This window comes from Pseudomonas pudica, from assembly GCF_015680405.1.
In the GTDB taxonomy this organism is placed as follows: Bacteria; Pseudomonadota; Gammaproteobacteria; order Pseudomonadales; family Pseudomonadaceae; genus Aquipseudomonas; species Aquipseudomonas pudica.
On sequence record NZ_JADLJS010000012.1, the window covers coordinates 57,672 to 115,342 of the forward strand.

At 63.7% G+C, this 57,671-nt stretch carries 48 protein-coding genes and 1 tRNA gene (2 of these 49 cut by a window edge); 27 read left to right on the top strand and 22 right to left on the bottom strand.

The window, feature by feature from the left end; all coding sequences use genetic code 11:
- The 3 genes from IRZ77_RS11465 to IRZ77_RS11475 form a co-directional block, all read left to right on the top strand.
- Positions 1–383, top strand: partial view of a bifunctional diguanylate cyclase/phosphodiesterase gene (locus tag IRZ77_RS11465; protein WP_196173518.1) — the 3' portion only. The gene continues 3,361 nt to the left of window position 1, outside the view; 383 of the gene's 3,744 nt are visible here — the last part of the coding sequence; its start codon lies off the left edge, out of view; it ends in the stop codon at positions 381–383.
- 16 nt (positions 384–399) lie between these two features.
- Positions 400–476: transfer RNA gene (locus IRZ77_RS11470), tRNA-Ile, on the top strand.
- Positions 477–684: 208 nt separating this feature from the next.
- On the top strand, positions 685–1,146 hold the full coding sequence (locus IRZ77_RS11475; protein ID WP_015268712.1) for an Lrp/AsnC family transcriptional regulator: 462 nt from the start codon (positions 685–687) through the stop codon (positions 1,144–1,146).
- A 13-nt stretch (positions 1,147–1,159) separates the two neighbouring features.
- On the opposite strand, the gene IRZ77_RS11480 is transcribed toward IRZ77_RS11475, so the two are convergent.
- The gene (locus IRZ77_RS11480; RefSeq protein WP_108480295.1) at positions 1,160–1,450 is read right to left on the bottom strand and encodes a hypothetical protein; all 291 of its coding nucleotides are present in this window, start codon (positions 1,448–1,450) and stop codon (positions 1,160–1,162) included.
- Positions 1,451–2,062: 612 nt separating this feature from the next.
- Between IRZ77_RS11480 and IRZ77_RS11485 the strand changes: the two genes are divergently transcribed.
- The 9 genes from IRZ77_RS11485 to IRZ77_RS11525 all read left to right on the top strand — a co-directional run bounded on the left by IRZ77_RS11485 (position 2,063) and on the right by IRZ77_RS11525 (position 12,320).
- Positions 2,063–3,745 (top strand): flavin monoamine oxidase family protein, encoded by a 1,683-nt coding sequence (locus IRZ77_RS11485; RefSeq protein ID WP_085600088.1) that lies wholly within the window; start codon positions 2,063–2,065, stop codon positions 3,743–3,745.
- 14 nt (positions 3,746–3,759) lie between these two features.
- Positions 3,760–4,554, top strand: coding sequence for a carbon-nitrogen hydrolase family protein (locus tag IRZ77_RS11490; protein WP_085600086.1), 795 nt, complete (start codon positions 3,760–3,762; stop codon positions 4,552–4,554).
- A 144-nt stretch (positions 4,555–4,698) separates the two neighbouring features.
- Positions 4,699–6,999, top strand: coding sequence for a pyrroloquinoline quinone biosynthesis protein PqqF (pqqF, locus tag IRZ77_RS11495; protein WP_196173520.1), 2,301 nt, complete (start codon positions 4,699–4,701; stop codon positions 6,997–6,999).
- Between the two features lie 157 nt (positions 7,000–7,156).
- A complete protein-coding gene (gene pqqA / locus IRZ77_RS11500; protein WP_003243383.1) occupies positions 7,157–7,228 on the top strand; it encodes a pyrroloquinoline quinone precursor peptide PqqA in 72 nt (23 codons plus the stop codon).
- Positions 7,229–7,306: 78 nt separating this feature from the next.
- On the top strand, positions 7,307–8,218 hold the full coding sequence (gene pqqB / locus IRZ77_RS11505; protein WP_085600082.1) for a pyrroloquinoline quinone biosynthesis protein PqqB: 912 nt from the start codon (positions 7,307–7,309) through the stop codon (positions 8,216–8,218).
- Positions 8,219–8,374: 156 nt separating this feature from the next.
- Positions 8,375–9,130 (top strand): pyrroloquinoline-quinone synthase PqqC, encoded by a 756-nt coding sequence (gene pqqC, locus IRZ77_RS11510; RefSeq protein WP_003255592.1) that lies wholly within the window; start codon positions 8,375–8,377, stop codon positions 9,128–9,130.
- Positions 9,127–9,402, top strand: coding sequence for a pyrroloquinoline quinone biosynthesis peptide chaperone PqqD (gene pqqD / locus IRZ77_RS11515; protein WP_085600078.1), 276 nt, complete (start codon positions 9,127–9,129; stop codon positions 9,400–9,402). The genes pqqC and pqqD overlap by 4 nt, the downstream gene beginning before the upstream one ends.
- Positions 9,374–10,534 carry a pyrroloquinoline quinone biosynthesis protein PqqE gene (pqqE, locus tag IRZ77_RS11520; protein ID WP_108480299.1) on the top strand — a complete coding sequence of 387 codons (1,161 nt, stop codon included), beginning with the start codon at positions 9,374–9,376 and terminating at the stop codon, positions 10,532–10,534. The genes pqqD and pqqE overlap by 29 nt, the downstream gene beginning before the upstream one ends.
- Positions 10,500–12,320, top strand: coding sequence for a S9 family peptidase (locus IRZ77_RS11525; protein WP_196173522.1), 1,821 nt, complete (start codon positions 10,500–10,502; stop codon positions 12,318–12,320). Before pqqE ends, IRZ77_RS11525 begins: the two co-directional genes overlap by 35 nt.
- Positions 12,321–12,352: 32 nt before the next feature.
- Here IRZ77_RS11525 and IRZ77_RS11530 read toward each other — a convergent pair whose 3' ends face one another.
- Complete coding sequence (locus IRZ77_RS11530; RefSeq protein WP_009681539.1) at positions 12,353–12,511, bottom strand: YqaE/Pmp3 family membrane protein; 159 nt, start codon at positions 12,509–12,511, stop codon at positions 12,353–12,355.
- 152 nt (positions 12,512–12,663) lie between these two features.
- Complete coding sequence (locus IRZ77_RS11535) at positions 12,664–13,944, bottom strand: aspartate aminotransferase family protein (RefSeq protein ID WP_046614436.1); 1,281 nt, start codon at positions 13,942–13,944, stop codon at positions 12,664–12,666.
- 209 nt (positions 13,945–14,153) lie between these two features.
- On the opposite strand from IRZ77_RS11535, the gene IRZ77_RS11540 reads away from it, so the two are divergent.
- Positions 14,154–15,077, top strand: a complete 924-nt coding sequence (locus IRZ77_RS11540; protein ID WP_046614437.1) for a LysR family transcriptional regulator — start codon at positions 14,154–14,156, stop codon at positions 15,075–15,077.
- Positions 15,078–15,329: 252 nt separating this feature from the next.
- Here the strand turns inward: IRZ77_RS11540 and IRZ77_RS11545 are convergent, their stop codons facing one another.
- The 9 genes from IRZ77_RS11545 to bioB all read right to left on the bottom strand — a co-directional run bounded on the left by IRZ77_RS11545 (position 15,330) and on the right by bioB (position 25,912).
- Positions 15,330–17,108: an acyl-CoA dehydrogenase C-terminal domain-containing protein gene (locus IRZ77_RS11545; RefSeq protein ID WP_085600072.1), complete on the bottom strand. Its 1,779-nt coding sequence runs from the start codon at positions 17,106–17,108 to the stop codon at positions 15,330–15,332.
- A 123-nt stretch (positions 17,109–17,231) separates the two neighbouring features.
- Entirely contained in the window at positions 17,232–18,515 is a 1,284-nt protein-coding gene (locus tag IRZ77_RS11550) for a GGDEF domain-containing protein (protein ID WP_046614439.1), read from the bottom strand.
- A 315-nt stretch (positions 18,516–18,830) separates the two neighbouring features.
- The gene (locus IRZ77_RS11555) at positions 18,831–20,636 is read right to left on the bottom strand and encodes a phenylacyl-CoA dehydrogenase (protein WP_025337435.1); all 1,806 of its coding nucleotides are present in this window, start codon (positions 20,634–20,636) and stop codon (positions 18,831–18,833) included.
- A gap of 291 nt (positions 20,637–20,927) precedes the next feature.
- Positions 20,928–21,224: a hypothetical protein gene (locus IRZ77_RS11560; protein ID WP_003258614.1), complete on the bottom strand. Its 297-nt coding sequence runs from the start codon at positions 21,222–21,224 to the stop codon at positions 20,928–20,930.
- A gap of 229 nt (positions 21,225–21,453) precedes the next feature.
- On the bottom strand, positions 21,454–22,134 hold the full coding sequence (gene bioD, locus IRZ77_RS11565; protein ID WP_046614440.1) for a dethiobiotin synthase: 681 nt from the start codon (positions 22,132–22,134) through the stop codon (positions 21,454–21,456).
- Positions 22,135–22,144: 10 nt separating this feature from the next.
- Positions 22,145–22,963 (bottom strand): malonyl-ACP O-methyltransferase BioC, encoded by an 819-nt coding sequence (gene bioC, locus IRZ77_RS11570; protein ID WP_108480301.1) that lies wholly within the window; start codon positions 22,961–22,963, stop codon positions 22,145–22,147.
- Positions 22,956–23,687 (bottom strand): alpha/beta fold hydrolase, encoded by a 732-nt coding sequence (locus IRZ77_RS11575; RefSeq protein WP_085600068.1) that lies wholly within the window; start codon positions 23,685–23,687, stop codon positions 22,956–22,958. Before IRZ77_RS11575 ends, bioC begins: the two co-directional genes overlap by 8 nt.
- Positions 23,680–24,852 carry an 8-amino-7-oxononanoate synthase gene (bioF, locus tag IRZ77_RS11580; RefSeq protein ID WP_196173523.1) on the bottom strand — a complete coding sequence of 391 codons (1,173 nt, stop codon included), beginning with the start codon at positions 24,850–24,852 and terminating at the stop codon, positions 23,680–23,682. The genes IRZ77_RS11575 and bioF overlap by 8 nt, the downstream gene beginning before the upstream one ends.
- Position 24,853: 1 nt before the next feature.
- Entirely contained in the window at positions 24,854–25,912 is a 1,059-nt protein-coding gene (gene bioB, locus IRZ77_RS11585; RefSeq protein WP_013970556.1) for a biotin synthase BioB, read from the bottom strand.
- Positions 25,913–26,001: 89 nt separating this feature from the next.
- On the opposite strand from bioB, the gene IRZ77_RS11590 reads away from it, so the two are divergent.
- The 4 genes from IRZ77_RS11590 to rarD all read left to right on the top strand — a co-directional run bounded on the left by IRZ77_RS11590 (position 26,002) and on the right by rarD (position 29,742).
- Positions 26,002–26,733, top strand: a complete 732-nt coding sequence (locus IRZ77_RS11590; RefSeq protein WP_108480304.1) for a ComF family protein — start codon at positions 26,002–26,004, stop codon at positions 26,731–26,733.
- Between the two features lie 172 nt (positions 26,734–26,905).
- Positions 26,906–27,670 (top strand): TOBE domain-containing protein, encoded by a 765-nt coding sequence (locus IRZ77_RS11595; protein ID WP_196173524.1) that lies wholly within the window; start codon positions 26,906–26,908, stop codon positions 27,668–27,670.
- 145 nt (positions 27,671–27,815) lie between these two features.
- A complete protein-coding gene (locus IRZ77_RS11600; protein WP_085600060.1) occupies positions 27,816–28,790 on the top strand; it encodes a serine/threonine protein kinase in 975 nt (324 codons plus the stop codon).
- A 64-nt stretch (positions 28,791–28,854) separates the two neighbouring features.
- On the top strand, positions 28,855–29,742 hold the full coding sequence (gene rarD, locus IRZ77_RS11605) for an EamA family transporter RarD (protein WP_085600058.1): 888 nt from the start codon (positions 28,855–28,857) through the stop codon (positions 29,740–29,742).
- A 248-nt stretch (positions 29,743–29,990) separates the two neighbouring features.
- Here rarD and IRZ77_RS11610 read toward each other — a convergent pair whose 3' ends face one another.
- The gene (locus IRZ77_RS11610; protein WP_046614448.1) at positions 29,991–30,509 is read right to left on the bottom strand and encodes a glycine cleavage system protein R; all 519 of its coding nucleotides are present in this window, start codon (positions 30,507–30,509) and stop codon (positions 29,991–29,993) included.
- A 451-nt stretch (positions 30,510–30,960) separates the two neighbouring features.
- On the opposite strand from IRZ77_RS11610, the gene IRZ77_RS11615 reads away from it, so the two are divergent.
- Positions 30,961–33,138, top strand: a complete 2,178-nt coding sequence (locus IRZ77_RS11615) for a malate synthase G (protein ID WP_046614449.1) — start codon at positions 30,961–30,963, stop codon at positions 33,136–33,138.
- A gap of 44 nt (positions 33,139–33,182) precedes the next feature.
- Here the strand turns inward: IRZ77_RS11615 and IRZ77_RS11620 are convergent, their stop codons facing one another.
- On the bottom strand, positions 33,183–33,728 hold the full coding sequence (locus IRZ77_RS11620) for a response regulator (RefSeq protein WP_196173525.1): 546 nt from the start codon (positions 33,726–33,728) through the stop codon (positions 33,183–33,185).
- A gap of 116 nt (positions 33,729–33,844) precedes the next feature.
- Between IRZ77_RS11620 and IRZ77_RS11625 the strand changes: the two genes are divergently transcribed.
- The 8 genes from IRZ77_RS11625 (at position 33,845) to IRZ77_RS11660 (ending at position 45,150) form a co-directional block, all read left to right on the top strand.
- Positions 33,845–35,782 (top strand): DUF294 nucleotidyltransferase-like domain-containing protein, encoded by a 1,938-nt coding sequence (locus tag IRZ77_RS11625; protein ID WP_196173526.1) that lies wholly within the window; start codon positions 33,845–33,847, stop codon positions 35,780–35,782.
- A complete protein-coding gene (locus IRZ77_RS11630; RefSeq protein ID WP_085600052.1) occupies positions 35,779–36,489 on the top strand; it encodes a 3'-5' exonuclease in 711 nt (236 codons plus the stop codon). The genes IRZ77_RS11625 and IRZ77_RS11630 overlap by 4 nt, the downstream gene beginning before the upstream one ends.
- Positions 36,490–36,716: 227 nt before the next feature.
- Positions 36,717–37,235, top strand: coding sequence for an RNA polymerase sigma factor (locus IRZ77_RS11635; protein ID WP_015268687.1), 519 nt, complete (start codon positions 36,717–36,719; stop codon positions 37,233–37,235).
- On the top strand, positions 37,232–38,188 hold the full coding sequence (locus IRZ77_RS11640; protein ID WP_108481134.1) for a FecR domain-containing protein: 957 nt from the start codon (positions 37,232–37,234) through the stop codon (positions 38,186–38,188). Before IRZ77_RS11635 ends, IRZ77_RS11640 begins: the two co-directional genes overlap by 4 nt.
- Before the next feature lie 219 nt (positions 38,189–38,407).
- A complete protein-coding gene (locus tag IRZ77_RS11645; protein WP_108481135.1) occupies positions 38,408–40,843 on the top strand; it encodes a TonB-dependent siderophore receptor in 2,436 nt (811 codons plus the stop codon).
- Positions 40,844–40,972: 129 nt separating this feature from the next.
- Entirely contained in the window at positions 40,973–42,085 is a 1,113-nt protein-coding gene (locus tag IRZ77_RS11650; protein ID WP_108481136.1) for a PepSY-associated TM helix domain-containing protein, read from the top strand.
- Positions 42,082–42,267 (top strand): hypothetical protein, encoded by a 186-nt coding sequence (locus IRZ77_RS11655; RefSeq protein WP_085600044.1) that lies wholly within the window; start codon positions 42,082–42,084, stop codon positions 42,265–42,267. The genes IRZ77_RS11650 and IRZ77_RS11655 overlap by 4 nt, the downstream gene beginning before the upstream one ends.
- A gap of 66 nt (positions 42,268–42,333) precedes the next feature.
- Positions 42,334–45,150, top strand: a complete 2,817-nt coding sequence (locus IRZ77_RS11660) for a dermonecrotic toxin domain-containing protein (RefSeq protein ID WP_196173527.1) — start codon at positions 42,334–42,336, stop codon at positions 45,148–45,150.
- Here the strand turns inward: IRZ77_RS11660 and IRZ77_RS11665 are convergent.
- The 8 genes from IRZ77_RS11665 to glnE form a co-directional block, all read right to left on the bottom strand.
- Positions 45,111–46,553, bottom strand: a complete 1,443-nt coding sequence (locus tag IRZ77_RS11665) for a lipopolysaccharide kinase InaA family protein (protein ID WP_085600040.1) — start codon at positions 46,551–46,553, stop codon at positions 45,111–45,113. The genes IRZ77_RS11660 and IRZ77_RS11665 overlap by 40 nt on opposite strands.
- A complete protein-coding gene (locus IRZ77_RS11670; protein WP_108481138.1) occupies positions 46,553–47,305 on the bottom strand; it encodes a lipopolysaccharide kinase InaA family protein in 753 nt (250 codons plus the stop codon). Before IRZ77_RS11670 ends, IRZ77_RS11665 begins: the two co-directional genes overlap by 1 nt.
- Positions 47,302–48,036 (bottom strand): lipopolysaccharide kinase InaA family protein, encoded by a 735-nt coding sequence (locus tag IRZ77_RS11675; protein ID WP_046614460.1) that lies wholly within the window; start codon positions 48,034–48,036, stop codon positions 47,302–47,304. The genes IRZ77_RS11670 and IRZ77_RS11675 overlap by 4 nt, the downstream gene beginning before the upstream one ends.
- Positions 48,036–48,842, bottom strand: a complete 807-nt coding sequence (gene rfaP, locus IRZ77_RS11680) for a lipopolysaccharide core heptose(I) kinase RfaP (protein ID WP_085600036.1) — start codon at positions 48,840–48,842, stop codon at positions 48,036–48,038. The genes IRZ77_RS11675 and rfaP overlap by 1 nt, the downstream gene beginning before the upstream one ends.
- Positions 48,839–49,963, bottom strand: a complete 1,125-nt coding sequence (locus tag IRZ77_RS11685) for a glycosyltransferase family 4 protein (RefSeq protein WP_046614462.1) — start codon at positions 49,961–49,963, stop codon at positions 48,839–48,841. Before IRZ77_RS11685 ends, rfaP begins: the two co-directional genes overlap by 4 nt.
- On the bottom strand, positions 49,963–51,021 hold the full coding sequence (gene waaC / locus IRZ77_RS11690) for a lipopolysaccharide heptosyltransferase I (protein ID WP_015268679.1): 1,059 nt from the start codon (positions 51,019–51,021) through the stop codon (positions 49,963–49,965). Before waaC ends, IRZ77_RS11685 begins: the two co-directional genes overlap by 1 nt.
- On the bottom strand, positions 51,022–52,071 hold the full coding sequence (gene waaF, locus IRZ77_RS11695) for a lipopolysaccharide heptosyltransferase II (RefSeq protein ID WP_046614463.1): 1,050 nt from the start codon (positions 52,069–52,071) through the stop codon (positions 51,022–51,024). It abuts the gene before it with no gap.
- A 137-nt stretch (positions 52,072–52,208) separates the two neighbouring features.
- Positions 52,209–55,142: a bifunctional [glutamate--ammonia ligase]-adenylyl-L-tyrosine phosphorylase/[glutamate--ammonia-ligase] adenylyltransferase gene (glnE, locus tag IRZ77_RS11700; RefSeq protein WP_108481139.1), complete on the bottom strand. Its 2,934-nt coding sequence runs from the start codon at positions 55,140–55,142 to the stop codon at positions 52,209–52,211.
- Positions 55,143–55,525: 383 nt separating this feature from the next.
- Between glnE and aceE the strand changes: the two genes are divergently transcribed.
- A protein-coding gene (gene aceE, locus IRZ77_RS11705; RefSeq protein WP_046614465.1) for a pyruvate dehydrogenase (acetyl-transferring), homodimeric type crosses the window boundary here: on the top strand, positions 55,526–57,671 show its 5' portion. It continues 500 nt past the right edge of the window; only the first 2,146 of its 2,646 coding nucleotides appear in the window; its start codon is at positions 55,526–55,528; its stop codon lies beyond the right edge, outside the window.

Here is a 57,671-nt window from a genome sequence, read left to right on the forward strand (position 1 = left end):
TGCTGTACAAGCTGAAGAAACTGGGCGTGCAGCTGGCCATCGACGACTTCGGCACCGGTTATTCATCGCTGAGCTACCTCAAGCGCCTGCCGCTGGACATCCTCAAGATCGACAAATCGTTCATCCGCGGCCTGCCCGATGACCCCCACGACGCCGCCATCGCCCGCGCGATCATTGCCCTGGGCCGCAGCATGCAGCTGACCATCATTGCCGAGGGTGTGGAGAACCAGGCCCAGCAACGGTTCCTGGCGGCTGAAGGCTGCGAGCAGATCCAAGGCTACATCGTCAGCCTGCCCCTGCCCCCGGACGAGTTCGCAGCGACGTTTCTTCGTATAGCACTATCGGATCTTTCAGATGGCACAGGTGCGAAACCCTCGTTATAATCCGGCCACTTACTGAGGGCCTATAGCTCAGTCGGTTAGAGCAGAGGACTCATAATCCTTTGGTCCACGGTTCGAGTCCGTGTGGGCCCACCAGATAACTCAAAGGCCTACGTTGCAGAACGTAGGCCTTTTTCTTTTCGGCAGTTCTGCCGGATGAAAAAGCTACGGCCGATGTTTACATCCTGGGCCAGGCCGACACGGCCGCTCCTACAACGGGGGCGCGTCAGCATGGCCAACTGTCTACCCTTGCCCTGCTTACCGCAGGCTGGCTAGGCTAGCGGGCCAACCGTAGAGACTCGCCATGTCGGATTCCCGCTCCATCACGCTGGATGAAATCGATCGCCAGCTGATCGCACTGCTGCAGATAAACGCCCGCGAAAGCGTCGCCACCCTCGCCCGTCAGTTGGGCATCGCCCGCACCACCGTCAACTCGCGCCTGGAGCGGCTGGAGAAGAACAAGGTCATCTCCGGCTATGGCGTACGCCTGGGCCAGCGAGTGATGGGTGGGGGGCTGCAGGCGTATGTGGGGATCAAGGTGCAGCCGCGCTCGGGCAAGGAGGTGGTGCGCCGCCTGAGTGCGATGGGCCAGGTGCAGCAGCTGTGCGCAGTGAGCGGCGAGTTCGACTATGTGGCCTGGCTGCGTACGGATTCGCCCGAGCAACTGGACCAGCTGCTCGACCAGATCGGCAGTGTCGACGGGGTGGAGAAGACCACCACGTCGATCATTCTCAGCAGCAAGGTGGACCGCGGGCAGCCGCTCTGAACTCGGCTGGCGGTCAGGCTTCCTGGCCATCGAGCAGGCCTTCCAGAATTGCCGAAAGGCTTTCGGCGGAATGCTGCATCGACCAGACGATGTCACGGCTGCGCTCGGGGGCGTGGTGCTGGGCGTAGTCAGTGGCGATCTGATTGAGACCACGGGCCAGCAGGCAGGCGTGGACCAGGGCGTCTGCGGCATCGATGCCGGGGCGTATGGCGAATAATGACGGGTGGCTGGATTCGCAGTTGCAGAAGGTTTTTTCTGCGGTGGGTTTCAGTTTTTCGGGTTGGTCGGGTAAGCGTTTGGTCATGGTATAGCCTCCAAATCACAAGGGTGATCGGCGGCCAATCGCATCCTTCTCACGGGAATTGGGTGGCAGCCATGCACGAGGTGAGAACCGGCGAACTTGGAGGCGTGTACCCGGCCAGGCAAAGCCTGCCCGCGCACAGCTGCCATAGCAGTGCGCCTCCAGAAAGATCAGCGGGTTCTCACGCCCGATCGCCGAATTTGCAGCGACCCAGTGAAGTTAACGATGAAGCCTTTCCCACGCTGCCAGACCGAGGCTATAGCGGGCGTAGGGTAATTCTCTGTTTCACGACATGGGTGTAGGCCCTGTCTGATCAACCGCATGGCAAGCACGACACGGGACCCTGTGGGAGCGGGTTTACCCGCGAATGCTGCAGTGAATCCACCGACGCATTCGCGGGTGAACCCGCTCCCACAGGGGCCGGTTCCATCCCTGGACTACTCAATCTCCTGCTTCGTCGTAATGCACATAACATGTTTAATTTCGACGAGACAACATCCATTCAGACAACACTCTGCGCCTTAATAACGAACATCACACCCCCTAAAATGGCCCCCAGGCATCTCCTATACTCAGGCTCCGCCCGCTGCGCAGCCTCTCTGGCAAGGTCACTTCATGAACAAGAAAAACCGCCACCCAGCCGATGGTAAAAAACCCGTCACCATCTTCGGCCCGGACTTCCCCTTCGCCTTCGACGACTGGCTGGAACACCCCGCAGGCCTGGGTAGCATCCCGGCCGAGCGCCATGGTGAGGAAGTGGCAATCGTGGGCGCCGGTATCGCCGGCCTGGTAGCGGCCTACGAGCTGATGAAGCTGGGCCTCAAGCCGGTGGTGTACGAAGCCTCCAAGCTGGGCGGCCGGCTACGCTCGCAAGCCTTCAACGGCACCGACGGGATCATTGCCGAACTGGGTGGCATGCGCTTCCCGGTGTCGTCCACTGCCTTCTACCACTACGTGGACAAGCTGGGCCTGGAGACCAAACCGTTCCCCAACCCGCTGACCCCGGCCTCGGGCAGCACGGTGATCGACCTGGAAGGCCAGACCTACTACGCCGAAAAACCCACCGACCTGCCCAAACTGTTCCACGAAGTGGCCGATGCCTGGGCCGATGCCCTGGAAAGCGGTGCGCAGTTCGCTGACATCCAGCAAGCCATCCGTGACCGTGACGTGCCGCGCCTGAAAGAACTGTGGAACAAGCTGGTACCGCTTTGGGACGACCGCACGTTCTACGACTTCGTCGCCACCTCGCGCTCGTTCGCCAAGCTGAGCTTCCAGCACCGCGAAGTGTTCGGCCAGGTCGGCTTCGGCACCGGCGGCTGGGACTCGGACTTCCCCAACTCGATGCTGGAAATCTTCCGCGTGGTAATGACCAACTGCGACGACCACCAACACCTGGTGGTCGGCGGTGTGGAGCAGGTACCGCAGGGCATCTGGCGCCATGTACCGGAACGCTGCGTGCATTGGCCGGAAGGCACCAGCCTGAGCGGGCTGCATGGCGGCGCGCCGCGTACCGGGGTCAAGCGCATCGCCCGCGCCGCCGATGGCCGCCTGGCGGTCACCGACAACTGGGGCGACACCCGTCACTACAGTGCCGTGCTCGCCACCTGCCAGACCTGGCTGCTGACCACCCAGATCGACTGCGAGGAATCGCTGTTCTCGCAAAAGATGTGGATGGCCCTGGACCGCACCCGCTACATGCAGTCGTCGAAGACCTTCGTCATGGTCGACCGGCCGTTCTGGAAGGACAAGGACCCGGAAACCGGTCGCGACCTGATGAGCATGACCCTCACCGATCGCCTCACCCGTGGCACCTACCTGTTCGACAACGGCAACGACAAGCCGGGGGTGATCTGCCTGTCGTACTCGTGGATGAGCGATGCGCTGAAGATGCTGCCGCATCCGGTGGAAAAACGCGTGCAACTGGCCCTGGACGCACTGAAGAAGATCTACCCGAAGACCGACATCGCCGGGCACATCATCGGCGACCCGATCACCGTTTCCTGGGAGGCCGACCCGCACTTCCTTGGCGCCTTCAAGGGCGCGCTGCCTGGGCACTACCGCTACAACCAGCGCATGTACGCGCACTTCATGCAGCAGGACATGCCTGCCGAGCAGCGCGGCATGTTCATCGCCGGTGACGATGTGTCGTGGACGCCGGCCTGGGTGGAAGGCGCGGTACAGACATCGCTGAATGCGGTGTGGGGTATCATGAATCACTTCGGTGGCCGCACCCACCCGGACAACCCCGGCCCAGGCGACGTGTTCGACGAAATCGGCCCGATCGCCCTGCCGGACTGAGACAAGGAGGCAGCATGCGCATCGCTCTGTTTCAGGGCGCACCCAAGCCACTGGACGTGCCCGGCAACCTGCAACGGTTGCGCCACCAGGCGCAACTGGCGGCCGAACGTGGCGCCAGTTTGCTGGTGTGCCCGGAGATGTTCCTGACCGGCTACAACATCGGCCTGCCCCAGGTCGAGCGCCTGGCCGAGGCCGTCGATGGTCCGGCGGCCATGGCGGTGGTGGAGATCGCCCAGGCGCACCGTATCGCTATCGTCTACGGCTACCCGGAGCGTGGCGATGATGGAGCCATCTACAACAGTGTGCAGCTGATCGATGCGCATGGCCGCAGCCTTGGCAACTATCGCAAGACCCACCTGTTCGGCGAGCTGGACCGCTCGATGTTCAGCGCAGGTGCCGATCACTTCCCGGTGGTGGAGCTGGATGGCTGGAAGGTCGGCCTGCTGATCTGCTACGACATCGAGTTCCCGGAGAATGCCCGGCGCCTGGCGCTGGACGGTGCCGAGCTGATCCTGGTGCCGACGGCGAACATGTCGCCGTACGACTTCATCTGCCAGGTGACCGTGAGGGCGCGGGCGCAGGAGAACCAGTGCTACCTGGTGTATGCCAACTATTGCGGCTCGGAAGGCGAGATCCAGTATTGCGGGCAGAGCAGCATCATCGGCCCGGATGGCAGCCTGCTGGCGATGGCCGGGCGGGACGAGTGCCAGTTGCTGGCAGAGCTGGAGCATGAGCGGGTGGTGCAGGGGCGCGGGGCGTTTCCTTACCTCACCGATTTGCGCCAGGAGTTGCATCTGCGTAAGGGCTGATGGCCCTTTCGCGGGCACGCCCGCTCCCACAGGATCTGCGCTGCCTTTCATACCTGCGCCATTCCTGTGGGAGCGGGCGCGCCCGCGAAGAGACCGGGCCTGCAAACAAATGGGTTAGCATGGACAGCAGTTACCGGAGCCCCCATGCCTGACGCCACCCGCCACCTCACCCTCGCCAACGGCCTGCAGCTGACCCTGCGCCACGCCCCGCGCCTGAAGCGCTCAGCTGCCGCACTGCGGGTACATGCGGGCAGTCACGACGCGCCGACCAGGTGGCCCGGCCTGGCCCACTTCCTGGAGCACCTGTTCTTCCTCGGCACCTCGCGTTTCCCGCTGGACGACGGCCTGATGCGCTACGTGCAGGCCCTCGGCGGCCAGGTCAATGCCAGCACCCGCGAGCGCACCACCGACTTTTTCTTCGAGGTCCCGCCCAGCGCCTTGGCCGGAGGGCTGGAGCGCCTGTGCCAGATGCTGGCCGAGCCAGACCTGAGCATCGAGCGCCAGCGCCGCGAACGCGAGGTCATCCATGCCGAGTTCATTGCCTGGTCACGCAGCCCTCAGGCCCAGCAGCAGTTCGCCTTGCTGCAAGCCGCGGCACCCGGCCATCCATTGGCCGCTTTTCATGCTGGTAACCGGCACACCCTGGCCTTGCAGAATCCCGCCTTCCAGCAAGCGCTCTGTGGCTTTCACCAGCGTTTCTACCAAGGCGGCCAGGTCGCCCTGAGCCTGTGCGGCCCGCAATCGCTGGATGAGCTGGAATTGCTGGGCCGGCAGCATGCCAAGCTGTTCGCGACGAGTGAACGGGTGCCACAAGCTCTGCCGCCGCCCTTATCGACGACCGACACGCACCTGCTGTTCAGCCACGAAAACCTGCCGGCAGGTGCCGAGCAGGCCCTTGAGTTGCTGATCGCCTGCCTCGGCGATAGCCGCCCGGGCACCTGGCTGGATGCGCTTCGCCAGCGCGGCTGGCTGCAGGGCTTCAAGGCCGAGGCACTGTATGCCTTCGCCGGGCAGTTGCTGTGGCACATTGATCTGAAGCTGAGCGAGGATGCCTGCCCGGAGGAAGCCGATGCCCTGTTGCATGGCTGGTTCGGCTTCATCCGCCAGGCCGCTCCTGAGCAATTGAGTGCCGAATTCGAGCTGCTGCAGCGAAGCCGCGAACGCAGTGCCAGCGCGCTTGAACTGGCCCGCCGGGACAGCGCCGGCCAGCCGTTCAGCGGTTTGGACACTCAAGGCTTGCACGCCCTTCGTGCCCTGCTGGAAGGCCTGCCGGGCCGAGAACATGGGCACTGGCAACTGCCCGGCGTCGATCCCTTGCTCCTGGCCGACTTGCCTGATGCCAGTCCGCACCCCCTACCAGCAGCACTGAAAGTCAGCGATCAGCTGCCTGGCACTCGTCAGTACGCAGCGCTGTACCTGCGCTGGCATGTCCCTTCACCGTTGCGCCAGCGTCTGCACGCGCTGCTCGAACGTGCCCTGCACCCCATGCAGGAGCGCTGCGAGCGCGTATCGGTGCAGTTGCAGTTCAGTGCCGCTGGCGAATACTGGCAACTGCGCTGCGCCGGGCTACCGGCAGCGGTGCTGCGCACTGTGGAACAGGCCTTGGCATTGATGCGCAAGCCCCCGGCAGGCAGCTGGCTGCCCTGCTCGACGCAGCCTCCGGCGCTGATCCCCATCCGGGCCCTGCTCAAGCAGCTGCCCGACGCCGTGCTGGGCGCCGCGCCTGCACCTGCTCCGGCCTGCACCCTGGCACAGACGCATCTCGACAGCCTGTGGCAGCACGCAAGCTGGCACGGCCTGGCTGCCGGCTTCGACGATACCGCCCTGGACGCATTGGGCACCGCGCTGCAGCAGTGCCCTGGCCAAGGCTCGGCGCCTGGCCCTCTGCCCGCCTGGGCCAACCACCGTTGGCAACATGCCGAAGTACTCGGTAGTGAGCATGCCCTGCTGCTGTTCTGCCCACTGCCAGCGCCCATGGAAGCCGCTGGCCGCCTACTCGCGCAGTTGCTGCAAGGGCCGGTTTACCAACGGCTGCGGGTAGAATTGCAACTCGGCTATGCGGTATTCAGTACCTTTCGTCAGGTCGAGGGTGTCGGCGGCCTTCTGTTCGGGGTCCAGTCGCCTCACGCCAGCCAGGTACAGATCCTCGACCACCTGCTCACCTTGCTGCGCCAGGGCGTTACCCTCGCCCCTGTCGCTCGCCAGGCTCTGGCCGGGCAATTCGATGAAATGGCGATGGGTAATGCCGAAGTCGCCGAATGGGCGTGGCAGACATACCTGGCTACACAACCCGGCAGGCTGGATACGCTGCGCAGGTCTATCCTGACTACGCGGCAGACGGATCTGGACCACCTGCTGAGCCACCTGCTCGGTACAGGTTCCACTTGGCTATGCTTGGCCAACGCTGCCGCACCAGATGCTTCCTGGCTGGGCTCAACCCCATGATTGTTACGAAAACCGCAATGGAGTTTTCGAATAATTAACCTTTCGGTACAAATTTTTCTTGTAAGATAGCGCAATCCCAGCCAAGGGAACCTCCAGCCAATGGCGGTACCCAAGTAGTAGCTGACAAACCCACCCCTCATCCGGAAGGAGTAATTCCATGTGGACCAAACCTGCATACACTGATCTGCGCATCGGCTTCGAAGTCACCATGTACTTCGCCAACCGCTAAGCCCGGCTTACGGTTCAACGCCTCGGCCTGCCGGGGCGTTTTCGTTTTTTCGCTACGGTTTCTGCAGAGAGAGTGGCCATGTACATCCAGGTTCTCGGTTCCGCCGCCGGTGGCGGGTTTCCACAGTGGAACTGCAACTGCGACAACTGCAAGGGCTTGCGTGACGGCACCCTGCGTGCCACGCCACGCACCCAGTCGTCCATCGCCCTGTCCGACGACGGCGTGCACTGGGTGCTGTGCAATGCCTCGCCCGATATCCGCGCCCAGCTCCAGGCCTTTGCGCCGATGCAGCCGGCCCGTGCCCTGCGCGACACCGGCATCAACGCCATCATCCTGCTGGACAGCCAGATCGACCACACCACCGGCCTGCTCAGTCTGCGCGAAGGCTGCCCGCACCAGGTGTGGTGCACCGACATGGTCCACCAGGACCTGACCACCGGCTTCCCGCTGTTCAACATGCTCAGCCACTGGAACGGCGGCCTGCAGTGGAACCGCATCGAGCTGGAAGGCAGCTTCGTGATCGACGCCTGCCCCAACCTGCGCTTCACCCCGTTCCCCTTGCGCAGCGCCGCGCCGCCCTACTCGCCGCACCGCTTCGACCCGCACCCGGGCGACAACCTTGGCCTGCTGGTCGAGGACACCCGCACCGGCGGCAAGCTGTTCTACGCCCCGGGCCTGGGCCAGGTGGACGACAAGCTGCTGACGATGATGCACGGCGCCGACTGCCTGCTGGTCGATGGCACCTTGTGGGAAGATGATGAAATGCAGCGCCGTGGCGTGGGCACCCGTACCGGCCGTGAGATGGGCCACCTGGCGCAGAACGGCCCCGGCGGCATGCTGGAGGTGCTGGATGGCTTCCCGCGCCAGCGCAAGGTACTTATCCACATCAACAACACCAACCCGATCCTCGACGAAGACTCGCCCGAGCGTGCCGAAGTGCTGCGCCGGGGTGTGGAAGTGGCCTTCGATGGCATGAGTATCGAGTTGTAAAAAGGTCTGCGAGTTGACACAACCCCCTGTGGGAGCGGGCATGCCCGCGAAAAATCCGACACGGTGTATGGCACCGGCTTCGCCGGTGTTCGCGGGCACGCCCGCTCCCACAGGGGGCGAGGTGAGCCGAGACTCAGCTATACAGGAGCCAGCCGAATGAGCGACGCACTGCCAATGTCCCCTGCCGAATTCGAGCAGGCCCTGCGCGCCAAGGGCGCCTACTATCACATTCATCACCCGTACCACGTGGCGATGTACCAGGGGCGCGCCACCCGCGAACAAATCCAGGGCTGGGTGGCCAACCGCTTCTACTACCAGGTCAACATCCCGATGAAGGATGCCGCGATCCTGGCCAACTGCCCGGACCGCGAAGTGCGCCGCGAATGGATCCAGCGCCTGCTCGACCACGATGGTGCACCCGGCGAGGACGGTGGTATCGAGGCCTGGCTGCGCCTGGGCCAGGCCGTGGGCCTGGACCCTGACCAGCTGCGCTCTCAGGAACTGGTACTGCCCGGTGTGCGCTTTGCCGTGGACGCCTACGTCAACTTCGCCCGCCGGGCCAGTTGGCAGGAAGCGGCCAGCAGCTCGCTGACCGAGCTGTTCGCCCCGCAGATCCACCAGTCGCGCCTGGACAGCTGGCCGCAGCACTACCCGTGGATCGACCCGGCCGGCTACGAATACTTCCGCACCCGCCTGGGCCAGGCCCGGCGTGACGTGGAGCACGGCCTGGCGATTACCTTGCAGCACTACACCACCCGCGCGGGCCAGGAGCGTATGCTGGAGATACTGCAGTTCAAGCTGGATATTCTCTGGAGCATGCTCGACGCCATGAGCATGGCCTACGAGCTGAACCGCCCGCCCTATCACTCCGTCACCCAGGAACGTGTGTGGCACAAAGGGATCACCCTATGAGTTTCGACCGTAATCAAGTGCCGAACTGGCGCCCCGGCTACCGCTTCCAGTACGAACCGGCGCAAAAGGGCCATGTGCTGCTGTACCCAGAGGGCATGATCAAGCTCAACGACAGCGCGGCCCTGATCGGTGGCCTGATCGACGGCCAACGCGACGTTGCTGCGATCATCAGCGAACTCGAAAAACAGTTCCCCGGTGTCCCGGAAGTGGCCGATGACATCGAGCAGTTCATGGAGGTGGCCCGTGCCGAACACTGGATCGTCCTCGCCTGAGTTACCGCCCACGCCCGCAGTCGGCCTGCCGCTGTGGCTGCTGGCCGAGCTGACCTACCGCTGCCCACTGCAGTGCCCGTACTGCTCCAACCCGCTGGACTTCGCAGCCCAGGGCCAGGAACTGAGCACCGCGCAGTGGTTCAAGGTGATGGCCGAAGCTCGGGAAATGGGTGCCGCGCAAATCGGCTTTTCCGGCGGAGAACCGCTGGTACGCCAGGACCTCGCCGAACTGATCGGCGAGGCCCGCCGGCTGGGCTACTACACCAACCTGATCACCTCGGGCATCGGCCTGACCGAAGCGCGTATCGCCGAGTTCAGGAAGGCCGGCCTGGACCACATCCAGATCAGCTTCCAGGCCAGCGACGAGCAGGTCAACAACCTGCTGGCCGGCTCGAAGAAGGCCTTTGCGCAAAAGCTGGAAATGGCCCGTGCGGTGAAGGCCCATGGCTACCCGATGGTGCTCAACTTCGTCACCCACCGGCACAACATCGACAAGATCGACCGCATCATCGAGCTGTGCATCGCACTGGAAGCCGACTTCGTCGAGCTTGCCACCTGCCAGTTCTACGGCTGGGCCCACCTCAACCGGCTGGGCCTGCTGCCGACCCGCGCGCAGCTGGAACGGGCCGAACGCATCACCAACGAGTACCGGGACAGACTCAAGGCCGAGGGCAACCCGTGCAAGCTGATCTTCGTCACCCCGGACTACTACGAGGAGCGCCCCAAGGCCTGCATGAATGGCTGGGGCAGCCTGTTCCTCACCATCACCCCGGACGGCACCGCCCTGCCCTGCCACGGCGCGCGCCAGCTGCCGGTGCAGTTCCCCAATGTGCGCGACCACGACCTGCACCACATCTGGTACCACTCGTTCGGCTTCAACCGCTTCCGCGGCTATGAGTGGATGCCCGAACCCTGCCGTTCCTGCGACGAGAAGGAAAAGGACTTCGGCGGCTGCCGCTGCCAGGCCTTCATGCTCACCGGCGATGCCAGCAACGCCGATCCGGTGTGCGCCAAGTCGGCCGACCACGGCATCATCCTCAAGGCCCGCGACGAGGCTGAAAGCGCCCAGCTCACCATTGAAGAGATGACCTTCCGCAATGAACGAAACTCCCGTGTCATCGTCCGCGGCTGAGTTCAGCGCGGCCCAGGCAGTTGCCGCCGGCACCGACTTCGCCGAACTCAAGGTCAGTGCTGCGGGGCTGTTCTGGAACGAGTTTCGCCCGGCCGACGGTGCCTGTCGCATCTGGCACTGGCAGCACCAGCAGGCCCGCTGCCTGACACCTGATGGCTTCAGCGTGCGTAGCCGGGTGTACGAATACGGCGGTGGCAGTTTCTGCCTGGGTGGTGACGGGCTGCTGTTCGTCAACGAAAAGGACCAGCAGGTCTATACCCAGGCCCTGGAAGGCGCAGCACCGCGCGCCCTGACCGATGATGCCAGCTGCCGCTACGGCGATGTGCAGTGGCACGACGGCCTGGTGCTGGCGGTCGAGGAGCAGCATGGCGAACGGGTCGAGCATCGCTTGGTCGCCCTGGGTGAACAAACCCGCGAAGTGCTCGCCGAGGGGGCCGACTTCTATGCATCGCCTACGGTGAGTGCCGACGGCCAGCGCCTGGCGTGGGTCGAATGGGACCGCCCGGCACAACCTTGGACCTTCACCAGGCTGATGTGCCGCACACGTGATGCAAGTGGATGGGGGCCCGCGCAATGTGTGGCCGGCGCTGACGAATCGCTGCAGCAGCCGCGCTTCGATAGCGAAGGCCGACTCTACTGTCTGTCCGACCGCAATGGCTTCTGGCAACCCTGGGGCGAGATCAATGGCTGCTGGCAGGCCCTGCCTGCCGAGCCCGCGGACCACGCTGCGGCACCTTGGCAACTGGGCGCCAGTACCTGGTTGGCGCTGGGGCCGCAAAGCTATCTGGCCAGCTGGTTCGAAGACGGCTTCGGGCAACTGGGGCTGCGCACTGCCGATGGCCGCCTGGAGCGTTTCGCCAGCGCCTACACGCGTTTTCGCAGCCTGGCCATGGATGCCGAACACCTGTACGCGATTGCCGCCTCGCCGATCAGCCCTCCGGCGGTCATCGCCATCGCCCGCGGCAACCACGAGGTCAGCGTATTGGCTGGTGGCGCCGAAGTGCTGCCGGCAAGGCATATCAGCCTGCCGCAGTCGATCCACTACGGCAGTGACGGTCACCGCGCCCACGGTTTCTTCTACCCGGCCGCCCGCTCGCAAGGGGCCGCGCCGCTGGTGGTATTCATCCATGGCGGCCCGACTTCAGCCTGTTATCCCGTGCTCGACCCACGCATCCAGTACTGGACCCAACGCGGCTTCGCCGTCGCCGACCTCAACTACCGAGGCAGCACCGGCTATGGTCGTGAATACCGCCAGGCCCTGCACCTGCGCTGGGGTGAAAGCGATGTGGCCGATGCTTGCGCAGCGGTGGATCACCTGGCCGAACAGGGGTTGATCGACCGCCACAAGGCGTTCATCCGTGGCGGCAGCGCGGGCGGCTACACCACCCTATGTGCCCTGGCGTTCAATGATGTTTTCCGTGCCGGCGCCAGCCTGTACGGGGTCAGCGACCCGGTTGCCCTGGGCCGGGCCACCCACAAGTTCGAAGGGGACTACCTGGACTGGCTGATCGGCGACCCGCTGCAGGACACCGAGCGCTATCGCCAGCGTACACCGCTGCTGCATGCTGGGCAGATCAAGGTGCCGGTGATTTTCTTCCAGGGCGAACTGGATGCGGTGGTGGTGCCGGAGCAGACGCGGTCGATGCTGGCGGCGTTGCAGGCTAACGGGATCGAGGCTGAAGGGCACTTCTATGCCGGGGAGCGGCACGGGTTCCGCAAGGCGGAAAACCTGGCGCATGCGCTGGAAGAAGAATGGAAATTCTATTGCCGGGTGTTGGGGGGCTGAGATTCTAGGGCTGCAAAGCAGCCCCAGATGGCTTAACGCTTGGCGATGATATACACCGCATGCACGATCCCCGGAATGTACCCCAGCAAGGTCAGCAGGATATTCAGCCAGAACGCCCCGCCAAACCCCACCTGCAGGAACACGCCCAGCGGCGGCAGAATGATGGCGATGATGATGCGTATGAAGTCCATGCGAGTCTCTCCTGAAGGGGTTACATCAGAGACTAGCCGTCCGCCACAGAGGTTCAACCGGCAAAAAAAACGCCCCGGGCCGAATGAAACAGGCCAAGGGCGATGCGCAGGAACGCCAGACGGTTCGTAGAATTCTCGATGTCACCAGGCCGCTAGGCTGGCATTTCGCGGCGGGCCTGCTGCTGGGCATGCAGGCGGGCGAAGGCGCGAGCCAGGCGCAGCAGCATTTCGTCGATGTTGCCCTTGCTCACGGTGAGCGCTGGCGAAAAACGCACCACATCCGCCTGCGGTGCGTTGAGCAGCAAGCCTTCGTGCAGGGCTGCCGCCACCAGTTCGCGGGCGAGGTTTTCTTTCATCTGCAGGGCCCAGAGCAGGCCTTGCCCACGCACTTCGCCCTGGCCATAGCGCCCGGCCAGCCGGTTCAGGCCTTCACGCAGGTGGCGGCCGTTGTCCTGCACCTGGGCGAAAAAACCAGGCTCCAGCACGGTATCCAGCACGGCCAGGCCGGCGGCGCACATCAGCGCGTTGCCATGGTGGCTGCCTTCCAGTTCGCCAGGCTCGGCGCAGCATGCCGTGCCCCGGGCCAACAAGGCCGCCAGCGGTACGCCACCGCCCAGGCCCTTGCCCAGAGTGATGATGTCGGCGCGCACGCCGTAGGTTTCCTCGGCCAGCAGCGCGCCACAACGGCCGATGCCTGTCTGCACCTCGTCGAGGATCAGCAGGATGCCAAGTTCGCGACACAGCGTTTCCACACCCTTGAGGTATTCCTGCGTGGCCGGGATGACACCCGCCTCGCCCTGGATCGGCTCGAGCATGATCGCCACGGTGCGCGAGTCCACCTCGGCGTGCAGCGCCGCCAGGTCGTTGAACGGCACCTTGCTGAAGCCCGGCAGGCCGGGCTCGCAGCGGTTGCATGGCAGCGGGTCGGACGCCGACAACGCGCCCAGGCTGCGACCATGACAGGCCTGGGTGGCGGTGATGATGTGATAGGCGCCGTTGCGGTGCATCTGGCCCCACTTGCGCGCCAGCTTGATCGCGCCTTCGCAGGCTTCGGCACCGCTGTTGAGCAGGTAGGCCTGGTCGCTGCCGGTGCTCTGGCACAGGCGGTTGACCAGCCCCAGCAGGCCACGGCTGTGGAAGCCCGAGCCCGGGTTGATCAGCGCCTGGGCCTGATTGCCCAGCGCCTTCACCAGAACACTGGGGCTGTGGCCCAGGCTGTTGACTGCACCACCCTGAGTGAAGTCCAGGTAGGCATGCCCTTCGTTGTCCCACAACCAGGAGCCCTGGCCACGCACGAACACCTGTGCTGCACGTTCGGTGCTGGGCATCAGGCGCTCACGCGACAACTGCGGCGCTTCCGGCACGATCACCGGCGCACGCTTGGGCTCGGCGACGGCGGCAGGGGCCGGGCGGCGCAGGTTGAACAGGTTCATCAGGGCTCCAACCAATCACGACAGGCGCGGCCACGGTGCGGTCTGGGTGCCGCTACTCGGTATTTTGCCTTGCCTATCAAAAGTGTTTTTCATTCGGGGTAACAATCGCTTGACTGATCGCTGTAACCCGTTGGAATACGGCGATAGACTAGGCCTCACGAGGGTTTTCGACCATTTCGTTTTTCCAGCATTTTCGATAAGTGTTGCTTATGGATTTCCGCCAACTGCGTTATTTCGTCGCGGTGTATGAAGAAGGCCACGTGGGCCGCGCCGCCGAGCGCCTTTCACTGTCGCAGCCAGCGCTTTCCCAGCAGATCCGTCAGCTGGAGCACAGCCTCGACCTGAGCCTGTTCGAGCGCAGCAACAAGCGGCTGCTGCCAACTCTGGCCGCCCATACCCTGTACAACCACGCCCTGCCGCTGCTCGATGGGCTGCAGCGAGCCCACGAAGCGATGCGCAACTTCAAGGGCCAGTCGCTACGTACCTTGGCCATTGGCGTGCTGCAGACCGTGCGGCCAAGCCTGGTGCCGCAGCTGCTCGAACGGCTGCGCAGGGCACAGCCACACCTTGTGGTGCAGATCTACGAATTGTCGGGGCTGGAGATCGAACGGCGCCTGCTCAACGGCAGCCTGGATATCGGTATCAGCTACCTACCGCCACGCCAGCCAGGGCTGCATGGCCTGCTGCTGTACGAAGATGAGCTGCAGCTGGTCATCCCGTCCACCCACCCGCTGAAGGATTTCAAGAAGGTGTCCATTCGCCAGGCCGCCGAGCTGCCCATGTTGATGCTGGGCGAGGAATTCCAGATTCGCCAGATCTGGCAGGCGCAACTGGCCAGCCAAGGCCGTCGGCCGCAGGTGCAGGCAGAGATGAACAACATGGCGGGGATTCTCGACAGCCTGGCCCATACCGCACTGGCCACCATCCTGCCGGGGCGGGCCAAGGAAGCCGCCGAGGATGATCAGGGGCTGCTGTGGAAGCCGTTGAGCGAGCCACGGGTACCACTGAAGGTTGGCTTGGTGTTTCGCGATGCCCAGCGCCAGCAAGCCTCTGTGGAGCTGCTGCGCACGCTGCTGGAGGAAGAGACGGACGCCCGCCTGTTGGGCTCATCACCGCTGGATGTGCTGGGCTGAAAAAACACGCGCACAAAGAAAACCCCGCCTAAGCGGGGTTTTCCAGACTGTTTCCCTGTGACATCCGTATCGCCCCGCCATCCTGGCAGGTGTTCCTTCGTCGTCATCCGTGATCTGTCCTTTGCGCTTCCTGCGCAACGTCCATGTGGTAAGAATAGCCGTGGATCCAATCTGAGAACAGTGGTGAAACGTCACCACGTCGTGTAGGAAAAAGCTTACACGGCAGGGCCGCATTGCAGCCCCCAAAGTCTCTCAGAACTGCTCGGCATCCAGCAGGTACAACGACTCACTCCCTGCCTTCACCGAAGCCACCAGCGAATCCACCCGCGGCAGCAACCGCGCAAAGAAGAACCGCGCCGTACCCAGCTTGCCCGCATAGAACGCTTCATCCCCCTCACCCGCCTGCGCCGCCTGCGCCATCAATGCCCACATGTAGGCATAGGCGACATAACCAAACGCATGCAGGTACTCGACCGAAGCCGCGCCAATCTCGTTCGGGTTGCCCTTGGCCTGCTCAAGGACCCACTCGGTCAGCCCGTCGAGTTGATCGAGATAGTTTTCCAACGGCTTGGAAAATTCTTTCAGTTCGCTACCCGCACCAGCAATGAACTGGCGAATCTCATCGGAGAACAGCCGGTAGTACGCCCCACCACTGGCCACCACCTTGCGCCCCATCAGGTCGAGGGCCTGGATACCGTTGGTGCCTTCGTAGATCTGTGTAATGCGCACATCGCGCACCAATTGCTCCTGCCCCCACTCGCGAATGTAGCCATGCCCGCCGAACACCTGCTGACCGTGCACCGCGCACTCAAGGCCCAGGTCGGTAAGGAAGGCCTTGGCCACCGGCGTCAGCAGTGCCACCAGTTCTTCACTGCGCTTGCGCACGGCGGCGTCTTCGCTGTATTTGGCGCTATCCAGCTGCATGGCCACATAGCTGGAGAAAGCCCGGCCACCCTCGATCAGCGCCTTCATGGTCAGCAGCATGCGGCGCACATCCGGGTGGACAATGATCGGGTCAGCGGCCTTGTCCTTGGCTTGTGGCCCGGTCGGGGCGCGGCTCTGCAGGCGGTCGCGGGCGTACTCCACGGCGTTCTGGTAGGAGCGCTCGGCCGAAGCCAGGCCCTGGATACCAACGCCCAGGCGCTCGTAGTTCATCATGGTGAACATGGCCGCCAGGCCCTTGTTCGGCTCACCGACGATATAGCCGACCGCTTCGTCGAAGTTCATCACGCAAGTGGCCGAGGCCTGGATACCCATCTTGTGCTCGATCGAACCACAGGTGGCCGCGTTGCGCGCCCCCAGGCTGCCGTCTTCATTGACCAGGAACTTCGGCACCAGGAACAGCGAAATGCCTTTCGGCCCCGCCGGTGCATCCGGCAGCTTGGCCAGCACTAGGTGGATGATGTTCTCGGTCAGGTCGTGCTCGCCGCCGGTGATGAAGATCTTGGTGCCGCTGACCTTGTAGCTGCCGTCGGCCTGGGGCTCGGCCTTGGTGCGGATGATGCCCAGGTCGGTACCGGCGTGCGGCTCGGTGAGGCACATGGAACCGGCCCACACGCCGGCGTACATGTTCGGCAGGTACTTTTTCTTCAGCGCTTCACTGGCGTGGGCATTGATCGACAGGCAGGCGCCGGCAGTCAGCATCGGGTACAGGCCGAAGGACAAGCTGGAGGCGTTGACCATTTCCTCGACCTGGGCCGAGATGACCTTGGGCATGCCCATGCCGCCGAACAGCGGGTCGCCGCCCACGCCCACCCAACCGCCTTCGGCGTAGGTGTTGTAGGCCTCGGTGAAACCGGCCGGTGTACGCACCGCGCCGTTGTCCCAGTGGCAGCCCTCTTCATCTGCGGCGCGACTGAGCGGTGCAATGGATCTGGCAGTGACCTTGCCGGCTTCCTCCAGCACCGCCATGGCCGTGTCGGCATCGACAACCTCGGCCAACCCGGGCAACTGCGCCCACTGCTCAGCCACGTTGAAGACTTCATTCAGTACGAAGCGCATGTCGCGCAGGGGCGCTTTATATTCAGCCATGACAACCTCTCGCTAATCGGGTCGGGGCGGTCTCGGGGAACCGCGACACTGGGTTACAGGCAGTGTAACCGAACAACTTTTACGAGACATAGGGTCATCAACAGACCGCATAGTCAATTCTGGTCACGCTGTACGCACTGCCCCTCGCTGTGCTTGTTGCCCATGTACCATGACACAATTGCGCCCTGCGCCCTTGGCGCTGTACAGCGCCTGGTCGGCGGATTTCAGCACCGCTTCGGGGTCACGATGATCGGCCTGGCGCTCGGCCACGCCGATGCTTATGGTGACCGACACCGTACCTCCGCTGCTGCCCGCCCGTCGCTGGCGCCCGGCGGTATCGTCCTGCGGGCGGTTGTGCTGGTCTCGCAGGTGCATCACGTAGTTGGCGATCATTTCGCGCACAGCTTCCACATGCGGCACGCACTCCTCGGCAGTCTTGCCGGCAAACACCAGGGCGAATTCCTCGCCGCCATACCGGTAGGCGCGGCCACCCCCGGTGACCTTGGACAGGCGGCTGGCAACCAGGCGCAGCACCTGGTCGCCAACGTCGTGGCCGTGGGTGTCGTTGAATTTCTTGAAGTGATCGACATCGGTCATGGCGATCACATAGTTGCGCCCCAGGCGCTGCATACGCTCGTTCAGCGCACGGCGCCCAGGCAGGCCGGTCAGCTCGTCGCGGAAGGCCATCTGGTAGGCCTCGTGCGCCACCGCTGCGGCGATCATCAGCATTACCTGGCTGCACATGATGTTCAGGGTGAACGGCAGGATGAAGGTTTGCGGCAGCATCCAGAAGATACCCAGCAGGCCCATCACCTGCGCAGCGTGCAGCGGCCGTGGCGCGCGCAGGTATTGCACCACCAGCAGGATGAATACGCCGAGGAACAGCGGGTAGACCATCTGGATCAGGCTCATCCACTTGCCATGCAAGGTTGGCCAGCGGATTTCCGCCAACCAGGTCAGCAGCGCTTCGGGGTAGCTTTGCTCCAGGGCCACTGCCACGCTGCCCACGGCAAACAGCACGGCGCCGCGGGCGACCAGGTCCTGCAGCAGGTGGGTACGCTCCTGCCAGGCACCATATAGCCCGAACAGGGCGGGCAGCAGCAGGCACACAAGATGGAAGATCACCGCCGCGTCCTCGCGAACGCGGCCATGGTCACGGTAGAAGTCGGTCTGAGTGTCGAGCAGGTAGTAGGCGATGTACACCGTGAGCATCAGGAATAGCTCGCGCTGGCGACGGTACACCGCACAGTAGGCGCCCCCCAGCAGCAAAACCAAGGTTGGCAGGACATTGAACAGCGACGTGAAAAAGACACTGAGGTCTCTCACATAGGCCGCGGCGAGGCCTGCCAGCAAAAGAATCAGCGAAGGCAGGAAGTGGCTCGCGCGAACAGCGTTAAAACGAAACAAGGGTAATCTCCAACCCGGCAGATCAATGGTGGCATTGTGCCCTTACTTCATCGGCAGTGCACATGAACAGTTGAATATGCGGATGGAATGAACAGGAAATTCCGGCGTGCACGCGATCATTGTGGGAGCGGCCTTGCGTCGCGAAAGGGGCGCGAAGCGGCCCCAGCTTTTTGTATCACAGCCGAAATTGCCGGGGTTGCTACGCAACCCTTTCGCGACGCAAGGCCGCTCCCACAGGGGATAGCGTTCAGCTTTCCAGAATGTAAAAACCCGCCTGCCGGTGAAGGCAGGCGGGTTTGCTTTACAACGGCAGGATCAGTACGACAGGCCGAAGTGCTCTTCGTCCATCGCCATCAGGTTGTTGGCACCCGACAGCATGGTCGCCACGTGGGTACGGGTACGCGGCAGGATGCGCTGGAAGTAGAAGCGCGCAGTCTGCAGCTTGGCGGTGTAGAACGCTTCTTCGCTGGTGCCGGCAGCCAGTTTCTCGGCAGCCAGGCGGGCAATGTCGGCCCAGAAGTAAGCCAGGCAGGCGTAGCCGGAATACATCAGGTAATCGACCGAGGCCGCACCCACTTCTTCGCGGTCCTTCATGGCGGCCATACCGACTTTCATGGTCAGCTCACCCCATTCCTTGTTCAGCGCCGCCAGCGGTTCGACGAACTCTTTGACCGCTTCGTTGCCTTCCTGCGCCTGGCAGAACTTGTGCACGATCTTGGTAAAGCCCTTCAGCGCTTCGCCCTGGGTCATCAGCACCTTGCGGCCGAGCAGGTCCAGGGCCTGGATGCCGGTGGTGCCTTCGTACAACATGGAAATGCGGCTGTCGCGCACGTTCTGCTCCATGCCCCATTCGGCGATGAAGCCGTGGCCACCGTAGATCTGCACGCCATGGTTGGCGGCTTCGAAACCGACCTCGGTCATGAACGCCTTGGCGATCGGGGTCAGGAACGCCAGCAGGGCATCGGCCTTCTTGCGCTCTTCTTCATCCTGGCTGTACTTGACGATGTCCACCTGCTTGGCAGTGAAGTACACCATCGCGCGGTTGCCTTCGGCGAAGGCCTTCATGGTGAGCAGCATGCGGCGCACGTCCGGGTGGACGATGATCGGGTCAGCAGCCTTGTCCGGTGCTTTCGGGCCGGTCAGGGAACGCATTTGCAGGCGCTCACGAGCGTACTTCAGGCCACCCTGGAACGCTACTTCGGCATGGGCCAGGCCTTGCAGCGCGGTACCCAGGCGGGCGGTGTTCATGAAGGTGAACATGCAGTTCAGGCCTTTGTTGGCCGGGCCGATCAGGTAGCCGGTAGCGCCGTCGAAGTTCATCACGCAGGTGGCGTTGCCGTGGATACCCATCTTGTGTTCGATCGAGCCGCAGCTCACGCCGTTGCGCTCGCCCACACCGCCTTCGGCGTTGGGCAGGAACTTCGGCACGATGAACAGCGAGATGCCTTTGGTGCCAGCCGGTGCGTCCGGCAGGCGGGCCAGGACGATATGGACAATGTTGTCGGCCATGTCGTGCTCACCGGCCGAAATGAAGATCTTGGTGCCCGACACCTTGTAGCTGCCGTCGGCCTGTGGCTCGGCCTTGGTGCGCAGCATGCCCAGGTCGGTACCGCAGTGCGGCTCGGTCAGGCACATGGTGCCGGTCCACTCGCCGGATACCAGCTTGGTCAGGTAGGTGTGCTGCTGCTCGGCAGTACCGTGCGCAGAGATGGTGTTCATCGCGCCGTGCGACAGGCCCGGGTACATGCCCCACGACCAGTTCGAACCGCCGACCATTTCGCTCAGGGCCAGGCCCAGCGATTCCGGCAGGCCCTGGCCGCCGTGCTCGACGTCATGCGCCAGGCTCGGCCAGCCACCTTCAACGAACTGCTGATAGGCCTCTTTGAAGCCGGTAGGGGTTTTCACGCCCGATTCGCTCCAGGTGCAGCCTTCCTGGTCACCCACGCGGTTCAGCGGCGACAGCACCTGCTCACAGAACTTCGCGCCTTCTTCGAGGATCGCGTCGACCATGTCGGGCGTGGCGTCCTGGCAACCCGGCAGGCTCTGATAATGCGCCTCATAACCGAGCAGCTCGTCGCGAACGAAGCGGATATCACGCAAGGGGGCTTTGTAATCAGGCATTGCGATGAACCTCTAGGTGAGTTCTGTGGGGGTGACCCGCACTTGGCGGCCGTCGATCAAACAGTTGTTTGAAACTTACGTTTAGCTCCGCCTTATGTCAAGGATGGACTATGGTGCCATTTACGCCACGAAAAATGGCATTCATGCCAAGCCTTGAAAAATAAAGACGCCCCTGCGGGAGCGGGCATGCCCGCGAAAGGGTCAGGCCAGGCAGTAGAGGTACCTGATCTGACGCATTCGCGGGCACACCCGCTCCCACAGGGGCTGCGTGTAAATCGGGTGAGCGCCCTGTCAGGCGTAGGTGTCGATGATCCGGCCGAGCATTTCGTCGGATGCCTTGGCGACCTTTGCGCCCAGTTCGACTTCAAGTTTGCCCACGGCCAGCTGCACGGTGCTGGTGGCCAGGTCCATCTGCTGGCTGCGGTCGACCGCGCGCAGGCGTTCGGCCTGAAAATCGCTGGACTGGCTGGTGGCGCTACGTTCGGCGGTGGTGCTGGCGATCTGGCTGGCGGCCTGATCGACGCGGTTCTGGCCGGTCTGAATTGCGCTCAGGCCCGCGTAATAGGCGGAGCTACCGGTGATTTCCATGTCAGGACTCCATTGACGCTGGATGACGAACAGGCCCAATTAAAGCAGGCCAAAGGCGAAAAGGCCCGTTTAAATCCCTAATGGCCTGGTGCCATTTGATAGGCCTTGGGTATTCCTGCACTGGCCTCTTCGCGGGTAAACCCGCTCCCACAGGATCTCCACATTTTTTGAAACTTGTGCAGTACCTGTGGGAGCGGGTTTACCCGCGAAAGGGCCAGGCCTGCAAACGCTAGTCCAGTAGATCCAGCTGAAGGTGTTCAGCCACCATGTCGGCACTTGCCTGCTTCAATTTGGGCACCCGCCCCAGGCAAGGCGCCGGCAAACGCTCGGCCAGGCTGGCCAGGTTCTCTTCCAGGCGCGAAGTACGCGGCTCGATGATGTTCGCCACCCATCCCGCCAACTGTAGCCCGTCACGGGCAATCGCCTCGGCGCTGAGCAAGGCGTGGCTGATGCACCCCAGACGTACTCCCACCACCAGGATCACCGGCAACTTCAAGGCAATGGCCAGATCGGACAAGTTGTCTTGCCCCGACAATGGCACGCGCCAGCCACCTGCCCCCTCGATCAGGGTGAAATCGGCATTTTGTTGCAACACACTGCGCATCGCTACCAACAGCTCCGACACGGCAAGCGTCACCCCTACCTCGCGCGCTGCCACGTGGGGTGCGATAGCCGGTTCGAAGGCAAACGGGTTGACCTGCTCGTAGGGCAGCTTGATCGTGCTTTCATCGATCAGCGCCTGAGCGTCGCTGTTGCGCAAGCCTTTCGGCGTCATCGTGCAACCGGAGGCCACCGGCTTGGCCCCCAGCGTGCTCAAGCCTTGCGACCGTGCCGCATGCAACAGCCCGGCAGCGATGGTGGTCTTGCCAACATCGGTATCGGTACCGGCGATGAAATAGGCCTGACTCATCTCGCTCCCCTTACACCTGTGGCTTGCGCAACAAACCATAGACCACCTGATAGGTGGCTGGCAGCCCCTCAGGCTGGCGATACGCCTCATAAGCCTGCAGCAGGCCCTGCATGCGTGCCCGACCGGTAAGCCCGGAAGGCCGGCCAGGGTTCAGATTGTGGGCGCCGAGAGCCTTGAGTTCATGGGTCAGGCTGCGTACATCCGGGTAGTGCAGCACGTGCGGGCAGCGCTGCAGCACAAGCTGTTCGAAACCGCTGGCTGCGCACAGGCGCTGATAGTCCTCGAAACGGCGGAAGCGGTTCACATGCACCAGGCCATCCACCGCCTGCCAACTGGCGCGCAGTTCATCGAGGGTACCCACACACAGGCTGCTGAAGGCCAGCACGCCGCCCGGGCGCAGCACTCGCAGCGCTTCTGCCAGCACACTGGCGAACTGGTCGCACCACTGCACGGCCAGGCTGGTAAACACCAGGTCGACGCTGGCATCACGCAGCGGCAAACGCTCGGCGTCGCCGGCCACGTGATAGAGCGCCCCGCCCTGTTCGTTGCGAGCATGGCACAACATGCCCTCGGCGATATCCACCGCCACGCCGCTGGCTTGGGTGAAACGCTCGGCCAGCGCCCGGCTGAAATGACCGGTGCCGCTGCCCAGGTCCAGCCAGCGCGACGGCTGCAGGCCCTCCGGCAACAGCTCCAGCAAGCTCGACCCCACCGCACGCTGCAAGGCTGCCACGCTGTCGTAGCTGGCTGCGGCGCGGGAGAACGAGGCCGCTACCTGGCGCTTGTCGGGCAGCGCTCCGGGCGGGGTCGGACGGGAAAGGTCAGTCATCGCCACTCTCATGCAGGAAACTCTTGATGCCCGCCGCCAGTTCCTGCGGGTACTCCAGCAGGAAGGCGTGGGAACTGTCTTCGACCAGGCCCACTTCCACATCGGGCAGCAGCTCGCTCAGCGCTTTCGCCGCATCTGCTGGTACCAGCGCATCGCTGCCGGCGAACAGGTGCAGCTGCGGGCCACCGTAGGCCTCCAGAGCTTCGCGGGTATCCAGCTTGGCCAGTACCTCGAGGCCGGTGGCCAGGTACAGTGGGTCGGTGTCCGGCACGCCGACACCCAGCTGACGCAGCAGGGTACGCGGCTGCTGGGCACCATCGCTGCACAAGGTACGGAAGCGCTTCAGGGTGACCTGGGTATGGCTGCGACAGCCGTCGAGGAAGGTGACGAAAGTGTCTTTGGCCATGCCGTGGGGCCAGTCCGGGCGAGCCACGAAACTGGGGTTGCTGGCCAAGGTCAGCAGGCCGCAGCAATGGTCACCACGCTTGTGCGCCAACGCGCTGGCCAGCATGCCGCCGAACGACCAGCCGCCCAGCCAGACATCGCTCGGCAGCTTGCGGTCGAGGTGGTCGACCCAGGCCTGCACATCGCTGTGGGCCAGTTCCGGCAATGGCATCAGCTCTACCTGCAGGCGGGCGTCCTGGGCACGCAGACTGGCGGCCAGCGGCTCCAGGGAAGCAGTGCCCAGGCCCCAGCCGGGCAACAGTACAAGTCGATTACGCATCGGCGCTCTCCAACTGTGGATAACACTCGGCCAATGCATTCAACAATAGCTGCACCTGCGCCTCGCTGTGCGCGGCGCTCAATGTCACCCGCAGGCGTGCGCTGCCCGCCGGCACAGTGGGCGGGCGGATGGCCGTCACCAGCAAGCCGCGCTCGCGCAGCATGCGTGACAGGCGCAGGGCCTGCGCGCTGTCACCGATGACGATCGGCTGAATCGGTGTCGGGCTGTCCATCAGCTGCAGTCCAATCTGCTGCGCACCTTCACGGAACTGATGGATCAGCGCGGCAAGGTGCTCGCGGCGCCAGGTCTCGCGACGCAGAAGTTCCAGGCTTTTGAGGGTGGCGCAAGCCAGCGCCGGTGGCTGGCTGGTGGTGTAGATGTACGGGCGTGCGAACTGCACCAGCGCCTCGATCAGCTCTTCGCTGCCGGCCACAAAGGCGCCGGCGGTCCCACAGGCCTTGCCCAGCGTACCGATCAACACCGGCACACCTTCAACGCCCAGATCGAAGTGCTCGACTATACCGCCGCCCTGAGTGCCCAAGGTGCCCAGGCCATGGGCGTCGTCGACCATCAGCCAGGCACCGCGCGCGCGCGCGACATCGGCCAGCGCCGGCAGGTCGGCCAGGTCGCCGTCCATGCTGAACACGCCATCGGTCACTACCAGGGTATTGCCGACGGCCTTGTCCAGGCGGCTGGCCAGGCTGGCCGGGTCGTTGTGCAGGTAGCGGTTGAAACGGGCACCGCTGAGCAACCCGCCATCCAGCAGCGAAGCATGGTTCAGGCGGTCCTGCAGCACCGTGTCACCCTGCCCCACCAGTGCGGTGATGGCGCCCAGGTTGGCCATGTAGCCTGTGGAGAACAGCAGCGCGCGCGGTCGCCCGGTAAGTTCGGCCAAGGCCTCTTCCACCTGGTGGTGCGGCGTACTGTGACCGATAACCAGGTGCGAGGCACCGCCACCGACACCCCAGCGCTCGGCGCCGGCCTGCCAGGCAGCAATCACCTCGGGGTGGTTGGCCAGGCCCAGGTAGTCATTGCTGCAGAAGGCCAGCAAGCGCTGGCCATCGACGACCACTTCCGGCCCCTGCGGGCTTTCCAGCAGTGGCCGCTGCCGATACAGGTCTGCGGCGCGCCGTTCGGCCAGGCGCGCCGCCAGGTCGAAGGCCATTTCAGGCTGTCGCGGCGTTGTAGAACATCTCGCTGCTGCGCTGCTCGACCAGCGCCTGCTCGATAGCCGCCTGGTGCACTTCGTCGGCGTGCTCTTCACGCGCTTCGGGCTTGATACCCAGGCGTGCGAACAGTTGCATGTCCTTGTCGGCCTGCGGGTTGGCGGTGGTCAGCAGTTTTTCGCCGTAGAAGATCGAGTTGGCGCCGGCCATGAAGGCCAGGGCCTGCATCTGCTCGTTCATCTGCTCGCGGCCGGCGGACAGGCGCACGTGCGACTTGGGCATGAGAATACGGGCCACGGCCAGCATGCGGATGAAGTCGAACGGGTCGACGTCCTCTTCCTCGGCCAGCGGCGTGCCAGCCACCTTGACCAGCATGTTGATCGGTACCGATTCCGGGTGCTCGGGCAGGTTGGCCAGCTGGATCAGCAGGCCCGCGCGGTCGTCCAGCGACTCACCCATGCCGAGAATGCCGCCAGAGCAGATCTTCATCCCGGCATCACGCACGTAGGCCAAGGTCTGCAGTCGCTCGCTGTAGGTGCGGGTGGTGATGATACTGCCGTAGAACTCCGGCGAGGTGTCGAGGTTGTGGTTGTAGTAGTCCAGGCCGGCCTGCGCCAGGGCCTTGGTCTGCTCCTGGTCGAGCTTGCCGAGGGTCATGCAGGTTTCCAGGCCCATGGCCTTGACGCCTTTGACCATCTCCAACACATAGGGCATGTCTTTGGCCGAAGGGTGCTTCCACGCCGCGCCCATGCAGAAGCGGGTAGAACCGATGGCTTTGGCGCGGGCGGCTTCTTCCAGCACCTTCTGCACTTCCATCAGCTTCTGTTTTTCCAGCCCGGTGTTGTAGTGGCCGGACTGTGGACAATATTTGCAATCTTCCGGGCAGGCGCCGGTCTTGATCGACAGCAGGGTCGAAACCTGCACGCGGTTCGGGTCGAAATGCGCGCGGTGCACAGTCTGCGCCTGGAACAGCAGGTCATTGAACGGTTGCTGGAACAGCGCCTTGACCTCGGCCAGGGACCAGTCGTGACGTGTTGTTGCAGTTGTGCTGGCGCTCATTGGTGTTTCCTTGTTTAGGCTGAAGCAGGCGCCGGGACAGGAAAGCCCACCAGCGCATCACGGATAGCTCGCATAGTCATGGAAGGCCTATGAACTGTCAACCACACTGGAAAAGACTGGTTTACAAGTGTTCACTTATTAATCAGATGTGTTTGTTGTGTGATGAACCAGCCGAGCAGGCCTACCCGCTGTGCGTCGCCTGCGAGCAGGAACTGCCTTGGCTGGGCGATCAGTGCCTGCGCTGCGCCCTGCCATTGGCGATGGCCGGCCTGACCTGCGCCCAGTGCCAGCGCCGCGCACCGGCCTTCGAGCAGGTGGTTGCACTGTGGCATTTCGGCTTTCCAGTGGACACGCTGATCAGCCGTTTCAAGCACAACCGCCAGTGGCCCCTGGGGCGACTGATGGCCGAATTGTTCGGGCATGGGCTTCTGCACCGCTTTACCGAAGGGCTGCCGCGCCCCGACCTGTTGTTGCCTGTACCCTTGTCCAAACGTCGACTACGGGAGCGGGGGTTCAACCAGGCGGGGATGCTCGGGCGCTGGCTGTCGTCGCATGCGGGGGTACGTTGCGACGAGCGGCTACTGCTGCGTACACGGGAGACACCTGCACAGCAACAACTGGACGCCAAGGCCAGGCGACACAATCTGCGCCAGGCGTTTGCGGTAACAGGCAAACTGACGGGCAAGCATGTCGCCATTGTCGATGACGTGTTGACCACCGGTGCTACCGCGCAGGCGGTTGCCGAAGTGCTGCGCAAGGCCGGTGCGCGGCGGGTGGATGTGTATTGCCTGGCGCGTACGCCCAAGCCTGGGTATGTATGAACAAGCGCGGATCGCCCAGTGCAGGAGCGGGCTTGTGTCGCAATCGGGCTGCGCAGCAGCCCCAGCAATATTTGCCAAGGCGTGAATCGTGGGGCCGCTTCGCGCCCCTTTCGCGACACAACGCCGCTCCTACACACTATCCAGCCTCAGGCCCCCACAAGACCAAATGCCCATGCCCCTGCCCCCACACCTAACCCAGCACATCGCCCGCCGCCCCCAGCGTATCGCGCTGCTGCAGCACATTGCCGAAGAGGGTTCGATCACCCGCGCCGCCAAGGCTGCGGGCGTCAGCTACAAGGCCGCCTGGGACGCCATCGACGAGCTCAACAACCTGGCCAGCCAGCCCCTCGTCGAGCGCAGTACCGGCGGGCGTGGTGGCGGTGGTGCCCGTCTGTCGCCGGAAGGCCAGCGGGTTCTGCGCCTTTATAAGAGGCTGCAGGCCCTTCAGGCGCAAATCCTCGAAGCGGCCGAGGAGTCGAGCGACCTCGACCTGCTTGGCCGGTTGATGCTACGTACCAGCGCGCGCAACCAGTTGCAGGGCCAAGTCAGCGGCCTGCGCCGCGAGGGACGGCATGATCAAGTCAGCCTGGCGTTGGGCGGAGGGTTGGAGATCGAGGCGCTGATCACCCACGACAGCACCGCACGGCTGGAGCTGACGCTGGGGACGACGGTAGTGGCGCTGCTCAAGGCAGGGTGGGTGAGGTTGCTGGGCGACGAGGAAGAGGCCGAAGCGGGTAGCAATTGCCTGCAGGCGACAGTGGAGGAGGTACTGGCGGAGGCTGATGGGCCTGCTGAGGTCCGGTTGGCGTTGGGGAATGGCCAGACGTTGTGTGCGTTTGCCGAGACGGATTGGTTGGCTGGGCAGCGGGTGGCAGCAGGCAGTTTGGTGCGGGTTCAATTTCATCCCTCTTATGTATTGCTTGGGATTCCCGCATAGCCTGGCCGCGCTTTGCGCTGTTCGCGGGCTTGCCCGCTCCCACAGGGACCGCGCAGCCGCCAGGGAAACGATGCACCCGCGAAGAGGCCGGTACAGGCATAACGCGCTACCATGGCCCCCACGCCGCCTACCCCCCGGAGCCACCATGTCCCACCCCTTCGACACCCTCACCCCCGACCTGGTCCTGGACGCCGTGGAAAGCCTGGGCTTTCTCAGCGATGCCCGGGTGCTGGCGCTGAACAGCTACGAAAACCGCGTCTACCAGGTGGGCATCGAGGGCGCGCAACCGCTGATCGCCAAGTTCTACCGCCCAGGCCGCTGGAGCGACGCGGCCATCCTCGAAGAGCACAGCTTCACCGCCGAACTGGCCGACTGCGAAGTGCCGGTGGTCGCCCCGCAGCAGCACGACGGCCGCACCCTGTTCGAACACCAGGGCTTTCGCTTCACCCTGTTCCCCCGCCGCGGCGGCCACGCGCCAGAGCCGGGCAACCTCGACCAGCTCTACCGCCTCGGCCAGTTGCTCGGCCGCCTGCACGCCGTGGGCGCCAGCAAACCGTTCGAGCACCGCGAAGCGCTGGCTGTGGACAACTTCGGCCATGCATCGCTGAATACCCTGCTGGAAGGCGACTTCGTCCCTCGCGAACTGCTGCCAGCGTTCGAATCGGTGGCACGCGACCTGCTCAAGCGGGTGGAGGACATCTATGCCCGCACGCCACACCAGCTCATCCGCCTGCATGGTGACCTGCACCCCGGCAACCTGATGCACCGGGACGAGGTGTACTACGTGGTCGACCTCGACGACTGCCGCATGGGCCCGGCGGTGCAGGACTTGTGGATGATGCTGGCCGGCAGCCGCGAGGAGCGCCTGGGGCAACTGGCCGAACTGATCGACGGCTATAACGAGTTCCACGATTTCGACCCGCGCGAGCTGGCCCTGATCGAGCCCCTGCGCGCCTTGCGCCAGCTGCACTACAGCGCCTGGCTGGCGCGGCGCTGGGACGACCCGGCATTCCCGCCCAGCTTCCCCTGGTTCGGCCAGCCACGCTACTGGGGAGACCAGATTCTCGCCCTGCGCGAACAAATGGCAGCACTGGATGAAGCACCGCTGAAATTGTTCTAGAAGCGCGCCCGCCTCTGTCTACAATAGGCGTCGCTTTATTTAGCTACCTAAGCAAGGATTCTGCATGCACGCCGCAAACCCGCGTCGCGGGTACCTACTGGGCCTCAGCGCCTACATCATCTGGGGGCTGTTCCCCCTGTACTTCAAGGCAATCCAGAGCGTCCCGGCGGTGGAGATCATCGTCCACCGCGTGCTCTGGTCGGCACTGTTCGGCTCGCTGCTGCTACTGGTGTGGAAACACCCCGGCTGGTGGCGTGAACTGCGTGACAACCCGCGCCGGCTGGGCATTCTGGCCCTGAGCGGGGCGCTTATCGCAGGCAACTGGCTGACCTACGTATGGTCGGTGAACAACGGGCGCATGCTCGAGGCCAGCCTGGGTTACTACATCAACCCACTGATCAATGTGCTGCTGGGCATGCTGATTCTCGGCGAGCGCCTGCGCCGCCTGCAGTGGCTGGCGGTGGCCATGGCCGCCGTGGGGGTGGCCCAGCAGGTGTGGCAGGTGGGCAGCCTGCCGTGGGTGTCGCTGGTGCTGGCGCTGAGCTTCGGCTTCTATGGGCTGATTCGCAAACAGGCACCGGTGGCGGCATTGCCTGGCCTGGTGGTGGAAACCTGGATGCTGGTACCGCTGGCACTAGGCTGGCTGTTGCTGCACCCGGCGGCGACAAGCGCCCAGGGCGCGTTCTACACCAGCAGCGAAGCGTTGTGGCTGATGGCCGCGGGGCCGGTGACACTGGTGCCGTTGGTGTGCTTCAACGCTGCCGCGCGGCACTTGCCGTATACCACGCTGGGCTTCCTGCAGTACCTGGCGCCGACCCTGGTGCTGCTGCAGGCGGTGCTGCTGTTCGATGAGCACTTGTCGTCGAGTAACTTGGTGGCGTTCATGTTCATCTGGGCGGGTTTGGCGATTTACAGCTTCGATGCGTGGTTCAGTTTGCGCAAGCGCAGCTGATCAAAAAATAACCACAACTCTGCGGGCCTTGTGATTCGTGGCCTGCAGAGACATCTCCAAAGGTTATCCACACCCTCGTCCCCGTGCTTTGTGCACAAGCTGCTGATTTTTGAGTGTTTTTTGAGCAAAGCCGTGGAAGGCGCGCACGGTGTGGGCTGGAGAGGGGAGCCCCCAGGTTATCCACAGGGCCTTCCCCGTGATATCGGGATAACCGCAGGGGGCTGCTTTGCAGCCCCGGCAATCTCGGATCATTCCTCCGGCCGCAGCTTCAACTCCACCATCAAGTCGTCCGCCAGGCTCTCCAGCTTCTGCTGCAATTCCTCCAGCGACAGGGTTAACGGCAATGCCAGCAAGGCATCGGCATGGAACAGTGGCTCGCTGCTCATGGGCGCCGGCCGCACCTCTGTGGTAAACCGCTCAAGGTTCACCCCCAGATCCGCCAGCAGGCGGGTGATATCACGCACGATCCCCGGCCGGTCATTACCTACCAACTCCATGGCAATCGGCTTCCAGGTACACGACGGCTCTATACCGCTTTCGGCGATCAGCACGCGAATGTCATATCGGACCAACCCCTGCAGCGAAGCCACCAGTTCGTCATAGTTTTCCGCCGGCACCGCCACCCGCAGGATGCCGGCAAACTGCCCGGCCATACGCGACATGCGGCTTTCCAGCCAGTTACCACTGTGGTCAGCGATGCACTGGGCAATGCGCTCGACCTGGCCGGCCTTGTCAGGGGCAATCACAGTCAGTACAAGATGATCCACAAGCCCTTCCTCGTGTCGGACCGCGCCGTGCGGCAGAAAATCGGGGGATCGACTCAGTATAGGCAAGGCGCGGCAACCTGCCGCAGGGCAATCGGCACAACAAATCGTGTACTGTTTCAAGATTTATCTGGAACAATCCACCTGTTTTTTGCGAACATACTTACTCCCAGCGTGACCATACGCGACCAACGGGTCGCATAACGGCGCTTTTAGTCTGATTTTGCCCCGCCTACTGCTTCATGTAGTATCCCGTGGCGCGGACTACAAAACGTCGTTTGGATGTCTGCCAAGGCGCCTGTGAAAATACGCACACTGTCTGCCAGCCTGTCTGGCAGGCCGCACCCAGCCGCGCTCGGGGTTTAACTCGGGGGCATGCACTGGTGCCGTGTTTAGAGAAGCGCTACAGGCTTAATACAGAAGAGCGAAATAGCTGAGCAGAGTGAGGCAAGCAATGACTGGATACGTTCAAGTCGGTGGCCTTCAGGTCGCCAAGGTCCTGTACGACTTCGTGAACAACGAAGCCATCCCAGGGACCGGCATCGTCGCCGAGCAGTTCTGGGCGGGTGCAGAGAAGATCATCAATGACCTCGCTCCAAAGAACAAAGCCCTGCTCGCCAAGCGCGACGAGCTGCAAGCCAAGATCGACGCCTGGCACCAGGCACGCAAAGGCCAGGCCCATGACGCCGTAGCCTACAAAGCATTCCTCCAGGAAATCGGCTACCTGCTGCCACAAGCCGACGATTTCCAGGCCACCACCCAGAACGTGGACGAAGAAATCGCCCACATGGCCGGCCCACAGCTGGTCGTACCGGTAATGAACGCCCGCTTCGCCCTTAACGCCGCCAACGCCCGTTGGGGTTCGCTGTACGACGCGCTGTATGGCACCGATGCCATCAGCGATGAAGGCGGCGCCGAGAAAGGCCAAGGCTACAACAAGGTACGTGGCGACAAGGTCATCGCCTTCGCCCGCGCCTTCCTCGACGAAGCCGCGCCACTGGCGGCCGGCTCGCACGTCGACTCCACCGGCTACCGCATCGAAGGCGGCAAGCTGGTAGTTGCCCTGAAAGGCGGCAGCAACAGCGGCCTGCGTGACGACGCCCAGCTGATCGGCTTCCATGGCGATGCCGCCGCGCCGACTGCGGTGCTGCTCAAGCACAACGGCCTGCACTTCGAAATCCAGGTCGACGCCAGCACCCCGGTCGGCAGCACCGACGCCGCCGGCGTGAAAGACATCCTGATGGAATCGGCGCTGACCACCATCATGGACTGCGAAGACTCGGTTGCCGCCGTCGACGCCGACGACAAGGTGATCGTCTACCGCAACTGGCTGGGCCTGATGAAAGGCGACCTGGCCGAAAGCGTGAGCAAGGGTGGCAAGACCTTCACCCGCACCATGAACCCGGACCGCGAGTACGCCGCGCCCAACGGCGGCAGCGTGACCCTGCACGGCCGTTCGCTGCTGTTCGTGCGCAACGTTGGCCACCTGATGACCAACCCGGCGATCCTCGACGCCCAAGGCAACGAAATCCCCGAAGGCATCCAGGACGGCCTGTTCACCAACCTGATCGCCCTGCACAACCTCAATGGCAACACCAGCCGCAAGAACACCCGCAGCGGCAGCGTGTACATCGTCAAGCCGAAGATGCACGGCCCGGAGGAAGTAGCCTTCGCCGCCGAGATCTTCAGCCAGGTCGAAGACCTGCTGGGCATGAAGCGCAACACTGTCAAGGTCGGCATCATGGACGAGGAGCGCCGTACCACGGTCAACCTCAAGTCGTGCATCAAGGCCGCAGCCGAGCGCGTGGTGTTCATCAACACCGGCTTCCTCGACCGCACCGGCGATGAAATCCACACCTCGATGGAAGCCGGCGCCGTGGTGCGCAAGGGCGCCATGAAGAACGAGAAGTGGATCGGTGCCTACGAGAACAACAACGTTGATGTCGGCCTGGCCACCGGCCTTCAAGGCCGTGCGCAGATCGGCAAGGGCATGTGGGCCATGCCCGACCTGATGGCGGCCATGCTCGAACAGAAGATCGCCCACCCGCTGGCCGGTGCCAACACCGCCTGGGTGCCGTCGCCGACCGCCGCCACCCTGCATGCCCTGCACTACCACAAGGTGGACGTACAGGCGCGTCAGCGTGAACTGGCTTCGCGTACCCCGGCGTCGGTGGACGACATCCTGGCCATCCCGCTGGCCGCCGACACCAACTGGTCGGCCGAAGAGATCCGCAACGAGCTGGACAACAACGCCCAGGGCATCCTCGGCTACGTGGTGCGCTGGATCGACCAGGGTGTGGGTTGCTCGAAGGTGCCGGACATCAACAACGTCGGCCTGATGGAAGACCGCGCCACCCTGCGCATCTCGGCCCAGCTGCTGGCTAACTGGCTGCGCCATGGCGTGGTCAGCCAGGAGCAGGTGCTGGAAAGCCTGAAGCGCATGGCCGTAGTGGTCGACCAGCAGAACGCCGGCGACCCTCTGTACCGCCCGATGGCACCGAACTTCGACGACAACGTCGCGTTCCAGGCTGCGGTAGAGCTGGTGGTGGAAGGTGGCAAGCAGCCGAACGGTTATACCGAGCCGGTACTGCACCGCCGTCGCCGCGAGTTCAAGGCGCGTAACGGACTGTAAGCGATATCTGCAACCGGGGGCCGCTTTGCGGCCCCACTCTTGCTCTACTCGACTTTCAGTTCTTTCTTCACCAGCTCCAGCAGCCTGCCCAGATCGACCGGCTTCAGCAGAAAATCCACCACTCCCAGGTGCATCACGTCCACCGCCTCTTCCACATCGGTGTCGCCCGACACCACGATGATCGACAACGCTGCCCGCTCTGATTCGCGAACCGTGCGGATCAGGTCCAGGCCATCCTCGGGCTGCATGCGCAAATCCGTGATCATCAAGCAAATCCGCGGCTGGTAGTGCAGGTACAGCCTGGCCTCCTCGGCTCCATCCGCTCCGACGCAGTCGATCCCCCGGCTTTTCAGGTACAGGATCAACGCCTCACGGTTCACCGCATTGTCATCCACTACCAGCACCAGCGGTTTGGCTGCCACAGGCGCACTCCCCACGGCCACGGCCAATGCCTCGCGCTCGGCGTCGCTCAGGATGTCGTGTTGCTCTGGCATGCTCATCTCGTCAAAAAAATTCCGCTTCAGCATTAGGACCGCAGAACTTGCGTAACCCGGCTTGCCTTTCGTCGGGTCTTTGACAGAGGCGCTCATAGACTTACGTCCAATGGGCACCACCCCGCCGCAAGCCGACCATGGAGGCAGAGAACAACATGGCCGGCACCTATATATAGATATATATAGTTCGGCATAGCGATACGGTCAGTTTCATGAGCAAAAAGGACGCCTACAGCCAGGCGGGCAGGACAGCAGTGCTACAGAACATCCAGGGCACCCTGCAGTTCCTGCAGCGTTTTCCGCCGTTCAACCAGATGGAACACAGCCACCTGGCCTACCTGGTCGAACAGTGCCAGCTGCGCTTCTATGCCAGCGGCGAAAGCATCGTCAAACCTGCCGATGGGCCGGTCGAGCACTTCTACATCGTCAAGCAGGGCCGCGTGGTGGGTGAGCGCCAGCATCTGGTCAAACCTGGTGTGGAGACCACCTTCGAAATCACCAGCGGCGAATGCTTCCCGCTGGCTGCCCTGCTCGGCGAGCGAGCGACCCGTACCGAGCACCTGGCCGGTGAGGACACCTTCTGCCTGCAGCTGAACAAGGCCGCGTTCATCCGCGTGTTCTCGATGTCGGAAGTGTTTCGGGATTTTGCCCTGCGCGGAGTCAGCAGCCTGCTGGACCAGGTAAACCAGCAGGTACGCCAGCGCGCGGTGGAAACCCTCGGCACCCAGTATTCGCTGAACACGCCACTGGGTGAACTGGCCATGCGCCACCCGGTGGTGTGCAGCCCCGACACGCCCCTGCGCGACGCCGTGCGGCTGATGCACGAGCAGCAGGTTGGCAGCATCGTGGTGGTCGACCCGCAGCGCTACCCCACCGGTATCTTCACCCTGCGCGACCTTCGCCAGGTGGTGGCCGCCGCCGATGCCGACCTGGGCGCGCCCATCGTCCGGCACATGACTAAGCAGCCGTTCTACCTCAGCCCCCAGGCCAGCGCCTTCGACGCAGCCATGGCCATGACCGAACGGCATATCGCCCACGTATGCCTGGTGGAAAACCGGCGCCTGTGCGGTGTGGTTTCGGAGCGCGACCTGTTCTCCCTGCAGCGGGTCGACCTGGTGCACCTGGCACGCACCATCCGCCATGCGCCACGTCTGGATACCCTGGTCTCGCTGCGCGGCGAAATCAGCCAACTGGTCGAGCGCATGCTGGCCCATGGCGCGTCCTCCACGCAGATCACCCAGATCATCACCCTGCTCAACGACCACACCGTGTGCCGGGTGATCGAACTGGCGCTGGCCGAGCGCGGTGACCCGGGCGTGCCGTTCAGCTGGCTGTGCTTTGGCAGCGAAGGACGACGTGAACAAACCCTGCATACCGACCAGGACAACGGCATCCTCTTCGAAGCCGCCGACAGCGCCGAAGCCAACGCTATCCGCACGCGCCTGCTGCCGCTGGCGCAATACATCAACCAGTGCCTGGCCCAGTGTGGCTTCACCCTGTGCAAGGGCAACGTCATGGCCGGCAACCCCGAGCTATGCCTGTCGCGCAGTGAATGGGCGCGGCGTTTTGCCGGTTTTGTCCGTGAAGCCAGCCCGGAGAACCTGCTGGGCTCGAGCATCTATTTCGACCTGCGCGTGGTGTGGGGCGACGAGCAAAGTTGCGAGCAGCTGCGCCAGGGCCTGCTGGAGCAGGTGGCCGACAACCGCATCTTCCAGCGCATGATGGCTGACAACGCCCTGCGCCAGCGCCCACCGGTGGGCCGCCTGCGCGAGTTCGTGCTGACCCGCCAGGGCAACGACAAGGCCGCCACTCTCGACCTCAAGGTCCAAGGCCTGACGCCCTTCGTAGATGGTGCCCGGCTGCTGGCCCTGGCCAACGGCATCGGTGCCTGCAATACCCTGGAACGCCTGCGCCAGCTGGTGGCCAAGGGCGTGATCGAGGCACTGGACGGCGCAGCGTATGAAGAGGCCTACCACTTCATCCAGCAAACCCGCATGCAGCAGCACCAGCGCCAGACCCGCGACAACCTGCCCTATTCCAACCGCCTGGACCCGGACAGCCTCAACCACCTGGACCGGCGCATCCTGCGCGAGTCCCTGCGCCAGGCCCAGCGCCTGCAAAGCAGCCTGGCCTTGCGGTACCAGCTATGAGCCTGTTCGCCTGGCTGCGCCCCAGTGCGCCCGAACTGGACCATGCCACGCGCCAGCACCTGGCCCGGCTGCCCAAGGCCGTGCCACTGGGGGTGTGTACCCTGCGCGAGCAGCGCTGGGTAGTGCTCGACCTGGAGACCAGCGGCCTCAACCCCAACCGTGACCAAGTGCTGTCGGTGGGTGCCGTGGCCATCGAAGATGGCGCCATCGATTTTGCCCAGCAGTTCGAACGCACCCTGCACCGGCCTCTGCAGAAGACCAACGCCAGCGTGCTGATCCACGGCCTGGGCCCAAGTGCCCTGGCTGCTGGTTGCGACCCGGCCGAGGCCTTGCTCGACCTGCTCGACTTCATAGGCAATAGCCCGGTGCTGGCATTCCATGCGCCGTTCGACCAGCGCATGCTGGCCCGCGCGCTGAAGGAAAGCCTGGGTTATCGCTTGCAGTCACCCTTCCTGGATGTTGCCGAGCTGGCGCCGATGCTCAACCCCGACACAGTGCTGCGCGAGGCCGGGCTGGATGACTGGGTGGCGCGGTTTGGCCTGCAGGTCGAGGAGCGCCATCATGCCAGCGCCGATGCCCTGGTTACGGCCGAGCTGGCGCTGATCCTGTTCAGCCAGGCCCGGCGCCAGCAGCTGGACAGCCCGCTGCAGCTGGAGCAGCGCTTGCGCGGGTGGCGCAGGCGCAAGGTGCACAACCACGGCCTATAGATTTGTATTGACCTGACAGGCCCAATCGCCGGCAAGCCAGCTCCCACAGGTACTGCACAAGTTCCAGAATCAATGGGTTTCATGTGGGAGCTGGCTTGCCGGCGATTGGCCACTTGCCTTTTCCATGATGGCCATCCGATAAGCGTCCATTGCACCCACCCCCTCCCCTCTGCAACAATCGCGAATAATTATCGTTAGTTAATGCATTCGTTCCGGGGGGACGCTGCTTGTCTTCTGCACAGAGCCCACACGCCGATCTGGTCGGTGCGCTGTACCGCGACCACCGCGGCTGGCTGCTCGCCTGGCTGCAACGCAGCATGGCCTGCCGCCAACGTGCCGAAGACCTGAGCCAGGACACCTTCGTGCGCCTGCTTGGCCGTGCGCAACTGGATACGCCCCGCGAACCCCGCGCGTTCCTGGCCGCCGTGGCCAAGGGCCTGATGTTCGACCACTTCCGCCGCGCAGCGCTGGAACAGGCCTACCTGGCCGAACTGGCCCTGATGCCGGAAGCCGAACAACCTTCCCCGGAAGTGCAACATCTGATCCTTGAGGACCTCAAGGCCATCGACCGCCTGCTCGGCAAGCTGTCGAGCAAGGCCCGCGCAGCATTCCTGCACAATCGCTTGGACGGTATGAGCCATGCCGAAATCGCCGAGCGCATGGGGGTTTCGGTGTCGCGGGTGCGCCAGTACATCGCCCAGGGCATGCGCCAGTGCTACGTGGCCCTGTACGGGGAGCCGACGTGAGCAGTGCACCGGTTTCGTCCCGGGTGCTGGAAGCCGCCATTGCCTGGAAACTCAGCCTCGACAACGGCAGCGGCACACCTGACGAGCGCAGCGAATTCATGCGCTGGCATGCCGCCAGCGAGGAGCACGCCCGCGCCTGGCGCCAGCTCGGCGCCATGGACCAGCGCGTGAGCGCCGCTGCCGGCCCGGCACGCCAGGCCCTGCTGCAATCGCGCGCCGGCCTGCGCCGACGCATCGGCAAGGTCGGCGGCGGGCTGGCCGGCATGTTTCTTTTGGGCTCGCTGCTGGCCTGGGTCGGCGCACCATCGCTGGCACCGAGCTACTGGCTGGCCGACCAGCGTACCGCCACCGGCGAACTGCGTACCCTGCGCCTGGAAGACGGCACCTTGCTGAGCCTGAACAGCCACACTGCCGTGGACATCGACTACGCCGGCGAGCAACGGGTGATCGTGCTGCATCAGGGCGAGATTTCCGTCGAAACCGGCCATCAGGACCCGCGCCCGCTGCTGGTGCGCACCGAAGATGGCCGCCTTCGCCCACTGGGCACGCGCTTCCTGGTGCGCCGCGAGGACGACGGCACGCGCCTGGAAGTGCTGCAAGCCTCGGTAGCCGCCATGCCGCTGAACAGTGGCGACGAACAGGTGCTGCGCGAAGGTCAGCAGGTGCTGATGAACGCCAACGGCCTTGGCCGAATCGGCACGGTGCCAGGCGGTGCCGACGCCTGGACCCGCGGCATGCTGGTGGTGGACAACGTACGCCTGGCTGACCTGCTGGCCGCGCTCGGCCAGTACCGCAGCGGTTACCTCGGAGTAGACGACAAGGTCGCCAACCTGCGGGTGACCGGCAGCTTCCCGCTGACCGACACCGATCTGGCGCTGTCGTCGCTGGTGCCGGCACTGCCGGTGAAGGTCGAACGGCATACCCAGTGGTGGGTGACCGTCGGTCCCAAGTAGGCCTGCACCGGCCTCTTCGCGGGTAAACCCGCTCCCACAGGATTGCATCAGCCTCGAAGCCCCCGCGATCCCTGTGGAAGCGGGTTTACCCGCGAAAGGGCCGGTACAGGCAAAAACCAACTTCAAATAATTCTCAATTTTTTTCAGATTTACCCTGTCACTTTTGAAATCTCGCTCGGCAAGGAAGCAGTAAGCACTTATCCGTCGAGGAGCCGCTGCATGTCCCGTGCTGTTGATCGTACCCTGCGCCCCAGCCTGATGGCCCTGGCCATCGCCGTGGCCGCGCCATTGGCCAGCCCTGCCCTGTTCGCCGCCGAGCAATCCGCTCAGCGCGCCTACGACCTGCCCAGCGCCCCGCTGGCCACCACCCTCAACCAGATCGCCAGCCAGTCCGGCATCACCCTGGCCATCGACCCGGCACTGGTCAGCGGCCGCACCTCGGCCCCGGTGAGCGGGCAGTATGATGGCCTCGGTGCCCTGCAGGCCGCCCTGCGCGGCACCGGCCTGCAGTTGCAGCAAAGCAGCGTGGGCAGCTACAGCCTGGTGGCTACGCCGGAAGGGACACTGGCGTTGCCGGAGACTGCGATCAATGCGACTTCCAACTATGAAAGCGCCTGGGGGCCGGTAGAGGGTTACACCGCTACCCGGACAGCAGCAGGCACCAAGACCGACACAGCCATCGCTGAACTGCCCCGCTCGGTGAGCGTGATCACCCGTAAGCAGATGGAAGACCGGCCGGTGCTCAACCTGAACGATGCCCTTCGCTACACCGCTGGCGTGCAGAGCAGCGGCTATGGGTCCGACTCGCGCAGCGACTGGTTGCTGGTACGTGGCTTTGTACCTACCCAGTTCCTCGATGGCTTGCCATTGCCCAAGGGCAACTACGCCACCCCCAAGATCGAACCCTGGAACCTGGAGCGCATCGCCGTGCTGCGCGGCCCGGCCTCTTCGGTCTACGGCCAGACCCCACCAGGCGGCCTGCTGGACATGACCAGCCGTCGGCCGCAATTGGAAAGCAGCCACGAAATCGAAGCCCAGGTTGGCAGCAACAACCACAAGCAGATCAACTTCGACAGCACCGGCAAGCTCGACGATGCAGGCCAGTTCCTGTACCGAGTGAGCGGCACCGTGCGTGACAGCGGTTCGCCAGTCGACCACATCCCGGACAAGCGCTACAACATCGCGCCCAGCCTGACCTGGAACATCAACGACGACACCAAGCTGACTTTCATCAGCCAATATACCCGCGATGATACCGGCATCACCGGCCAGTTCCTGCCACTGCAGGGCACCAAGCTGGATAGCCCCGCAGGCAAGATTTCGCACCACAAGAACCTGGGCGACCCGGATTGGGAGTCCTACGACCGAACCTACTACCACCTGGGTTATGCGTTCGAAACACGCCTGAACGACACCTGGCAGTTCCGTCAGAACTTGCGCTACGCGCGTAATGAACTGGACTTCAAGAGCATTACCGCCGGTGGTTCGATCTGGCCAGCCGGTCCGGACGAAGCTGTAAGCGCCGATGGCACCGTGCAACGCACCGCCGGTATCGTCGAGGAGGACATCTCCCAGTTCGCCCTGGACAACAACTTCCAGGCCGACTTCCAGACCGGCCAGGTTGCCCATACCCTGCTGCTTGGGCTAGACCACCAGCGCTCGGACAGCAACGCACGCTGGCGCTGGGGCTCGGCTGGTGTGCCACCAAGCAATATCCACAACCCAATCTACGGTCAGGATTTCTCGAACGTTCAGTACTTCGACATGTACGACTACGACCAGAAAACCCAGCAGACCGGCCTGTATATCCAGGACCAGATGGCCCTGGACAACTGGCGCCTGACCCTCGGTGGTCGTGAGGACTGGGTGCACACCGGCACCACCTTCCACAACCAAGGCGACGCCACCAATACTCAGCGCGACAAGAAGTTCAGTGGTAACGCAGCACTCAGCTATGTATTCGATAACGGCCTGACGCCTTACATCTCCTATGCCGAGTCGTTCCAGGCTGCCACCGGCTCCACCGTCAACAGCACCGATGCCTTCAAACCGACCGAAGGCAAGCAATACGAACTGGGCATCAAATACCAGCCTCCAGGCAGCAATAGCCTGTTCACCGCTGCTGTGTTCGACCTGACGCAGGAGAACATGTCGGTAACCGAGGGTGGTGTGACCCGTCAGGTTGGCGAAGTGCGTGTCAAAGGCCTGGAGTTGGAGGCTACTTCGGATGTGACCGAGAACCTCAAACTGGTGGGCTCGTACACCTACAACGACAGCGAAATCATCAAAGGCACCAGTGACGAGAAAGGCAAGCGCATGGCGCAGGTGCCGCGCAACCAGGCCACTGCCTGGGCTGACTACACCTGGCACAGCGGACCACTGGATGGGTTTGGGGTCGGCGTTGGCGTGCGCTACGTGGGCGACACCTACGGTAATACCACCAACACCGATTGGGGCCATGTGGGGTCCTACACCGTCTACGACGCATCGGTGCACTACGACCTGGGCCGCCTGAACAGCACCCTCAACGGAGTGACCGTAGCCGTGGATGCGAAGAACCTGTTCAACAAGGACTACTTGTCTACCTGTGACGGGTACTACTGCTACTACGGCGACGAGCGCAACGTGGTGGCCAGTGTCAATTACAAGTTCTGAGTAAGCCGGGTCATTCACAGCACAAGGCTGCTCCTGCAACGGCCAGCACGGTCCCTGTAGGAGCAGCCTTGCGCGGCGAAAGGGCTGCGCAGCAGCCCCAGCTTCCAACAAGCAAAATTCGGTACCGTGATGAAAAGCCCAACCATCCGCCGCTGGTCGGTGATCCACACCTGGAGCAGCCTGGTCTGCACCCTGTTCCTGCTGTTGCTGGCAGTCACCGGCCTGCCGCTGATCTTCCACCACGAACTCGAACACCTGCTCGGCGATGCCCCCGAACTGCGGGAAATGCCAGCCGATACGCCACACCTCGACCTGCAGCAGTTGGTGATCAAGGCCGAGCAGCACCGGCCCGGCGAAGTCATGCAGTACTTCGGTTACGACGAGGACGAAGCCAACGGCGTAGTGGCCATAACCGCCGCCACTGCCGGCACCGAACCCAATTCGTCGCACACCTTCATGCTCGACGCCCGCACCGGCGAAGCCGTGGCCATGCCGGCCGCCAACGGCGGCTTCATGATGACCATGCTGCGCCTGCACGTGGACATGTTCGCCGGCCTTCCCGGCAAGCTGCTACTGGCCTTCATGGGCGTGCTGTTCGTCGTGGCGATCATCTCCGGCACCGTGCTCTATGCACCGTTCATGCGCCGCCTGGACTTCGGCACGGTGCGCCACGGCAAATCCCGACGCCTGCGCTGGCTCGACCTGCACAACCTGATCGGTGTGGTCACATTGGCCTGGGCTCTGACGGTAGGCGTGACTGGCGTGATCAGCGCGCTGTCGGACCTGGTTATCGCCGCCTGGCGCAACGACAGCCTGGCCGCCATGGTTGCCCCATACCGTGATGCCCCACCGCTCACCGAACGCGCCCCGGCCACCCGCCTGCTGACCATCGCCGAACAAGCCGCCCCCGGCATGCGCCCGGACTTCATCGCCTTCCCCGGCACACGCTTTTCCAGTGAGCACCACTATGCGGTGTTCATGAAGGGCGGCACGCACCTGACCTCGCACCTGCTCACGCCTGTGCTGATCGATGCGCAAACGCTGGCGGTGACCGCAGTGGGCGAACGCCCGTGGTACATGGATGCCATGGGCCTGTCGCAACCGCTGCACTTCGGTGACTACGGTGGTCGGCCTATGCAGATTCTGTGGGCGATCCTCGATGTGCTGACCATCATTGTGCTCGGCAGCGGGTTATACCTGTGGTGGGGCAAACAGCGCACGAAGCGGGAGGCGCGGCCATGAGTCACAAGTCACAGCCGACCTGGCGCATCTTCATCTGGCCAACGGTCATGGCCCTGCTCACTACCGTGGGGCTGTTTGCCGCCTTGCTGGGGGACGGGGTCTGGGACAGCCTGGCCTGGCTCGGCCTAGGGGTATCGGCTGCCCTCGGCCTGCAAGGTTTCTACCCTCGTTCACGGCAGTAACCGGGTAATACCTGTACCCTCTTTTGCCGCGACATGGTTGGCTGCCATCTTCCAAGGAGCCACACCATGACACCTTTGCAGCGCCTCGAAGCGCTAGATCAACAGCTCATCGCCCTTGAGCGAGGCAAACCCGAACTGGTGGGCGAAACGGAACCGGCCGCCATGCGTCAACGCTTTTTTGGTGACCTGGCAGCGTTCTGGAACGACCCTGTCGAAGAAGGCCAGAGCCGGTTCAAGCAGCTGCGCCAACTGCGTCATGAACAACTTCTGGCCGAACTGGAACTGCGCCTCGCCGACCAGACCCTGGACTACAGCCACATCAGCCTGCTGCGCACCTCTCTGGAGCTGCCGTTACCCTGGCAGCGCAACCACTTGCCAGAAACCCACCGGGCCCAGGTTTATCGTCCGGTTTTCAACCGTTCGAGCCCTCATGGCCGGTTGCCGTTACCCGGCGTGCTGGTGCTTGTGGCAGACGCGCCGCAAGGGGTGGACGCCGAGCCGGTTACAGCTTCCGGCATAGCACTGTTGTGCAGCGTTTCCCACGGCGTCGAAGGGTTCGCCAATCTGGCCGAATTACATACCGAACTATGTGAGCGCCTGGACGACCCGCTGCAAAGCCGCCCACTGTTGCAACTGCTACCCCGCCTGGAGGACCAGCAGCTGGTAAGGTGTGCCGACCGGCTGCGCTACGAGTGGTTTACCGGCGATCTGATCGAACAACAGGTAACTGATGTGCTCGACGCCCAGCATCAACGGCTTACCATCGCCTGGCACGCCGCCTGGACGCTTGGCCAGACCCCGGATCTGCCGGCACTGAAAACCGCCATAGCCAAACAGCAGTCACTGATCGACCTCATGGGCAGCCAATATGCGCTGTCCACCCGTTATGCACTGCTGCTGGAAAAAAACCTGCCCGCATGGCTGCGTGAGAGTTCCACGCAAAGCCTGACGCACATCATGCAAACGATCCAGGAGCTCGCCGGGGCCATCGCCCAGGCAGCTGCGCCTGGCTTGCTCACGCTGGAGCAATTCCGTACTCGCCACCACCTGCTCGCATGGGTACGTGAACGCCTGGGCGAGGCGCTACGCCGTGAGTTCGCCATCGAGTTGCCCGCCGAGAAAATCTGCGTATCCGTCACCCTGGCACGCCGCAAGGGCCCGTTGGTGAACCCACTGGCACCTTCCGGGTATGTTGCGGTTGTCAATCGTCGACATGTGGGTGATACCGTCGAACTGGTCCCCATCACCTACCGCCTCGACGAACTGGCGTTGCTCAATATTGCCTGGTTCGACCTCGACTACTGGCTGACTGCTCGAGTCCACCACGAGGATGGCAGCCCACTCGACTCGCTATCCCCCGAGGGGGCGAAGCGCCTTGTACGCAAACTCGACGCCGGCAGTGGCTACATCAGCTTTCTGCGCACCCACCTGCTTGAATCCTCCGCTGCGCGTTGGCGCATGCAGGCCCACGGCAACATAACCCGCACACGCATGCACGCCGAAGCGGCCAAGGCCCGTTACGCCAGGCATTTACTCGAGGGTACCCAAGAACGCGGTTATCGATGGATCAAGGCAGTTATCAACCACTCCGACAATCGCTGGCGACCCGCCATCGACGAGCAACGCGTCATGGTTCATCAATTGACCGCGGACGGGCATACGCTGCAAGGGGTACTGCTGATCAAAGCCCAGAATGAGGCTATTCAACCTCTTGTGTTGTACACACCAGACGCTCCCGACCGGCGCGCCTGGCGTGAATACCCGAACACCCGCGCCCTGCTGAAAATGTTACGCCGCACCCCCGCCCTGCGCCGTTACCTGGTTCAGCGGGCACCATTGGCCGATGGCATGCGGCTTGACCGGTTGATACGCAAGGGGCGCCTGGGGCCGCACGTGCAATGGCCAAAGATCGAAGGGAACCTGTTCGAAGCCCTTTACCGAGCGCAAGTCCAGGCCATGATCGCCGAAGCCGATGCCAACAGTCGCAGCCACAGCGAACTGCTTGGCGAAATCGGGCTGGCAACACTGCACCTGACCCTCGACATGATCAGCCTGGTGCTGCCAGCTCCGGCCCTCTCGTCCTTGGCCTTCGGGCGAATGTCGATCTCGGTCTGGGACGGTTTCGAGGCGATGAACAAGCAAGACCACGAGGCGATGCTTCATCACGCCATAGCTGCCTTCAGCCATGCTACCGATGGGCTGACCAGTTTCGCTAGCTCGCCCCTCATGCGCAGGGCGATGCGCGGCCTGCCACCTCAACCCCCGCGGCCCCTGCCAACAACCCACGAAGCGGCCGTGGACGTGAGCAAACTGCGCTACCGGATCGACGGGGTCCACGGCGAGGAAGTGTACGAGCAGATCAATACGCTTGGCCCGGTTCGATACTTCGTGAAGGACAGCCAGGGGCGTATGTACAACGTCCACTTCGACGGCCATCGCTGGCGTGTGCTCGACCCCAGGCAACCGGACGCTTATGTACAGTTGCCTATCAAGCGTCTGCGCAATGGCAACTGGGTAGTCGATTCCATCGTGCTATGGCATGACGGGTTACCTGACGTAGCCCAGCTGTTGGAAGACGTACGCCTTCAACCTGCGGTTGAGGGCGAAGCGGTGGCAGGTGAGACCAACCTGTACGATGCCGGGGGGCAACTCTATCTGCAGTTAGGCACCCATCAGTTGCCGGTCCGTCGGCACCTGCTTGCCGATCATTACCATTTGCAACTGCCCGAGAAGGCCCTGGGTGCAGTCCACGCCTGGGCCGTGCTACGCCAGCTGGAAGGCCAGTGGCGCATCCGAGTGCGCCAGCCAGGCCGCAGCAGCGACTGGCTGGCACTGCCGGCGGTTTACTCGGCCAGCTTGGGCAGCAGCCGGTCAAGCCGCTGATGCAACGCACTGCCACTCGGCCAGTTGCGCAGCAGCCGCGCCCGATCACGGGCGTAGGCGGGGGCGAAGCTGAGCTGAGTGGCGTGTTGGCACATGGCGTCCAGGTCGATCAACGACCACTGGCCGTTGTGCCAGAACAGGTTGTGGCCCTTGAAGTCGCCGTGGCTGATACGCTCGCGAATCAGTTGCTGCATCACATGCACCAAGGCATCCACCTGCTCCTCGGGCGCATCGCCGTTATCCACGTAGGGCGCGAAGCATTCGGCCAGGTCCGGGCCATCGACATACTCGGTGACCAGGTAGGCACGGCTTCGCAGCCCCATCACTCGCTGCTCCAGCACCGCGAGTGGACGCGGCGTGGCAATGTCGAGGAATTCAAGGCGGTGGCCTTCGATCCAGGAATGCCAGGCCCGGCTCGGGCGCCAGAAGCGCTTGAACCAGTGCGCGGTGTTCTTGATGTTGTAGCGTTTGAGCACCAGCGTGCGGCCGCCAACCTCGATGCGCGCCACACTGGCCGCACCACCGGTCTTGTACAGGTGGCCTTGGTCGATCAACGCGTCAGCCTGCTCCAGCACCGGCAGCATGGCTTCGACCTCGTCGCGGCGGACCGCCCGCAGACCCGAAAGGCTGCGCTCGACACTGAACAGGCTGCATTCACGGCCAGCCTTTTCCAGGTAATCCTTCTGGCGCCAGCTGCGCACCTTGTCCACCTGCTTCTGCAAGGCTTCCATCGGCAGTGCATGCTCGGCGTTGGCCAGCAGGTAGTGCACCAGCAGTTCTTCGATGAACGGCTCCAGACGCTTGGGTAGCTGGGCGAAGAACACCCCAAGGTTTTCCAGCACACGTGGGCGCGACAGCTGCTGGCCAGGCGTTTCGGCCTTGATGCCGGCGCCATCGATCAGGTACAGCTTGCCGCCGTGGCGCAGCAGGTTGTCCAGGTGCAGGTCTTCCTGCCACAGGCCCCGGGCGTGCATGTGCGCCACTGCGGTGAGCGCCTCGCCCAGCACCAGGTGCTGCTCGTCGGCCAGCACCGGCAAGCTTTCCACTGCCGCCCAGGCATCGGCCAGGCTTTCGGCGCTGTCGAGGAATTCGAACAGCAGCCAACCACCCTCGCCTTCCTTGAGGCCGTCGGCCAGCAGCTTCGGCGTGGTCAGGCCCTGCTCGGCCAGCAGCTTCACGCCTTGCAGTTCGCGCTGGAAATGCCGCGCAGCGTTACCACCGACCAGCAGCTTGGCCAGCACCGGGGTACCGCGCCACACGCCGGCGCCCACATAGCGCTGGCCCGGCAGCACGCGCAGCAGGCTGAGTAATTGCAGGTCAGCCGTGCCGGCGGCATCGGCCAGGGTGATGCTCAGGGGCAATGAGGGGTTGCGCCCGGCCTCTTTCAATTCAGACAAACGCATCAGCGGGCCTCTTTTTCACGACGGCGTTGCGTCAGGCGTTGCAGCCATGTATCGACCAGCGTGCCATCGGCAGGCTGCACCAGGTAGCTGGCCAGCAAGGTACGTACATCACGCTCGCTCCAGACCGGGGCACGACGCAGCAGCGGCTCCAGGTCCTTGAGACGGTCACGCATGCCGAACAGCAGGGGGCGGGTCTTCTCCAGGTCGATCAGTTGCGCGTCCCAGCCTTCGCGGCGCTGGCGCAGGAAGATGTGCTTGGGGTAGAAACAACCATGCACCTGGCCGGCGCTGTGCAGGGTGCGCGCCAGCTGGCCACAGGCCTGCAGGACGCCATTGCGTTCAGCATCGCTCAGTTGTGGCCAGCGTGCCAGCAGGCTGTCGAGGTCGGCCCATTCGTCCAGGGCGCGAGTCATCAGGATCGCCCGATGCGTGCCGCCTTTCTTTCGCTCGCCATAGAACACCGCCTGCAAGGCCGGAATCTGCAGCTTCTGGTAACGGCTGATGTTGCGGAACTCGCGGGCGAAGGTTGGCTCGCCAAATGGCCGGTGCAGGGTACGGGTCAGGTAATCGCTCTGGCGCTTGAGATAGTAGCCCTTGCCTTCGAGCTCCAGGCGGAACACGCTGCTCCAGCCACCGCGGCCGGTGTTCGGTTCGTCCACGGCATCCAGCTGCAGTGCCCACAGCGCCTCGAAGTCGTCCAGGCCATGGCGTTTGAGCAGCGCGAGGTCCGCGCTGGCCAGGTAATCGGTCATTCCCTTCCCTCGAAAAAGCTCACCACCTGGCGAATGCGCTTCTTGTCACGCACATTCAGCCGGTCGCGGCCACGGTATTGCAGGTAGAAACGCAGGCGCTGGGTTGCCGACAGGTGGTATTTGGCCACTTTGTCCAGGCACGCCAGGTCCTTGATCATCCGGTGCCGCCACATGAAGCCGCGCCAGAAATCGCCGGTGGGGCAGTCGATGAAGAATAGCGTGCCCTGGTCGTCGACCAGCAGGTTGCGCCATTTCAGGTCGTTGTGGGCGAAGTGGTGCTGGTGCATGACCCGGGTGTGGCGCGCCAGCTGGCTGCTGACATGCCCGACCCAGGCGCGATCGGCCAGGCGGGCATCGTTGCGCTCGGCCAGCGCCGACAGGTCTTCTGTGCGCGGCAGTTCGCGGGTGATCATGGCCCCCCGGGCAAAGGCCAGACCATGGCGCTCCAGGCCCCAGGCCACTACTTCGGCAGTGGGGATGCCCCACTTGTCGAACTGCTTGAGGTTCTGCCATTCGGCTTTGATCCGCGGCCGGCCCAGGTAACGGCGCATGTGCTTGCCAGCACCGGTGTAACGCTTGATGTAGTAATTGACCCCGTCACGAGTGATACGTACCACCTCGCTGAGCGGGTCGCGGGTCAGGCGCTCGCCTTGCAGGGCAAATACCGCATCGAGGCTGCCGAAGTCCGCCGCCAGGTGTTCGTAGCCCGGCGCCAGTGTCCACCCCGCCATCAGAGTGCATCCCCATAACGTTGCTTACGGTCGTAGAGTTTCTGCGCCTTGCGCTCCAGCCACGCGAGCAGCGCGGCTTCATCCTTCAGGATCTGCCGCAGCGGGCGTTGGAAGTAACCACGCAGAAAGCGCAGCTTGTCGCGCTGGGTCAGGCCGATGTCCAGCGCCGAGAAGTACAGCGCGGCCAGGTCCTTGTCGCGCCAGCGACGGCTGATTTTCGCCCGGGTCTGCGCTCGGTGCAGGTCGATCACCGACAGTTTGAAGTCGTCCGCCGTCACCGGGCGGTCGGTGTGCAGCAGGAAGTGGCAGATGTAACAGTCGCGGTGGTTGACCCCCGCGCGGTGCATGCCGCCGGTCATCTTCGCCACTTCGGCGATCAGCGCGCGTTTCAAGCGCGGCTCGGGCGGCTGCCTGACCCAGTCGATGCTGAAGTCTTCCAGGCTGATGGTCGGCGCCAGTTCTTCGGTGATGATGAACGAGTGCTGCGCGGCCGGGTTGCTGCCACGCTCGCCATAGGCGACGGCAGTCATGGTCGGCACGCCAACCTGGTGCAGTCGCTGGATGGCCTGCCATTCCTGGCCGGCACCGAGCACCGGTAGCTTGGCGGTAAGCAGGTTCTTGAAGATCTCGCCCCAGCCAATGCCGCGGTGGATCTTCACGAAGAAGCCCTCGCCAGCGACCTCGGTTCGCAGCGTGCGGCGCCCTTCCAGTTCGCGATAGACCTCGCCTTGCAGCGCCTCCACGGCATCGAAGGCATCACGCCCGGCCCAAAGACGCTTGAACGGTTCGGCCAGTATCAGCTTCATGCGGACTCCTGCCCCAGGATCACATCGGCGGCATGCTGCGGCATGCTGTACAAATCGGCGGTTTCAGCAAACGCCAGGCCGTTGCGCGACCAGCTGGCGCGGGCCTGTTGGTCTTCCAGCATGCGCTGCAGGTAGCCATTGAGCTGTTCCTGCTCGAATGGCTCATCCAGCACCAGGCCGCTGTCGGCCTCGGCAATGTAGTGGGCGTAGCCGCACACCTTGGAGACCAGCACCGGCAGGCCGGCCACCAGCGCTTCGAGCAGCACCGTGCCAGTGTTCTCGTTGTACGCCGGGTGGATCAGCAGGTCGGCGCCCAGCAGGAAACGCGGGATGTCGCTGCGGCCCTTGAGGAACTGCACCTGCTCGCCCAGGCCCAGGGTAGCGCTTTGCAGCTGGAACACCTTGGGGTCATCCTGGCCGATCACCATCAGCCTGGTGCGCTTGCGCAGGGCCGACGGCAGTGCAGCCAGGGCCTTGAGGCTGCGGTCAACGCCCTTGGTCTTGAAGCCCGAGCCAATCTGCACCAGCAGCAGGTCGTCATCGCCCAGGTTGAATTCCTTGCGGAACTCTGCGCGGATCTCGTCGGCGTTGGCCGGCGCGCGGCGGTCCTGGGAAATGCCCGGCGGCAGCAGGTGGAACCGCTCCACCGGGGTACCGTAGTGCTTGATGAACAGCGGCTGCTGCACTTCGGAAATCATCAGCACTTCGGTATGGGCGTCCTTGGCGAACACCGCTCGTTCGTACTCGGCAAAGTGCCGGTAGCGGCCCCAGCGGCGGTACAGGCCGCCGCGCAGGGTTTGTGCCTTGTCCTCGAAGCAGCCGTCGGCGGCGTAGTACACGTCCAGCCCTGGCATCTTGTTGAAGCCGATCAGGCGGTCGACCGGGCGCCTGGCCAGGTCGGCGGCCATCCAGGCGCTGAGCTTTTCATTGCGGCGATGGTTGAAAATCGCCTTCACCGGCGCCACCAGCACTTCGAAGCCCGGCGGAATGTCACCCTCCCAGATCAGCGTGTACACACGGATCTGATGGCCCCGCTTCTGGCATTCCAGGGCAATGCGCATGAAGTCACGCTGCAGCCCACCGAAGGGGAAATATTTGTAAAGCACGAAAGCCAGTTGCATCAACGGACATCCTCAGCCAGCAGCAACGCGCTCAAGCGGCTCGCTACATGCTCGGGATTCAGGCGAGTGAAGCACAGCGGCCACTCGCGTTTCAGATCGAACCGGCGCAGGTCGTCGGCGCTCGGTTTATAGGTGCACTTCTTCTGCAGGCAGGGCGCGCAGGGCCAGTCACTGGCCTGGTGAATCTGGGTCCGTCCGTAGGCGCCGGTCAGGCCCGGGTTGGTCGGGCCGAACAGCGAAATGGTGGGCACATCGAGTGCCGCCGCCAGGTGACCGAGGCCCGTATCGACCGCCACACAGGCTTTTGCCGCCGCCAACACGCGTGCGACGCCGGCAAGGTTCAATTTGGGGAGTACCTGGCAGTTGTTCAAGCCCTGGGCGATGCGCTCGGCCCGCGCCTTCTCGGCCGGGTTGCCCCACGGCAGGCGCACCTCCAGCTTGCGCCGGCCCATGCGCTCGGCCAGTTCGCGCCAGTAGGCTTCGGGCCAGTGCTTGGTCGCCCAGGTGGTGCCATGCAGGAACACCACATAGGGGGCGGCCGGCGGCAGTTGCAGGCGCTCGAGGTCGAGGCCGTAGTTGCCGATGCCTTCCGGCAGGTCGTAGGCCAGGGCCATTGCGAACAGCTGGCGCACCCGCTCCACCGCGTGCTGGCCGGTGGCAACCGACAGGCGCCGGTCATAGAAGCGGCTGGCCCAGCCTTCGCGGGCCGAGTAGCGGTCCAGGCCGGCCACCGGAGCCTTCACGTAGCGGGTCAGCCAGGCCGACTTGACCAGGCCCTGGGCGTCGATCACCAGGTCGTACTTGCGCTCGCGTACACGTTGCTTGAACGCCTTCCACTCGCCGCTCTTGATGGTTTGCCAGAGGTTCTTGCGCCAGCGGCGAATGGCCACCGGGATCACCTGGTCGACCGCCGGGTGCCAGCTGGGGATTTCGGCGAAGCCTTCTTCCACCACCCAGTCGAAGCGGATGCCCGGGATGGCGTGGGCGGCATCGGTAAGCGCCGGCAAGGTGTGGATCACATCACCCAGCGACGAAGTCTTGATGATCAGTACCCGCACTTAGTCGACCTCGGCCACGGTATCGATCAGGTCCGGCCCGGTCAGGCTGTGCAGGGCAGCAATGACTTTGCCCGGTTCGAGCAGGCGCAGGCAGTTGTAGTGGCCGAAGCGGCAGGTGCGGTCGAAGCACGGGCTGCACTCGATGCCGGTGCGCACCACTTCCACGTGCTCGGCCAGCGGCGGGGTGAAGCCTGGCGAGGTCGAGCCGTACACCGCCACCAGCGGGCGGTTCAGCGCGGCGGCCACATGCATCAGGCCCGAGTCGTTGGACACCACGGCATGGGCGCAGGACATCAGGTCGATGGCCTCGGCAAGCGAGGTTTCGCCGGCCAGGTTGGACGATTCTTCACGCAGGCCCGGGATCAGCCGGTCGCGGATCTGCTCACCGACCGGGTGATCGTTCTTCGAGCCGAACAGCCACACCTGCCAGCCCTGGCGGATCATCGCATCGGCCACGGTGGCGTAGTGCTCGGCCGGCCAGCGCTTGGCCTCGCCGAACTCGGCACCAGGGCACAGCGCCAACACCGGGCGGTCCAGCTCCAGGCCGAACTTGGCCAGCGCCGTATCGCGGCTTTGCGCTTCGATCTGCAGGCTGGGGCGCGGGTACGGCTGCGGCAGCTCGGCGCCGGGCGCGTAGGCCAGGGCCATGAAGCGCTCGATCATCAGCGGGTAGCGGGCCTTGTCCAGCTTGCGCACGTCGTTGAGCAGGCCGAAGCGCATTTCGCCACGCCAGCCGGTGCGCTTGGGGATACCGGCAAAGAATGGCACCAGCGCCGACTTGAGCGAGTTGGGTAGCAGGATGGCCTGGTCGTACTGGCCGGCCAGGGACTTGCCGATGCGTCGCCGCGTGGCCAGTTCCAGTGCACCGTGGCCGAGCGGGAAGCTCAGGGCCTGACGGACCTCGGGCATGCGCTCGAGGATCGGCCGGCTCCACTCGGGGGCCAGCACATCGATCACGCAGTCGGGGTGCTGCTGTTTCAGGCTCTGGAACAGGGTCTGCGCCATCACCATGTCGCCGACCCAGCTGGGGCCAATGATCAGTATTCTCATGCTTAGTCCAGAAACGCTCGGGGAGGCTACAGGCTGCGGTACAGCCTGGCCTCCCCTCTTTATATTCAGGCTATGTGGCGGACAGTGTACCACTCAGGCATATCCGTCGCTGATTGCAGCCCCTGTGGGAGCGGCCTTCAGGCAAGGCCCAATTCACCCCAGATCCGCCGCACTTCGCGGCGCTCATCGGCAAACTGCGCCGCATCGATCACCCCGGCCTGCTTCTGCAGGGCCTGGCGGTGCGAGGCCGAGCGGAAAGCCTTGTACACTTCACGCAACAGCACCGCGTCACTGGCCGGCATCAAACCCGCCTGCTCCAGCTCTTCCAGAATGCGGATGTTATCGGTCCATCGGAGTATGGCCGGGTGGTCGTGGGACCAGGCCAAAGCGGCGTATTGCACCATAAATTCGATATCGACGATACCGCCGGCATCCTGCTTGATATCGAACGGCACGCCGGCCTCGAAGGCGTTGGCCGCGGTACCGGCTGCGGTGGCCTTGGTGCCGAGGTTGTCGCGCATCTTGGCGCGCATTTCGCTCACTTCGCTGCGCAGTTTTTCCAGGTCGCGGGCCTTGCCCAGCACCTTGGCGCGCACGCCTTCGAACGCCGTGCCCACCTGCTTGCAGCCCACCAGCACCCGGGCCCGCACCAGGGCCTGATGCTCCCAGGTCCAGGCCTCGTTCTGCTGGTAGCGCTCGAACGCTCCCAGCGAACTCACCAGCAGCCCCGAGGCACCCGACGGGCGCAGGCGCATGTCCACGTCATACAGCTGGCCCGAGTTGGTCTGGGTGGTCAGCAGATGAATGATGCGCTGGCCCAGGCGGGTGAAGAACTGCGCACTGTCGATCGGCTTGGCACCGTCGGTTTCCGCCTGCGGGTCGCCGTCATGGATGAATACCAGGTCCAGGTCCGAGCCGTGACCCAGCTCCAGGCCTCCTACCTTGCCGTAGCCGATGATGATGAAACCCGGGTCGCACAGGCTGCCGTCGGTGCGCTTGGGCTGGCCATGGCGGGCCACGGTCTGGCGCCAGGCCAGGGCCAGCACCTGGTCGAGGATGGCCTCGGCCAGCCAGGTCAGGTAGTCGCTGACTTTCATCAGCGGCAGGTTGCCGCTGATTTCCGAGGCGGCCACACGCAGGCTGTGGGCCAGCTTGAAGTGGCGCAGCGCCTCCATTTGCTGTTCCAGATCGTCCTCGGGGATGCGCGTCAGGCGTTCGCGCAGTTCGCTGGCCAGCTCCGGCGCCAGTGGCGGGCTGAACAGGCGGCCTTCATTGAGCAGTTCGTCGAGCAGCAGCGGGTAGCGGGCAATCTGCTCGGCAATCCAGGGGCTGGCGGCGCACAGGGTCAGCAGGCGACGCAAGGCGCCAGGGTTTTCGGTGAGCAGCACCAGGTAGGCAGAACGCCGTGCCACGGCCTCGACCAGCGGCAGCACGCGCTCGAGCACCAGGTCGGGGTTGTCATGTTCCACAGCCTGGGCCAGCAACCGCGGGATAAAGGCATCCAGGCGTTCACGGCCAATCCGCTGCATCGAACGCAGCTGTGGGCTGGAGCGCAGCGCGGCCAGGCGCCGCAGGGCTTCGGCGGGCTGTTGGAAACCGGCCTCCTGCAGCTGACGGCCAGCGGCATCTTCATCCTGTGCCTGCTCCCAAAGCGGCGACCATTCGCCACCCACCACCAGCTCGCCCTCGCCATCTTCATCATCCGGGTCGGCGATCACCTGGCGGAAGTGCCAGTCAATGCGGCCACGCCAGTGTGTCAGCTGGTCATGGAAGCTTTGCCAGTCGGCGTAACCGAGCATGTAGGCCACCCGCGCCTTGTCGGTCTCGCTGTCCGGCAGCATTTGCGTCTGGCGGTCGGCAATGGCCTGGATGGCATGTTCGGTATAGCGCAGGAACTCATAACCCTCGCGCAGCTCGGCGACCACGGCTGGCGGCAGATAGCCCTGGCCCTCGAGGGTGGCCAGTACTTTCAGCAACGGCCGCTGTTGCAGGCTGAGGTCGCGCCCGCCGTGGATCAGCTGGAAGGCCTGGGCGATGAATTCCACCTCGCGAATGCCACCAGCACCCAGTTTGATGTTGTCGGCCATGCCCTTGCGTCGCACTTCCTGCTGGATCAGCTGCTTCATGGTGCGCAGCGCTTCGATCGCGGAAAAGTCCAGGTAGCGGCGGTACACGAACGGCCGCAGCATCTCCTGCAGCTGCGCGCCGGCCGCCTGGTCGCCGGCCACCACCCGCGCCTTGATCATCGCATAGCGTTCCCAGTCACGGCCCTGGTCCTGGTAGTACTGCTCCAGGGCATTGAAGCTGAGCACCAGCGCGCCGGCCGAGCCATACGGGCGCAGGCGCATGTCCACGCGGAAAACGAAACCGTCGACGGTGACCGGGTCCAGCGCCTTGATCAGGCGCTGGCCCAGGCGGGTGAAGAACTCTTGGTTGTCCAGCGAGCGCTTCACACCTTCGGTTTCACCGCCTTCGGGGAAGGCGAAGATCAGGTCGATGTCCGACGACAGGTTCAGTTCTACCGCGCCCAGCTTGCCCATGCCCAGCACCACCATGTGCTGTGGCTGGCCGCTGCGGTTGCCGACAGGCGTGCCGAACTGCTGGCAGTGGCGCGGGTACAGCCATTGGTAGGCTTCGTCGATGGCGGCGTCGGCCAGGTCGGACAGATCGCGGCAGGTTTCGCCCAATGCGGCCTGGCGCGTGATGTCGCGCCAGATGATGCGCAGCTGTTGGCGGTTGCGCTCGCGGCGCAGGTTGCGCGCCAGCTCGTCCTCGCTCTGCGCCGCCTGAGCAGCTGCAGCGATGTGCCCGCGCAGTTCACCCGCGGCGTAACACCGATCCAGCTCGCCACTGGCCAGCAGGCCGAACAGCATGGCCGGCTCGCGCCGGACCAGGCCGAGCACGAAGTCGCTGGCGGCAGCTACCTGGTCGAACTGTTGCCGGTGCAGCGGGCTCCAGGCACTGAGGTCGAGTTCCGGGTGGTGAGCCACCGCATCGCTGATGAATTGCTGGTTGCGTGCGACCAGTGGCTGCAGGGTAGCGGGCAGATCGGACGGCAAAGGTAGGCGCATGGTCTATCCTTGATCGGCGTGAAATAGAGGGGAATAAGCGGCCAAGGGGAAGCCGGACCACGGTTGGACTGTCGTACAAAAGTTGGAAATAGCTGAAAAAAACGTAAAATTGGCACCAAACATCAAGAATTACCCGCTCGCGACACAATGCCAACCAACATGAACGTTTTTCCTCACAAGCCAGCATGCGACGAAACGTCGCACAAATGTAGTTTTACTACTACTCGTGTCGTGTAAAAGCATGAAATGCGAAAGCAAATGTAGTAAAACTACACGGCGCCGGAGGACACCCCGGTAATCCAAGAATTCACGACGTCTGCCCATAAGGCCAGTCGCAACTTCAGGCAATCGATTCTGGTTGCCTTTCCGCCCTGGAGCAAGCCATGCAAGACCTCGATCCAATCGAAACCCAGGAATGGCTGGATGCCCTGGAGTCGGTCCTCGACAAAGAAGGCGAAGACCGCGCTCATTACCTGATGACCCGTATGGGCGAGCTGGCCACCCGTAGTGGCTCCCAGCTGCCGTATGCGATCACCACGCCATACCGCAACACCATCCCTGTCACCCACGAAGCACGCATGCCTGGCGACCTGTTCATGGAACGCCGCATTCGCTCGATGGTGCGTTGGAACGCCCTGGCCATGGTCATGCGTACCAACCTGAAAGACTCGGACCTGGGCGGACACATCTCCAGCTTCGCCTCCAGCGCCACCCTGTACGACATCGGCTTCAACTACTTCTTCCAGGCTCCGACCGAAGAACACGGCGGCGACCTGATCTTCTTCCAGGGCCACGCTTCGCCAGGCGTCTATGCCCGTGCGTTCATGGAAGGCCGCATCAGCGAAGACCAGATGAACAACTTCCGTCAGGAAGTGGACGGCAACGGCCTGTCTTCGTACCCACACCCATGGCTGATGCCTGACTTCTGGCAGTTCCCGACCGTTTCGATGGGTCTGGGCCCGATCCAGGCCATCTACCAGGCACGCTTCATGAAGTACCTGGAAGCCCGCGGCTTCATCCCGGCCGGCAAGCAGAAGGTCTGGTGCTTCATGGGCGACGGCGAGTGCGACGAGCCGGAATCCCTGGGTGCAATCGCCCTGGCCGGCCGCGAGAAGCTGGACAACCTGATCTTCGTCATCAACTGCAACCTGCAGCGCCTCGACGGCCCGGTTCGCGGCAACGGCAAGATCATCCAGGAACTCGAAGGCGTGTTCCGTGGCGGTGGCTGGAACGTCAACAAGGTTGTCTGGGGCCGTTTCTGGGACCCACTGTTCGCCAAGGACACCAACGGTGCCCTGCAGCGCCGCATGGACGAAGTCATCGACGGCGAGTACCAGAACTACAAAGCCAAAGACGGCGCGTACGTTCGTGAGAACTTCTTCAACACCCCAGAGCTCAAGGCCATGGTCGAAGACCTGTCCGACGAAGAGATCTGGAAGCTCAACCGTGGCGGCCACGACCCGTACAAGGTCTACGCGGCGTACCACCAGGCGGTCAACCACAAGGACCAGCCTACCGTCATCCTGGCCAAGACCATCAAGGGTTACGGTACCGGTGCCGGCGAAGCCAAGAACACCGCGCACAACACCAAGAAGGTCGACGTCGACAGCCTGCGTCACTTCCGTGACCGCTTCGACATCCCGGTCAAGGATGCCGATCTGGAGAACCTGCCGTTCTTCAAGCCGGAAGAAGGTTCTGCCGAAGCCAAGTACCTGGCCGAACGCCGTGCTGCCCTGGGCGGTTTCGTGCCACAGCGCCGCGCCAAGAGCTTCAGCGTACCGACCCCGCCACTGGAAACGCTGAAAGCGATCCTGGACGGCTCGGGCGACCGCGAAATCTCCACCACCATGGCCTTCGTGCGTATTCTGGCGCAGCTGGTCAAGGACAAGGAAATCGGCCAGCGCATCGTTCCGATCATCCCGGACGAAGCTCGTACCTTCGGTATGGAAGGCATGTTCCGCCAGCTGGGCATCTACTCGTCGGTCGGCCAGCTCTACGAGCCAGTCGATAAAGACCAGGTGATGTTCTACCGCGAAGACAAGAAGGGCCAGATCCTCGAGGAAGGCATCAACGAAGCCGGCGCCATGTCGTCGTTCATCGCTGCCGGTACCTCGTACAGCTGCCACAACCAGCCGATGCTGCCGTTCTACATCTTCTACTCGATGTTCGGCTTCCAGCGTATTGGCGACCTGGCCTGGGCTGCTGGCGACAGCCGCACCCGTGGCTTCCTGATCGGCGGTACTGCCGGCCGTACCACCCTGAACGGTGAAGGCCTGCAGCACGAAGACGGTCACAGCCACATGATGGCGGGCACCATCCCGAACTGCCGCACCTACGATCCGACCTACGGCTACGAGCTGGCGGTGATCATCCAGGACGGCATGAAGAAGATGACCGAAGAGCAACAGGACATCTTCTACTACATCACCGTGATGAACGAATCCTACCAGCAGCCAGCCATGCCGGCCGGTGTCGAGGAAGGCATCATCAAGGGCATGTACCTGCTGGAAGAAGACACCCGCGAAGCCG

What these genes read in the sequence shown, in the direction of transcription:
- IRZ77_RS11475 (WP_015268712.1), top strand. Translation starts at nt 685, where the DNA reads ATGTCGGATTCCCGCTCCATCACGCTGGATGAAATCGATCGCCAGCTG.
- IRZ77_RS11480 (WP_108480295.1), bottom strand. Translation starts at nt 1,450, where the DNA reads ATGACCAAACGCTTACCCGACCAACCCGAAAAACTGAAACCCACCGCA.
- IRZ77_RS11485 (WP_085600088.1), top strand. Translation starts at nt 2,063, where the DNA reads ATGAACAAGAAAAACCGCCACCCAGCCGATGGTAAAAAACCCGTCACC.
- IRZ77_RS11490 (WP_085600086.1), top strand. Translation starts at nt 3,760, where the DNA reads ATGCGCATCGCTCTGTTTCAGGGCGCACCCAAGCCACTGGACGTGCCC.
- pqqF (WP_196173520.1), top strand. Translation starts at nt 4,699, where the DNA reads ATGCCTGACGCCACCCGCCACCTCACCCTCGCCAACGGCCTGCAGCTG.
- pqqB (WP_085600082.1), top strand. Translation starts at nt 7,307, where the DNA reads ATGTACATCCAGGTTCTCGGTTCCGCCGCCGGTGGCGGGTTTCCACAG.
- pqqC (WP_003255592.1), top strand. Translation starts at nt 8,375, where the DNA reads ATGAGCGACGCACTGCCAATGTCCCCTGCCGAATTCGAGCAGGCCCTG.
- pqqD (WP_085600078.1), top strand. Translation starts at nt 9,127, where the DNA reads ATGAGTTTCGACCGTAATCAAGTGCCGAACTGGCGCCCCGGCTACCGC.
- IRZ77_RS11525 (WP_196173522.1), top strand. Translation starts at nt 10,500, where the DNA reads ATGAACGAAACTCCCGTGTCATCGTCCGCGGCTGAGTTCAGCGCGGCC.
- IRZ77_RS11530 (WP_009681539.1), bottom strand. Translation starts at nt 12,511, where the DNA reads ATGGACTTCATACGCATCATCATCGCCATCATTCTGCCGCCGCTGGGC.
- IRZ77_RS11535 (WP_046614436.1), bottom strand. Translation starts at nt 13,944, where the DNA reads ATGAACCTGTTCAACCTGCGCCGCCCGGCCCCTGCCGCCGTCGCCGAG.
- IRZ77_RS11540 (WP_046614437.1), top strand. Translation starts at nt 14,154, where the DNA reads ATGGATTTCCGCCAACTGCGTTATTTCGTCGCGGTGTATGAAGAAGGC.
- IRZ77_RS11545 (WP_085600072.1), bottom strand. Translation starts at nt 17,108, where the DNA reads ATGGCTGAATATAAAGCGCCCCTGCGCGACATGCGCTTCGTACTGAAT.
- IRZ77_RS11555 (WP_025337435.1), bottom strand. Translation starts at nt 20,636, where the DNA reads ATGCCTGATTACAAAGCCCCCTTGCGTGATATCCGCTTCGTTCGCGAC.
- IRZ77_RS11560 (WP_003258614.1), bottom strand. Translation starts at nt 21,224, where the DNA reads ATGGAAATCACCGGTAGCTCCGCCTATTACGCGGGCCTGAGCGCAATT.
- bioD (WP_046614440.1), bottom strand. Translation starts at nt 22,134, where the DNA reads ATGAGTCAGGCCTATTTCATCGCCGGTACCGATACCGATGTTGGCAAG.
- bioC (WP_108480301.1), bottom strand. Translation starts at nt 22,963, where the DNA reads ATGACTGACCTTTCCCGTCCGACCCCGCCCGGAGCGCTGCCCGACAAG.
- IRZ77_RS11575 (WP_085600068.1), bottom strand. Translation starts at nt 23,687, where the DNA reads ATGCGTAATCGACTTGTACTGTTGCCCGGCTGGGGCCTGGGCACTGCT.
- bioF (WP_196173523.1), bottom strand. Translation starts at nt 24,852, where the DNA reads ATGGCCTTCGACCTGGCGGCGCGCCTGGCCGAACGGCGCGCCGCAGAC.
- bioB (WP_013970556.1), bottom strand. Translation starts at nt 25,912, where the DNA reads ATGAGCGCCAGCACAACTGCAACAACACGTCACGACTGGTCCCTGGCC.
- IRZ77_RS11590 (WP_108480304.1), top strand. Translation starts at nt 26,002, where the DNA reads ATGAACTGTCAACCACACTGGAAAAGACTGGTTTACAAGTGTTCACTT.
- IRZ77_RS11595 (WP_196173524.1), top strand. Translation starts at nt 26,906, where the DNA reads ATGCCCCTGCCCCCACACCTAACCCAGCACATCGCCCGCCGCCCCCAG.
- IRZ77_RS11600 (WP_085600060.1), top strand. Translation starts at nt 27,816, where the DNA reads ATGTCCCACCCCTTCGACACCCTCACCCCCGACCTGGTCCTGGACGCC.
- rarD (WP_085600058.1), top strand. Translation starts at nt 28,855, where the DNA reads ATGCACGCCGCAAACCCGCGTCGCGGGTACCTACTGGGCCTCAGCGCC.
- IRZ77_RS11615 (WP_046614449.1), top strand. Translation starts at nt 30,961, where the DNA reads ATGACTGGATACGTTCAAGTCGGTGGCCTTCAGGTCGCCAAGGTCCTG.
- IRZ77_RS11620 (WP_196173525.1), bottom strand. Translation starts at nt 33,728, where the DNA reads ATGAGCGCCTCTGTCAAAGACCCGACGAAAGGCAAGCCGGGTTACGCA.
- IRZ77_RS11625 (WP_196173526.1), top strand. Translation starts at nt 33,845, where the DNA reads ATGAGCAAAAAGGACGCCTACAGCCAGGCGGGCAGGACAGCAGTGCTA.
- IRZ77_RS11630 (WP_085600052.1), top strand. Translation starts at nt 35,779, where the DNA reads ATGAGCCTGTTCGCCTGGCTGCGCCCCAGTGCGCCCGAACTGGACCAT.
- IRZ77_RS11645 (WP_108481135.1), top strand. Translation starts at nt 38,408, where the DNA reads ATGTCCCGTGCTGTTGATCGTACCCTGCGCCCCAGCCTGATGGCCCTG.
- IRZ77_RS11650 (WP_108481136.1), top strand. Translation starts at nt 40,973, where the DNA reads ATGAAAAGCCCAACCATCCGCCGCTGGTCGGTGATCCACACCTGGAGC.
- IRZ77_RS11655 (WP_085600044.1), top strand. Translation starts at nt 42,082, where the DNA reads ATGAGTCACAAGTCACAGCCGACCTGGCGCATCTTCATCTGGCCAACG.
- IRZ77_RS11660 (WP_196173527.1), top strand. Translation starts at nt 42,334, where the DNA reads ATGACACCTTTGCAGCGCCTCGAAGCGCTAGATCAACAGCTCATCGCC.
- IRZ77_RS11665 (WP_085600040.1), bottom strand. Translation starts at nt 46,553, where the DNA reads ATGCGTTTGTCTGAATTGAAAGAGGCCGGGCGCAACCCCTCATTGCCC.
- IRZ77_RS11670 (WP_108481138.1), bottom strand. Translation starts at nt 47,305, where the DNA reads ATGACCGATTACCTGGCCAGCGCGGACCTCGCGCTGCTCAAACGCCAT.
- IRZ77_RS11675 (WP_046614460.1), bottom strand. Translation starts at nt 48,036, where the DNA reads ATGGCGGGGTGGACACTGGCGCCGGGCTACGAACACCTGGCGGCGGAC.
- rfaP (WP_085600036.1), bottom strand. Translation starts at nt 48,842, where the DNA reads ATGAAGCTGATACTGGCCGAACCGTTCAAGCGTCTTTGGGCCGGGCGT.
- IRZ77_RS11685 (WP_046614462.1), bottom strand. Translation starts at nt 49,963, where the DNA reads ATGCAACTGGCTTTCGTGCTTTACAAATATTTCCCCTTCGGTGGGCTG.
- waaF (WP_046614463.1), bottom strand. Translation starts at nt 52,071, where the DNA reads ATGAGAATACTGATCATTGGCCCCAGCTGGGTCGGCGACATGGTGATG.
- glnE (WP_108481139.1), bottom strand. Translation starts at nt 55,142, where the DNA reads ATGCGCCTACCTTTGCCGTCCGATCTGCCCGCTACCCTGCAGCCACTG.